Here is a 57,671-nt window from a genome sequence, read left to right as displayed (position 1 = left end):
ATCTGTGCCTGGTGCAGCGATGGCTCCCGTTGCTTGGCAAATGCTGTTGCCATTAGCGCAATCGTTACCTGCCTGTGTACAGTCTTCAAGACATGCGCCCTGATAACATGTGCCGCTGACGGAGTTTGAACCCCACGTGAAGCTACATGAAGCAAGGTCTGCTTGGCCCACACAAGGCACGGCACTTGGTGACACGCACTGATAGGAGCCGTCTGCTTGAGCCATTTCATGTGTACCGCTTGGGCACGTGTTGTCTGCTGTAAATGTATTCCCCGGGATACAAACAAAGTCTGTGCCCGGTGCACCGACAACGCCCGTTGCCTGACACACACTGTTGCTGTTGCCACAGTCGTTACCGTTGTCCGAGCAGTCTTCCAAACATGCACCTTGGTAACACGTACCGCTGATGCTGTTTGTGCCCCATGCATACGCGCAAGCTGCAAGATCAGCCTTGCCTGAGCAAGCTACGCCACTTGGTGCAACGCATTGATAAGTTCCGTCAATCTGCGCGACCTCATGTGTTCCTGATGGGCACGTGTTGTCCACTGCAAATGTGTTGGCTGGGATACAAACGAAGTCTGATGCAGGCGCTCCAATAACTCCCGTTGCCTGGCACACGCTATTGCCGTTGGCGCAGTCGTCGCCCGCAATCGAGCAATCTTCAAGACAAGCACCTTGGTAGCATGTCCCGCTGATGGAGTTACTGCCCCAGTCATAAGTACAGCCATCAAGGTCATTAAGTCCGGCGCACGCTACGCCGCTAGGCGCAACACACTGATATGAGCCATCACTCTGAGCAACCTCGTGTGTGCCCGTTGGACAAAGGTCGTCATCAGCAAATTGACTGCCTGGGATACAGATGAAGTCCGTACCCGGTGCACCAATGACCCCAGTTGCCTGACATACACTGTTGCCGTTGTTGCAGTCGTCTCCTGCTACCGAACAGTCTTCAAGGCACGCGCCCTGGTAACAAGTTCCGTTCACAGTATTTGTTCCCCATGCATAGGTACAGGCCGCAAGGTCTGCCAGCCCCGCACATGCGACTCCACTTGGCGCCACACACTGATAACTTCCGTCGGCTTGAGCCGCCTCGTGTGTTCCTGATGGGCAGGTGTTGTCTGCGGTAAACGTGCTGGCCGGGATACAGATGAAGTCTGTGCTCGGTAATCCAATAACGCCCGTTGCCTGACAAACGCTGTTCTCGTTGGCGCAATCGTTGCCGAGACTGGAACAATCCTCAAGGCATGCACCTTGATAGCAAGTACCGTTGACTGAGTTTGAACCCCACGCATAACTGCACGCTGCCAAGTCTGCCTTGCCTGCGCAGGCTACACCACTAGGCGAAACACACTGATACGTGCCATCACCCTGAGCAACCTCATGCGTTCCTGAAGGACAGAACCCTTCCGCGGGGAACTGGTTCGATGGAATACAAACAAAGTCAGTAGCCGGGTCACCGATTACACCGGTAGCCTGACAGACACTGTTGCCGTTATTGCAGTCGTCACCATCAATGGAGCAATCCTCAAGGCAAGTCCCTAAGTAACATGTGCCTGTAATTGAGTTTGAGCCCCATGCGAACGTACACGCATCGAGGTCGCTGAGACCTACACATGCGACACCGCTCGGCGCAACGCACTGGAATGTACCATCACCTTGAGCAGCCTCATGTGTACCTGTCGGGCAGAGGTCGTCGGCAGCGAAAGTGCTGCCTGGGATGCAGATGAAGTCCGTATCCGGTGCTCCAATCACACCTGTTGCCTGACAAACACTGTTAGCGTTGCCGCAATCGTCACCATCGATGGTGCAATCCTCAAGACAAGCACCTTGGTAGCATGTACCAGAGATGTTGTTGCCGCCCCATGTGAACGTGCAGCTGTCTAGGTCGCTTGAACCTGCGCACGCCACACCACTCGGTGCAACACACTGATAAGTACCGTCTGCTTGCGCCACTTCATGCGTACCCGATGGGCACGTATTATCGACTGTAAATGTGTTTGATGGGATACAGACGAAGTCTGTGGATGGTAGACCCACAACGCCTGTTGCCTGACAAACACTGTTGCTGTTGGAGCAGTCATCACCGGCGCCCGTACAATCAGCAAGGCATGCAGACTGATAGCAAGTTCCGTTGATAGTGTTTGAGCCCCATGTGAATTCACATGTAGTAAGGTCTGCTGCGCCCGCGCACGCTACGCCGCTAGGCGCCACACACTGATAGGTCCCGTCTGCTTGAGCAGCCTCATGTGTGCCTGTTGGGCAAAGGCCTGCTGCTGGGAACTGACTGGCTGGAATACAAACAAAGTCGGTGGCCGGGTCACCGATAACACCGGTGGCCTGACATACGCTGTTGCCATTGTTGCAGTCATCACCGTCAATGGAACAGTCTTCAAGGCAAACACCTTGGTAACAAGTTCCCTCGATATCATTGTTGCCCCATGTGAATTCACAGCTATCTAGGTCGCTGGCTCCGACGCAGGCGATGCCGCTTGGCGCCACGCATTGGTAAGTTCCGTCATCTTGAGCCACTTCGTGTGTGCCCGACGGACACAGCCCTGATGCGGTGAATGTATTACTCGGGATACACACGAAATCAGTGGATGGGTCCCCGACGATGCCAGTAGCCTGGCAAACACTGTTTGGGTTGGCGCAGTCGTTGCCGGCACTCGAGCAATCTTCAAGGCAGACATCCTGATAGCATGTGCCGTTTACGGTTAACCCAAAGTAATCAAACGAACAGGCGTCGAGATCACTGAGGGCTGCACATGCGATTCCGCTAGGTGCCACGCAGTCAAAAGTACCGTCCCCGTTATCTGAAGCGTGCGTGCCTGTTGGGCAATCACTTGCTGCAGCAAACTGATTATTCGGAATACAGACACCGCCAGTCGCGGGGTCGCCAATAACGCCAGTTGCCTGGCAAGTACTGTTCGGGTTCACACATCCTACTTGCGCCGCAGGGTCGCATGTTGCGACGCAAGCTGCAGGCGTTGCGCCCGTACCAAAACAGACACCACTGGAGGTCACGCTATTGTAGTCGAAGCTACAAGCCTGGCCGATAGTGCTGCTGTAGTCAGTTGGGTCTGCCTCGTCGAAGCACGGGATGATTGAAGGTGGCGTACAGAATCCGTCGGTACAACTAAAGGTACCAGTTGGGCAGTCTGCATTTGTCTGACAAGCAGGTGGAACGCAAATCGACTGAGTCGAAGGATCTCCAATTACGCCTGTTGGCTGACATACTGCACCAGCCATGACACAAGTACCGCTTGGGTCGTTGTAGTCACAGGTCGGGAGACAAATGGTCCCAGTTCCTGGGTCAAAACAGGTACCCGTTACTTCTTCGCCGCCAGCGTATTCATAAGCACACGCTGTACCTGATGCCGCGTACGCAGCGTCGCCGCTACCTGCAACAAAGAGCATTACGTAGTTACCGTTGTAATCGGTGAGCCGGGTTCCACTGCCCTTTTCGCCCACTTCATAGATAACAACTGGAGCAGCTGTGTTTCCGATGAGGCCGTCAGCGCCAGTTGCGCCCACGGTTTGACCAGAAGCGTCCAAGAGGTAGGTGCCGTCTGCCTGAAGCCGGATGATGTCATCCTTATTTGGGGCAACTTGCACTGCTCCGCCAGGACCGTCCAGCGTAGCTGGGTCGTCCGAGCCATTCACAGCCCATGCACCATTTGTGTCCACAAACAGAGCAATGTTTGCTGTTTCTGCGGCACTCAATGGCGGGTTAAACATATTCGCCCAGTCCTCGAGGCTGTCAGCATTTCGGGCAAGCACGATATAGCTGCCTGTTGAATAATCACCGCTGAAGTCTTCTGTGAACTGAATAGATGCGGCATCGGTACCGTTTTGGTGAACCGAGAGGCCATAGCCCGTTAAATCAGCATCGGCGACACCTGCAACACAAGCTTCCGCTGATGGCCCAACACAGATTCCGTCCACGCAACCGTGGGTGCCCGCAGGGCATAGGGAATCGACATCGTTTCCGTCAGCATCGCGGCAGCCGCTCGGCACACAGAGTGCCATTGTGTTTGGATCTTCAAGAACACCAAATGGCTGGCAAACAGCGTCTGCCATCGGGCAGGATTCCTCTGGGTTGCGAACATCGCAGGTAGGCAAGCAGGCTGAGCCTGTACCGGCATCGAAACATTGGCCCACTGCGGTTTGACCCGAGTACTCATACGTACAAGCCGTACCATCGGCAGCAAAGATAGGATTACCAGCACCGTCAGCACCCGTGGTACATGGAACGATAGAAGGTGCTACGCAAATACCGTTTTCGCACCCGTGGGTACCAGCAGGACAAAGCGAATCATCATCGGTGCCGTCGGCATCTTTACATGTGCTCGGAATACAAAGTGCATAGGTTGCAGGATCTTCAAGCACACCAAGCGCCTGACAAACGGCATCGCCGACTCCACACGAACCAATTGGGTCGTTCACATCACACTCAGGCAAACAAATCTGACCCGTGCCAGCATCGAAACATCGACCGCCTACAGATGCGTCACCGTAGGTGAACGAGCACGTGTCGCCAGAACTTGCACCTGCGCACGCAGTTGCAGATGGCGGCACACAGATTCCCGCAACGCAACCATGGGTTCCGGAAGGACAGTTTGCATCATCTGGGTTGCCAGCAGCATCATTACACCCGCTTGGCACACAGAGTGCGGTTGTCGCAGGGTCCTCGATCACGCCAAACGGCTGACAAACGGCATTAACCATCTCGCAGCTTCCATTCGGGTCTGCCGCATCGCATGTTGGTAAACAGAGCGTGCCCCCAGCTCCAGCATTGTAGAAACACTCCCCTGCAATCGCGTTGTCGAAGTAGTTATAAAAACACGTGTCACCGTCGGCCAGCGCGCCGCCTCCCGTAACAGGTGCTCCATCTTGAACACCTAAGTTTTCTTCAACGTTTGGATCCGTACAGTTGAACACATTGCCGAAACCGGTCGCCGCACCGCTGTTACAAGTATAGGAGCCGTCTTCACACGTTTGCTCACAGCAATCACCGCCGTCAAAACCGCAGGACTCAACGTTGTTGCCGTTATCGCAGTAACCATCCCCGATCCAGCTCGTATTACCTCCACAAGCGCTGAGGTCCCAGCCGTTTACATCGTAGCTTGATGGCACAACACAGCCGCCGGCGGTATCGATTCCCGCAGGCACGCATGTTCCGTTAAAACAACCGTGTGTACCAGCAGGACAACCGCTGTCATCAACACATCCAGATGAGTCAGGAATACAAACTTGAACGGTCGCAGGGTCGCCCAGTGCGCCTACTGCTTGACAAATACTGTTTCCGTTGACGCAGTCATCACCTGCTACAACATCGCAAGTATCAAGGCAGGCCGCCGGTGATGTACCTGTACCGAAGCAAGCGCCGTCGACCAGCGCCCCAAGATAATCAATTGTACATGCGTCGCCGAGCATGCTCGTAAAATCTGATGGGTCCGCGGGGTTTGCACATGCTACCGCCGATGGCGTGATGCATATTCCGTCGATACACTCCAAAGCGCCGCTTGGACAATCGGAACTCACGGTGCAGCCGAGAGTCGATGGGATACACAGATTGAGAGTCGCTGGGTCGCCGATAGCGCCCGTTGCTTGGCAAAGGTTGTTGGCGTTGGCGCAGCCTACGCCCGCTGCAACATCACATGTCGCGAGGCAAGCAGGAGCAGTTTCACCAGTTCCGTAGCACGTGCCACCGAATGTTCCGCCCATGTATTCAAAGGAACAATCGTAGCCTATCATAACTGTAAAGTCTGAAGGATCAGCGCTGTCGAGGCATGGCGTAACAGAAGGAGCAGCACACGCACCATCGATACAGCCGTGCGTTCCTGTCGGGCAATCAGAGTCAACGGTACAACCGCTGCTTGCCGGGATACAAACATTCACTGTCGTTGGGTCACCGGTGATACCGGACGCCTGACAAACACTACCTGAGTTAAAGCAACCTACGTTGTTTACAGGATCACATGTGTCCAAGCATGCCGCTGGCGTGGTCCCTGTACCGAAACATTTACCAGCCACACTGACATCTAAATAATCAAAGCCGCAGTCGGACCCAATCATGCTGGTGAAATCTGTTGGATCAGCCGGATTCACGCATGGACCCACGCTAGGCGGAACACAGGCGCCATCATGACAGACAAACGAACCACTTGGGCAATCGCTGGCCTCCTCGCAGCCAGCTGAGGTCGGGATACATACATGCACTGTCGATGGATCACCAACAAGGCCGGTTGACTGACAGATGTTGTTCGCGTTCGCACAACCCGTTCCCTCTGATCCGTCAAGTGGGGATGGGTTACAGGTGTCGAGGCAGACAGCCGGTGATGCGCCCGTTCCGAAGCAAGCTCCGTCATAAGAAACTCCACCGTAGTCAAACGTACAGCTTTCGCCCAGCTTACTCGTGAAGTCTTCGGGATCATCAGGATTCGCACAAGGAAGCGCTGATGGTGCGATACAAGAACCCTCGGTGCAACCAAATGTACCGGTTGGGCAATCGCTGTCTTCGCTACACCCTACCGTGTTTGGAATACAAATCTGAACGGTGGCTGGGTCGCCAATGGGGCCCGATGCTTGGCAAATATTGCTCGCGACCGCACATGGGGTTGGGTCTGAACCGTCGGCTGGGGCCAAGTCGCATGCAGCAAGACATGCTGGTGGCGTTGTGCCTGTACCAAAGCAGATACCGCTAACTTCAGTATCGTTGAAAAGGAACCCGCAGTCCTGTCCGATGGTCGCAGTGAAATCGTTTGGATCATCAGGTGATACGCAGGCAACGGCCGAAGGCGTCACGCAGCCGCCCTTGTCGCAAAAGAGCGAACCGCTTGGGCAATCGCTATCAACTTGGCAACCGAGGGTGTCAGGAATACAGACGTTAACCGTAGCAGCGTCACCAACAGCACCAGTTGCCTGGCAAATATTGTTTGAGTTTGCACATGCAATAGGCGCTGAACCATCAAATGGTGATGGGTCGCAATTTGCAAGACACGCTGCCGGCTCTTGTCCTGTTCCGAAACAACTGCCCGTCACTTCAGATCCGAGGTATGTAAACTCGCAGGCCTGCCCTAACTTGGTAGCATAATTGCCTGGGTTTTCTTCATCAAGGCAAGGGTAAATACTCGGTGGAACGCAGGCACCCTCAATACAACGGTGTGTTCCGGATGGGCACTGGCTATCCTCAAGGCAACCCAGGTTGCTCGGAATACAGACTGTTACTGTTGCGGGGTCACCGACGAGTCCGATGGCCTGACAGATGCTATTGGGGTTTTGGCAGCCAATTTCTTCATCACCAGCAGCGCCGCTCGGAGAGCACTCTGCAAGGCATGCGGCCGGCGAGGTGCCGTCCCCATAACAGGCTCCCGTCAAGGTCGCTCCGAAGTAACCAAACTCACAAGCATCTCCAAGCGTGCTGGTGAAGTCAGAAGGGTCGTCAGCATTCAAACAAGGAATAACCGATGGTGGCACGCACGCTCCGTCGTAGAAACCGTGGGTACCTGTCGGGCAATCTTCGTCACCCAAGAGAATGTTATTGGGAATACAAACCTGAACGGTTGATGGGTCACCGATGATGCCTGCTGGCTGACACACGTTGTTCGGATTCTCACAAGCAATGCCACTTTCAACATCACATGACGCCAAACAGACCTTTGACGCTTCGTCGGCGCCGTAGCAATAACCGTAATGGTCGCTGCCGAAATAGCTAAATGAACACGCACCGTTCATTTCAACCCCGTCGCAAGCAATCGCGGACGGCGGCACACAGGAACCATCGTAGAGACCGAGAGTACCCGTTGGGCAAAAAGCTACATCAGGAATTTGCCCGGGTGGAATACATACACCGTATGTTGTCGGATCACCGATGATACCGGAAGCTTGGCAAACACTGCCCGGCGTCGCGCAGGCGACTTCACCAACAGGGTCACAGACTGCCAAGCACAATGGATCTCCGCCCGCCGAAAAGCAGCGCCCTTCGGTCCCGCCGGGTGTTGCACAAATGTCACCGATATTTTCGCAGGTTCCACCGCCACCAAAAGGTGATACGCAGACACCATTTTCACAACCAAAGGTACCGGCCGGACACTCAGCATCTGAAGCGCAGGCCGTTTTACACAAAGCTGGGACGTTTTCAGTGTTCTCGATATCCTCTACTGCGCCGAGGGGCTGGCACACGGAAGAGGCTTCATTGCAACCGATTGACGGGTCGCATGAGTTTACACAGATTCGAGTTGAGGTTGCAGGGTTCGTTACACAGTACCCAACCATTGCCTGACCAGTGGCATCATTAGGACCGAAGCATTGTGAGAACTCGTCTTGACCGTCGCAGGTATCGGTCGGCGACTTGCAATCGCCGTTAATGCAGCCGAACGAGAACACGGGGCACTCTTCATCGGACTGACACTGACGCTGACAAACACCGTTCGCCGTGAGGTCAAAACCATCGTTACACTCGAACCCGCAGCTCACACCATCGCAGGTGGCCGTTGAGTTGGATGGAGCAGCAGCGCGGCAATCGACACCAGCAGGTGTGCAGCTATTGACCGTGTCATCTGCAAGGCATCCCGAGGGGTCTCGCGCATCGTTTACGTGAAAGCCTTCATCGCACTCCCAGGCGCATTGCGAGCTTACACATGACGCAGTGGCGTTCTCTGGTGCGGGACACGCCGTCTCTTCGGCACCGCAGTTGTCTGTAACCGTGCCGTCTTCTGACGAAGACTCTTCCTCGAAGAACTCGGCAATCATACAACCGGATGTTAAGAACGACATAAAACATATGAGAACCAGGCCAAACGGCCCTTTGATGCTATTAATCACTGCATTTACCCCCCGCTACTGGTCGTAGCTAACGTCGATAACGAATCGACAGTTCAAAAATTATAGGACTTTTCAGATGTCGCTCAAGCGGATCTCAACAAGTTCAAGGTGTGTGATCCCGCTCACATTCCGTGGGCACACAGCGACCCACATGTGGGATAACCGAGCGGTGCAAAATGCAACGACCTCATTTTGACAATCAAATTTTCATCAGCGAACGAAACTATCTGAAATTTTTAGGGAATATTTCGGACAAGGAATGAATCAGCATCATTCATAAGCAGCGCAATCATGTATAGGCGCGGCGGATAACGCACGCTGACAAAAGGGATCTTCGGGGTGTTTTTTTGGTCGGTTTAAGTCAGAAAGCGACGCGAGAAAATTGCAATAACGGAAATTAGAGCTCGGTGCCGACTCTTTTTCGTCGAAGAAGGTGTATCAATATGAAACACAAAGGGAGCCAAAAGATGGGCGCCGAAGTTGCGCTGCAGCCGAGATCTTCCTCTGTCTTAATTTGAGACACGGGAGCCACTGGCTCCACGGTTTTCGTGGATGCGCTCAAAACCCGCCAATGTGAACCGGTTGTGGATGAATAGAGAAGCCGCGCTGACACTTTTTCGAAGTCGCCAGGCAGAGCTATGATGTCCCCGCTCTGCCCTGAAATCGTCGTCATCGCGCCTAAGGCGTTGACCAGCTGGACCTCTACAGGATGACCGACAACGTCGCCGTTGCCATTCCAGGCGTGGACAGTAACAGTGTCATCGCTTACTTGACCATTAAAGCTCAGAACGGATTTCGTGACAGCCGTATAGGCACGCCTTACACGCTGAGTGGAGTTGGTGCCTTGCTGGCGCACCATGACCTCGATCTCGTGTGGCCCCGGGAACCTTAGTTGCGGCTGTTCTAGAACTAGGACTCCGTCCGCTCCTGGCGCACGGTAGTTGTACCATGGCCCTCGCCCGTCAACCCTGACCGCATATTCCCCTTGAAAGTATGAATCTGCGAGATGCAATTCCCAGTCGCGGCTATTCTCGTTGAAACGAATATTGGCTCCACTGATTAGGCTCTCCTCAGCCGAGGTGTCGTTGTTTGAATAACAAAGGTCGTTTGTAGGGTCCCCTAACTCCGACTCTGTACAGATTTTTAAGTAAACGGCCAGGTGTCGCCCTTCAGGGCCTTCAGCGTTAAGCTTCCGAACTTTGAGCCCAAGGGGTGCCCCCAGTGTTTCTGGGCCGAGGTCCACTTTGAAAGCGTCAGCATCTTCTAATAATGTGGGTAGAAATACACCGATTAAGTCGGCAACAGCCGCAGGGTCGAAATCAGTCCCAATCTCATTGTAGGACTCGTACACATCAGCGAGGTCCAGCTGATCAATCATTATCTGAAGTGCACCCGTTGCATCAGGCACCAGGGAGACATTGATCACGAGGTTGAATTTGAACGCCAAAAGCCGCTGAACCGAATCGTCAATTAAAGGATAAATGGCGAGTTCTACATCCGGCCAAAAAATCTTAATATGGCTGTCTACTTCATCTTCAGAGATAATGTCGCCGCTCCCGAAAGTAACCATCATCGGTAAGGTTGGAACCAGAGCTAAGGTCACAGGCTCATCAGGCCCAGCCATGGTGGCGAGACCCGGGGCTATAAGGCTAATAAGCGAGACGGTCGGAGAGAATGTTCCGCCCGAGAGTTCCTCAAGAACCTCTGGCTTGAGATTGATACAGAGGTTGCCGCCGTTGAATAAGCTGTAGGCAGCTCGCTCGAGTAGCACATCGCCGAGTGTAAGCATGAGGTCGAAATTTTCCCATCGAAGCTGACCCGTAACCGGGTCTGGAGCCTGGATAACGGCACCCGGTGGGTCGATTTGCGGCAGCAGCCAAGATGAAGGCCCTATTTCAGGTACACATGGAACATACTCACTATGAAAGCCTGTATCGAAATCGAAATTCAAACCTTTGTTACCGGATTCACCGGTTACCGTTGGGGAATCAAGATCAGCAGTGACCAAATAGCCCATTGGGTCTGAGCGTTCATTCCCAACACCGAGCAGTGACACCAAATCGAGTTCGCCTGCTACTTCGAGAGGCTCATCTCCAAGTGCTCCAACCAGGCTATCCGCAATCAGTTCGGCGAGAAGGCTCGCCAGGAACTCGCTCTGGAGCAAGGTCTCAACCACACTGGTTGCCCAGTCTGTCACGGTACACCACGTACCACATCCGTCGTTGCCACAAGCAGGGTCACCAATGGCACCCTCTTGGCGGATATTAAAATCCAAGTTTAGGTCGTCGAGGTTCATAGTATCAGGGACCATGGTCAGGTATGGCTTAAGGTCCTCACCCAGCTCGATGTTGGGCCGTAAAACAACTTTGGCGGATTCGATGGTGATGCCTGCGTTTGCGCCGGGATCATCAATGAAGCTGCACGCGTTTTGAGCGCCAAAGCCAGTAAGGAGCCACACCATATCCAATGAAACGTTTACAAACTGGTCGGGACTACATGAACTCATGCTGCTTTCGGGGCAGCCAAATATCATTTCGATGCCGGGCCCATCCGCATCATTTATGAGGCGGGTGTGGACGTTGCCATCGAGGCTATCCAGATGGAGGCCAAGATTGGACCGGTGGCACGGTTGCCCATTGCACTCACCGGAGCGCACTTCCGCGTAAATGGTTGTAAAAAGAAGGTTTGTGCTGCTCTCCAGCGGAGCACCGGGCTCTCCCAGGTAGAGTTTGGCGATGTTTGGGTCGTCGCTGGACAGCTCGCAGGCTGACGAAGTATCCTCACCTTCAGGGGTGCACCCTGCCTTCAAAATACCTGGAACCGCACGGCCAATGCTGTCGAAACCTGTCTCGGTAACTCGAGCTCGAACGGCAGACTCTGTTGGTGCAGCCTCAGCAATATCACGGGGATAGACGTAATCACCCGCGCAGGCGCAGCCGCCTCCAGTGCCATCATCGGCACATGCAAGTGCTGATAATAGAATAAACGTACCGACCAAATTCAAACGGTTCATTACTGGACCCCCATGACCTATAAACTCTTTGATGCCGTTTATAGCGGGGATGCTGCCAGATCAAAAGTGTAATGGGCACCAGAGGGCTCTAAACCCCTTGGTAATTTGGGCGTCGCCTCTCGAGAAGTGCACTGAGCCCTTCCAGGGCATCTGAACTCCCGAAGATGGACTTAAGCTTTGCCAATTCGGCGCTTAGGCCCTCATCAAGGTCTTTTTCGCTCGCAATGGCCGTTAGCTCCTCCACCATGCCGATGGCCAGCGGTGCTTTAAATGAGACTTTCTTCAATATCTTTAACGCCTTGGCCGACTCAGGCTCAGTGGCTTGCCCTTTTAGCAAGTCATTAGATGACGTTTCAGCGAGCCATTGTGCAACCTCGCGGGTTGGCTCATCAAGGTTACTCAACTCGGCAGCCGTTTGCACCTTGTCCGTCTTCAGCGCTCGAGCGATGGCGTCATCTAATTCCTCAACACCAACAACTTCATCAGCCAAGTTTAACCTTGCGAGGTCTTTCGAGGATAAGAACGCGCCGGTGTAGATGTAATAGCGGGCAAGACCAAGCCCCAGTCGCCGCGTGAGGCGTTGCGTGCCGCCGAGGCCAGGATAGATGCCAATGCCTGTTTCAGGGAACCCCATCGATGCTCGATTGGTTGCGACGATGGCGTGGCACGAAAGTGCTAGCTCAGCTCCGCCGCCCAGCGCTAAACCGTCCATCGCGCAGATAACGCGCTTTGGACTTTTTTCGATTGCACGAAAAATCGCCTGCCCCTTTTCAGTGAAGGCTTGAATCTTGTCGAGGGAATCCCCCCTGATTTTGTCTACGAAGAATTGAACATCAGCCCCGGCTACAAATGCTTTACCGGCCCCAGCGATAACAATGCCATCGACTGACTTGTCTTCCTGGGCCTCCTCGAAGCGCTCGCCTAGCTGGGAAACTGTTTCCGGATCCAGTGCATTAAGCTTATCGGGACGGTTAATCATGATTGTGGCGATAGAATCTTCCACATCAAGGCTTACCCGCGACAACACGAAGGGGTCTGGCCCAGCGAAGCATTCAGGGAAATCTAGATTGTATTTTTCAGTGAGAGATTTAACGTGCTGAGTAGCGACCGCTTTGCCTATCTGGTTTGCTAGTTCGAACGGGCCAATGGGCCATCGCAAACCAACGCGAGCGCCAATGTCGGTATCCTCAAGCGTACTCACGCCTTCATCCACAAGATGGCCAGCAATGGTAAAGACAACTCCCAGCAGGCGTTCTGACACGGGCTTAATGGAGGCCTCGTCAGGCTCCCCGCCTAGATTCCAGTTTTCGCCACTTTCAACTTGCGGCACTAAGGATGCGGCAGGTGCATAAAAGTCACCAAGGACGCCGGCGAGTGAGCGACTGGCGTGTAGCGTAATAGGAACGCCTGTAACGTTCATCAGCTCGAATGGTCCCATACCCACACCAAAGCACTGCTTAGAGGCAGCCTCGATGGACGCAATGGAGTGACCCTCTTCCTTGAGCCGGATGGCCTCGTTGAGCCATGGGACGAAAAAACGATTGACTACAAACCCGGGCGCGTCGGCTGAATCGATTGGGGTCTTGCCTATGCGTTCTTGGAAATTCCAAGCATCAGCCAGCACAGATTCGCTGGTGGCTTCGTGACCTATTACCTCGACAAGTCTGTTTTTTGCGGGGTGATAAAAGTAATGGAGACCAATCACTCTTTCCGGATGTTGGACGCCTTCTGCAACTTGGGCAACCAGAAAGGAGCTTGTGTTCGTCGCAAGAACCGTGTCGGGTCGCGTGATTTCGCCAAGCTTCTGAAAAAGTGATTGCTTGATGCCAATGTCTTCAAAAACAGCTTCGATTATAATATCGACGTCGTTCAAATCATTCATGTCACCGGTGGCGCTGATTCGTCCCAGAATAGTCTCAACTTGCTCTGGCTTAAATATCTTGCGCTCTACGCCTTCCATGAGAAGGGTTTCGATTCGCTTCACGCCCTTTCTGGCTTGTTCTTCATTCATATCAGCCAGGATGACATTGAACCCCTCGGTTGCGATCTTCTGGGCAATACCACTGCCCATGTTACCTGCTCCAACAACTGCTGCTTTTTGGATTGTCATGTACGGTCCCTTTGTCATTGATTTCGGCCGTGTTTAACCTCTGAAATCCTTTGAGGCAACCCATCAAATGCACTTACACCAAGGGCTTGCCGGATTTAGGTCCGTTTATCCAGCTTGGGGGAGTGTGCCCCGCTTGACTACAGCCCCCCACGTATAACACGCCTTATTTGATTGAATTTTAACACCTAGGAGTACCGTCATATCTGAGACACGGAGGGTTGCTGAATTTGCTCACGCTTTACATGACCTCGAAATGTTTGGCATAAATTTCAGTAGACACTTTAATGGGGGTTGGAGTGCCATTGCTTTTTACAACGCCCCGGAGCCGCATATGAAACGTCGTAACATGAGACACGTTATCGTAATGACCATTGCGGTCGCGATAGGAATGCCTGCCAGTCAAGCATTCGCAGACTCGGATGAAGACCTAGGTAAAAACCTTAAGTTGCTACAACAGCAACTCACAGATCTCCAGGTTCAGATTCGAGCAATCCAGGACCACCTGGGAGTTGAACCCGTTCAACACGCTGCAGACCCTGCGGTTGAGGCGGAGCCGGAAGATAAAACGCCGATGCCTCCAGGTGACGCGGCTACTGGCTGGAGCAAGAGAGACAACAAAGAGTCGCTCAAAGAGTCTCTGGCTGAGCTCGAGAAACTGGTTGCAGCTGAGCCTGCAGATGGGATCGCCTACGAATGGCTATCCCGGGGGTACTACCTTTTGACGGATGGCCACATGCGACAAGAGGAAGACTACGATGACAAGCGCGACGATATGCTGGCCACCTACAAAAAGGGTTTTGATTATGCCATGGATGGCATGAAGGCGATTAGCCCGAAATTTAACGAGTGCTTGGAGTTGCAAGATCCAGTTGAAGACTGCGTAAGCCACCTACCTATGGAAGCGGCAGGCCATATCTACTGGTACGCAGTTAACCTCGGAAAATATGCGGCATTAGATTCATTTCCAACACTGCTTTTTTACAAAGCTCAAATTTTTGCTCTGATGCAACGACTTCTCACGCTCGACGAGTATTATTTTCACGGAGCAGCTCATCGTTACTTCGGAGCGTATTACTCGAAAGCACCAGCATGGGCCGGTGGTGATATGAATAAGTCAAAACTGCATTTTGAGAAAGCGTTGGAAATTGCGCCTAATTACTTCTCGACCAGCGTCCTGATGGCGGACATGTATACCCGCAAGACAGAGGACCCTGATCACTTTAAACGGCTTTTGGATTTCGTAATCAACGCAGATAAAGACATTCTTCCAGGGCTAGCACCAGAGCAGGCTTTTGAGCAAATAAAAGCGACGAACCTTCTCGAAGAGATTGACGACATCTTCTAATCTGTATGCCTTTGGGTGGGAAAAATAATGTACCGACAGTTATGTGAAATCCGAGTAACCATGATTGCAGCTTGCCTCTGCTTCGCAATGGTTCCCTCTATGGCGTCAGCGAAGGTGAAGGCAAAGGTTTGTACCGTGGCCCCCGAGGGCACGCCCTGGGAGCAGCTCACGAAGAAGGTTAAGAAGATTATCCGAAAGGAATCCTCCAGCGAACTGAAAATCAAGGTTTACTTCGGAGGCGCTAAAGGCGGTGAGAACGAGTGCATTGCAAAGGTTCACGCGAATGAACTGCAAATGTACGGCGGTACTCTAAGCGCGATGAATAAGTATGCGCCTGCCCTTGAGGTTTTCGATCTTCCCTTTCTGTTCAAGAACTCTGCCCAGGCAGACTTTGTACTGGATAAGTATGCAACTCCTATCGTGTCTAAATTACTCGAGAAGGGCGGCCTCGTTCTATACATGTGGGCCGAAAACGGCTGGCACAACATTGGAGCGAACAAGTTTATTAAGAAGCCTAGTGATCTAGCTGGAATTACGATTCGTGCGCAGCCATCAAAGGTTCACCCATTAACTTGGTCAACACTCGGCGCGGTGCCTGTCGAGTTAAGCACCGAACAAGTTACGGATGGATTCAGAGATAAGAAGGTGGTCGCGTTTGGTCAGACTCCACTCTACACATTTGCCGCCAACTGGCAGCCCCACATTACTCACTACACACTCACTCAGCACCTCTACCAGCCTGGAGTGCTCGTCTGGAGTAAGAAATTCCACGACGCGCAAACCAAAGAGATCCAGAAATTCATGCATCTTGACCCCCAGGCTCTCGCAGAGGAAGGCCGAGAAGGTGTTCGCAAATTGGAACCCCAGCTTATTGAAAACTTCCGTAGTTACGGCATCAAAGTTTATCAGCTAACTCCAGCCGAAAAGAAAGCTTTTGCGACTAAAGCGAAAGACGTTTTTAAGATATACCGTTCTAAGGCGTCACCAGAAGCGAAGCAGTTACTCGACGTCATTGAAAAAGGCAGAAAAGCTTTTAAGTAAAACAATCGACTAACACTCGAAGAGGAAATGAACCATCATGTCTCAATTTAGAGTTCTCACCGTCATATTAGTAGCTACTTCCCTCACCGCGTGCGGCGGCAGTCGTGAAGCCATTTGGGACCGCGAAACAAAGGTTGCCGAAGGCGCAGAGCTCTCTTCAGATGTGTCCTCGGCGATCAAGGCTGAAGCGGACGCCGCGTGGGCATTGCGCGCAGACCCCGTTCAAACGAAATTAGCGATTGAGAAATGGGAGCAAGCACTTGCAGCATCCCCCAAGGACATGGCACTCCTGACGATGTTGGCCCAAGCCTACCGGTTTTACGGTGACCTTCACCAGCGGCTTGCGGGTGATAAGGATGGCATGTTGGCATCTCTGGAGAAAGGCGTGACGCTCGGAGAGCGTGCGATGGTGGCATCCTCTGCTGAATTCGAAGGACGAGTTAAGGCCGGTGAGAAGCCGGAAAATGCTGTAAGTTCAATATCGATCGAAGGTCAGCCTGCGATGTACTGGTATTCAGTATGTTTAGGTAAATGGGCAAACGAACAAGGTATCGCGGCCCTGCTTAAGTACAAAGAGCGTATCTTTAAGATTATGGAGCGCGTCTTGGCTCTGGACCCAACTTATTACTACGGTGCGCCGCATCGCTACTTTGGTGTTTACTTCGCCAAGGCACCGGGTTTTGCCGGCGGGGATATGGGCAAAGCAAAGGAGCACTTTCTGAAGTCCATTGAGCTGGCCCCTGATTATCTCGCAACCAAGGTGTTGTATGCGGAGTTTTGGGCGACGAAGGAAGACGAAGAAGATTTGTTCTACGAGTTGCTTGACCAGGTTATCGCTGGCGACGCCACCAAGATTCCAGAAGTGGCGCCAGAGCAAGTATTTGAAATCGAGAAAGCGAAACGACTTAAAGCCGAAGGCGAAGACATCTTCTAACCCTTCTTATTTATCGAACCCAGGGAGTTAATGAATGCTTTGGAGAATATCTCTTTGCGCCGTATTGGCCATCTCGCTCAGCGCGGAAGCGTTTGCGAAGAAGAGCGACAAGATTGTAGTCCGTGCGGGAACCGTTGCACCTGAAGGCACGCCTTGGGAGCAGCAAATCAAGGGTACCAAGAAGCACATTCGTAAAGATTCAGGCGGACGCATCAAGGTGAAGGTTTACTTCGGTGGTGCTAAAGGCGATGAGAAATCATTGGTTCGTCAGTGCCGGGATGCTCGCTTGGAGATTATCGGGGTATCGACCGCATCAATCGGAACGGAAGTTCCGGAAATGCAGGTTCTTGAGCTACCGTTTATCTTTAAGACTTCTAAAGAAGCCGACTTTGTATTGGATAACTACCTTTACAAGCCAATCGGCGATGTCATGAAGAAATACGGCTACATCCTGTACCAATGGGCAGAGAACGGCTGGCAGAATATCGGGTTGACCGATGGGTTCGTGAAGCACCCTGCTGACTTGGCCGGCCGTAAGATCCGTTCTCAGGAAGCGCCTGTTCACCTTTCCACTTGGAAGGCGATGGGAGCATCACCTACAGAAATGCCGGTTTCGGAAGTATTGCCCGCCCTGAACACGGGTCGTGTGGATGGCTTTGCTCAGACGCCGTTATACACGTTTGCGGCAGGTTGGTATCGAGGTATCAAGTACTACACGATCAGTCGTCACCTGTATCAGCCAGGCGTTCTTGCGTACTCTAAAAAGTTTTTCGACAAAGTCCCTGCCGACCTGCAACCGGCGCTCATGGGCAATGTACAAAAGGATACAGAGAAGGGTCGAAAAGGCGTACGGCGTCTCGAGCCCGGTCTAATTAAGAACTTTAAAAACTATGGAATCAAGGTCTACGAACTTACGGATAAAGAACGTAAGTCATTCTCCAAGCCAGCCAAAGCGGTTCGCAAGGAATTTGAATCACGGGCAACCCCAGAAGGCTTAGCTCTACTGAAGACCATCGATAAGGCGGTCAAAGAGTATCGCAGTAAATAATATAATTCGGTGACTGGCGCTTATGGGGAGTGGCCAGTCAACGTTCAACCTTAGGGTTAACAACCGCCTCGCGCGGTAGGGGGTAACGGAATAATGGAAACGGTTAGTATCGCCGTTGTGATTATTCTAGCGGCTTCGAGTTTCTATTTTCTCAAGCACAAGCCAGTCGTCGCGATTATTCTCACCGCCCTTGGGGTGGTGCCATTGCTGTTCGGCTCCTTTGGAACCTCGTTGATCCTCTCGACGATTTCTTTGAGCCTTCTTTTGGCTCAACCACTTTATGTTGTTCTCGGGGTTCTTACCCTCGTCTGCTTCAATTATATGGCTTCGGTGCCTGTTAACGATTTCGGTATTTTTCCAGAAAAGATATTTGGGTTAACGGACAAAAACGAGCTACTCGCCATCCCGTTCTTTGTTATATCTGGCGCAATTATGACCCACGGTGGCATTGCAAAGCGCCTCATTGATTTCGCGCGAGCGCTTACATGGTGGATGCCGGGCGGTTTAGCCATCGCGGCCATCGGTGGTTGTGTGCTTTTCGCAGCAATCAGCGGCTCATCTCCAGTGACAGTTATTGCCATTGGCGGAATGATGTATCCTGCGTTAACGGCGGCAGGATACGATGAAAAAACCTCGATTGGCTTGCTGACCTCGGCCGGCTCACTTGGGATTGTCATCCCCCCTTCTATCCCGATGATTATTTACGCCATTGTTGTCAGCGGGCAGCAAGTTGTGGATGTTGGTGACTTATTTTTAGCCGGTATTGGCCCAGGTCTTTTGATTGGTGGCTTACTTGGTAGCTATGTCGTAGGCACCTCGCTTCGAAACAGCAAGAATTTCAATGCAGACCTTAAACGGTTACTCACTGGTTTTGCGATCATCGCCTCACCGTTTGTCGTTGGGCAAATCATTGTCGGCATGGGGAATAAATGGGGCCATGTTACAGGGCCGGTCGTTCTTGCTGTGATGGCGTGCATTGTTGCCCGCAAGCAGTTGCTTGAGGGCTTCTGGGCCTTGATGCTTCCGGTTATCATTTTGGGCGGCATTTACTCGGGCTTGTTCACACCGACCGAGGCGGCGGCTGTTGCCGTGGTCTACTCTCTTGTTGTTGCGATTTACATCTACAACGAGATGGAGTGGCGCGACATGCCGGAGCTGATCGCAGACTCCACTGTCATGATGGGCTCCCTGGTCGTTATCATGGTCATTGCATTCGTGTTTAACGATTATCTCGTTAGTGAGTCTATTCCTGAGCAAGCAGTTGCGTTGATTCGCGACATGGAGCTCACTCGCATCGAGTTCCTGGTCGTTCTAAATATCTTCCTGCTTTTGGTGGGCTGCTTTATGGATATTATCAGTGCGATATTAATTATCGCTCCACTGATTGTGCCGATGGCAGCGGCTCCAGGAATTGAGATTGACCCTGTTCACCTCGGCATCGTGTTTATCGTTAACCTTGAAATCGGTTATCTGACGCCGCCGCTTGGCTTGAACCTTTTTGTGGCCAGTACGCTTTTCAAAAAGCCTATTGGGGAGGTTGTTCGTTCGGTCGTACCTTTTACCGGCCTGATGTTGATCGGTATTATTATGGTCACCTATATTCCTGCGATTTCGTTAGGACCGGGAGAACTCCTTCAGGAGCTCTATGGTACAAAGAAGGAGCCGGTCGGGGAAATCATGTCGCTTCAAGACCTCATGTTACAGGCAGGAGAGGATGACGATGAAGACGACGATGACTATGATGATGACGAAGAAGATTCTGATTCCGATGACGCAGAAAACGCAGGCGACCCTGACGCGGTAAATGAGGATGGTGACACCCCTTCTGATGAGGCGGCTGGTGATGGCGAAGAGAACCAGGAGCAAGGCCAGGCCCCTCCCGAGGGTGATGGCAGTCCTGAGGCCGCCCCTGCGGCTGATGACGCCCCTGCTGATCCAGGTTCCAAGCCCATCGAAGCTGAGGCTGCGCCCTAGCCTTGCGAGACTGCACGGGTCCTGTATAGGGTCATCATAGAAATCTTGCCCAAAAGGTGCCCGCATGCCCGTAAAACACGAAGAGATTCACGCTCGCACCCATGACAATCTTAAGCTGTTTATTCAGCGATGGACTCCCGATTCAACACCGGTTCGTGCTGAGGTCGTTCTGATTCATGGTTATGCGGAGCATAGTGGACGATACCGGGAGTTTGCACATGCGCTTGCGGAACAGGGCATCCAGACCTTAGCCGTTGATTTACGTGGGCATGGTCACTCAGAGGGTATCCGTGGGCACTGCGATGCATTTGAGCACTTTCTTCATGATGTTGAGATGACTCTTGAGCATGCCGCCGACGGTGTGCCTCGATTCATTCTGGGGCATTCTCATGGCGGGCTTGTGACGCTCGATTTCGTCGTTAAGAACACTCCTGATGTTTCCGGTGTCATCCTCTCGAATCCGTTTCTCGGTTTAGCGATGCCAGTACCTGCTCCAAAGCTCTTTGCGGGCCGCCTCGCGGGAAACTTTGTTCCAACACTGGCGATTCCATCAGGTATTGATGCAAGCGGCCTAACCCACGATACGGAGATTGTAAGACGCTATGAGCGTGATCCCATGGTCTTCCCTACTGCCACCGCGGGCTGGTTTAATGAAGTAGAGCGCGCGCAGGACCGTGTTAAAGGCTATCGGGATTTTCCGAAACCGCTTCTTTATCTGTTTTCTGACTGCGACCCTGTTGCATCTCCTCATGATAACCGTAATTTGGCTGAACGACTTAGCGGGGATGATAAAACTATCCACGTCCGTAGAGGTGAGAAGCACGAAATTCTCAACGAATTAGCCCGGCATGAAACATATGAGGTAATCAGTCAGTGGATCCTTCAACGCTCACCATTGACGTAGCTGTCGACACCGGCGGAACGTTTACCGATATTGTCGCGCGCCGGTCTGATGGTGCTACTCAAACCCTCAAGGTTCCTTCTACGCCCCGCGACCCCAGCGAAGCGGTGCTCAATGGTCTGGCTGCACTCGCGAAGGTATTACCTGGCAACGTGACGCATGTGGCGCATGGTACGACGGTTGCCACCAACGGATTGCTTGAGGGCAAAGGTGCTCGGGCGGTGCTGATCACGAACTCGGGATTTGAGGACCTCCTGCAATTGCGGCGTCAAAATCGGCCCAACATTTATGATCTCTTCCCGTCTCCTCGTCCACCGCTTATTCCCCGTACCCAAACCCTCGGCTTGGTCGGTAGGCTACGGCATGATGGGTCTACCCATACAGAACAAGAGGACCTTGCCGCATTTATTCAAACTCACCATGAGCTCTTGGCTTCTGCTGAATCATTTGCGGTATGCCTGCTTCACTCTTACGCCAATCCGGTTCATGAGCAGCAAGTTGGAGCCGCCCTTACCGCGGCATTTCCAGGCGTGCCGCTCACCCTTAGCTCACGCATCAGCCCTCTTAGCCGGGAGTATGAGCGGGCCGAGACGACAGCGGCAAATGCGTTTATCGCGCCAGTGATGACTCGCTATATAGGGAAGTTACGTGCCGACATTGCCCCTGCTGAACTTAGCGTTATGGATTCAGCGGGCGGCCGCCTCACGGTACAAGGCGCATTAAAAGAACCGGTGAGAACTGCCCTGAGTGGACCCGCTGGTGGCGTTCGGGGCGCGTGGGCTGCCGGTTGCGGCGCTGGCTATCATTCGATTCTGGGGTTGGATATCGGCGGAACCTCAACGGATGTAAGTATCGCACAAGGTCATTTACGGCCGAAGGTGGATGGGCGCGTTGGAGAAATCCCACTGCGCACACCCATGCTGAATATTGAAACAGTTGGAGCAGGCGGTGGATCTATTGCTTTCATCGATAGCGGCGGCGCACTTTGCGTTGGACCAAAGTCGGCGGGTGCTGACCCTGGCCCTGCCGCCTATGGAAAAGCAGGCGTTAATGCGCAGGCCACTGTAACGGATGCCAATGTCGTTTTGGGACGTATACCCAATTTGCTGGGTGGCTCGATGGCAATCGACCACGGTGCCGCAGAAGCAGCCATCGCCCGTGTCGCGGAGAAACTGGCCGCCACGGTTATGGATACCGCGAAGGCAATTGTTTCCATCGCTGAATCGACCATGGTGCGAGCATGTAAGAACATTTGCATGAGCCAAGGCGTAGACCCTCGAGAGCTGGCGCTGGTTGCATTCGGCGGCGCGGGCGGTCTTCATGGATGTGCAGTGGCTGAACAGCTTGGTTGTAAGGCCGTTTTATTCCCTGCAAACTCAGGCGTCTTGTCCGCGCAGGGCATACAGAATGCGCCTATTCAGTCGTCAGCGAGCAGGAGTTACTTTGTAGATAGCCGCGAGCTAGAAAGTGGTCAACTATGCCTAGATCTTGAGAACTCACTCACCAAACTAAAAAGCGAGTGTGAGCTTCAAGGAAATCTGCAGACAACCATTTACCTGGATTGTCGTCTCGTCGGGCAGAGTCATGACATTGCGCTCCGGCTTGAGGAAGTTGTTCAGGACGTAAAGGGGGAAAGCCTGCTCGCGCGGGCTCGCAGCTCTGACTTGGCGGCGAAGATACGGTCTCATTTTGCTAATCGTCACAAGGTGCTTTATGGGTGGGAGCCAGAGGTAGGTGATGCGTTTGAGCTGACAGCGTTTAGGGTTCATTTGAGCCAAGCGCCTCATGACTTAGCCGGTGATTCATTGGATTCTCTTTCAAAGAAAGAGCATGACGGGCCTAAGGCCTTATCGAGTTACAGTGCTACATTGTGGCTGCCATCTGACTGGGAAGCCGTTGAGGATAGCTCTGGATCCATGGTTTGCACCAGAAAGACGGGCCATCGTCAACACCGGAAATCAACCCACGCCAAGCTTGGCTTGGAGGTTCATCGTCAAAGACTAAGCTCGATTGCTGAGGAAATGGGCGCCGCACTGATGCGCTCATCGTATTCGGCCAACATTAAAGAACGGCGTGATTTCTCATGCGCCCTTTTTGACGGGCAGGGAAATTTACTGATTCAAGCTGCTCACATACCTGTTCATCTAGGCTCACAAGAGTTGAGCGTTAAAGCGGCCATCGAACATGTATCCTTTAGCCCCGGCGACACGGTTATTCTCAATGATCCCTTTTGCGGGGGGACTCATCTACCTGATGTCACCTTGGTGTCACCGGTGTTTTTGGATGATGGGAACTCCCCTGCTTTCTTTGTGGCAAATCGCGCTCATCATGCGGATGTCGGTGGCATTAGTCCTGGCAGCATGCCTGCCCCATTTTTTGACGATGGCACAACTCGCACTTTAGAGATACTTGATGAAGGATTTTGTATTGGACCGACACTGCTTGACGACGGCGTTCGTGATGCATTTGTTTCTGCTTCGCGAACACCTGCCGAGCGACTGGGAGACCTTCGTGCGCAGGAGGCCGCGAATCATGTAGGCATACAGCGCTTAAAGGAGTTGGCTGAGTCTTCGTTCTCACCTGAGGAACTCTTAGCTCTCAACGAAGCTTTGCTTGATTACGCGGAAGCGCGAATGCGGGCGGTCATCGGATCTATTCCCGATGGTAGTTTTACATTCGTAGATGCCCTGGATTCCGATGGCATTAACGACAATCCCATTTCGATTGAGGTGACGCTTACTGTTCATGGTGATGAAGCCGTGGTCGACTTTTCGAACTCTGCGCCAAGTTGTGACTCCGCCCTTAACGCTGTTAAGGCGATAACTCTTGCTGCGACCTACTATGTTTTCCGATGCTTGGCTCCAGAAGAAATGCCATCCAGTGGCGGCATCATGCGACCTTTACGCGTTATCACCCGCCCCGGTTCAATTTGCGACGCTCAGTACCCATCGGCGGTTTCTGCCGGCAACGTTGAAACTTCGCAGCGCCTGGTTGATGCATTGCTTGGCGCGCTTTATGAGTTTGTGCCTAAGCTCGTGCCCGCCGCATCATGCGGAAGTATGAACAATGTTCTAATTGGCGGAATCGATAGCGACAGTGAAACCCCAGCCTGGGTGCATTACGAGACCTTAGCGGGTGGCTGCGGTGCAGGGCCATCGTCTCATGGCGCCAGTGCGCTCCACAGTCACATGACGAATACGCTCAACACTCCCATCGAGGAAATGGAGCGATTATTCCCTGTCTTAATGCCCTGTTACAGGATTCGTGAGACCACAACGGGCGGCGATACCTTTCGGGGTGGCCGCGGGATTGAGCGGCAGTATCAGTTCCTTCGGCATTCTACCCTTACCCTTATGACCGAGCGGCGGCGTATCGCGCCCTATGGCTTAGCTGGGGGGGAATCTGGGCAGTTGGGGGAGAATAGCCTGGTTCGCGCGACAGGGGCGACGACCCCACTGCCTGGCAAGGTTGCCTGCAGAGCATCGCCCGGAGACATACTGGTGGTAAAAACACCCGGTGGCGGCGGCTGGGGAGCGGGAGACCAGTAGGCCTCAGCTTAGAAGCTTATCCATAGACTCTTCATCGGCGGGCACGAAATCATAATCGCCCATTTCGTCGGATGGTACCCAGCGCAAATCCCGCACGGAGATTGCTTTAGGGGTTTGGTCGCCAATATCGCATGCCATGAGATACAAGCAGATATCGTAATTGGGGTAAGAACGCTTAGTTTCACTAAGTAGTCCGGACACTTCGGCATCGATTCCCAGCCGGTAATTGAGTTCTCGTACCAAAGCATCTTCCTTGGATTCGCCGTCTTCCATTTTGCCGCCGGGGAACTCCCAGAGCATTGGGAACACGGCCTTCTCGAGCCTCTGCGTTATCAAGTAGGCGCCGTTGCGTTCTATCGCTGCGGATACAACGTATATTGTGCGCTTACTCATAGCGTGTCCTCGGTGATGGGTTATCGAACGTCAAAAGCGTAGAGGTCGCCGCGATTACTGAGCACGAAGATTCCAAGGTCAGACCAGTTAGGATCACTGTTCGCCCCACCTCGCATTGCAGTCGCCTGGAGTGGCTTACCACTCAGCGCATCAAGTACAACCAACCCATTGGGTCCGCCCGCAAAGGTTAGCAGGTTTCCCTTGAGAGTCATGCGTGAGACTGGGCCATTGTCCAAACGAACTCGGTAGACAACGCTTCCATCTTTTGGATTTAGCCGCCAAACGAGACCATCTCCCGATGCAGCGAAAAGTCGCTGATGGTCACCGGCGAGGCGGTTCACAGCCTTCGCGGCCTGGGACCAATTACGCTTACCGGTTTCTGGGTCGAGAGACACAATGCCCGAGCTGTATGATGCAACGATAAGCTGACCATCGATCAATACGGGGTCCGCATCAACGTCGGCGAATTTGTCTTGGCTCAGTGATGCTGGCATCGCCCAGATTTCTTTGCCGGTCTTGATGTCAAAAGCAGCGACATACCCGTCGGAAAATCCAACATACGCTCGACCCTTAGAGATAAGCGGGCGGCTATGCCCAAGCACGGTCATCCCACTGGGTGGAGTACGTCTCTTGGACCAGATCCGTTTACCATTCTCGATATTGAGTAAAACAAGCTCAGATTGGGCGTTTGTTACCAAGACGCCCTCAGGAAGAATGTTGGGCTCAGCGCGACTTTCAGCGCTCAATGCCACTGACCATAAAGTGACCCCTGTGTCGGTCCCTACGCAATGAAAAATTCCATCGCGGCTCGAAAACAGGGCAACTTCTTGGCCCGACTTCTGAACTCCAATCCCACCAAAGGCTTCGAGTTCAGCCGGGAAATCTTTCGCCCAAATTTCGCTACCGTTTCGGGTAGATAGCGCAATCAGGCGACGCTCGCCGGTGCCTACGATTACAAGTTCATGTCGGTTGGAAACCGCCGGACGTCCCATCGTAAATGAGAGTGTACGGTGAGTTCCTTCACGAACCAGAGGCTGCTGCCATCTTAGAGGGAAAACCACTTGGTTTGATGCGTCGATAGAACGCTCGGATTCATTGCCAGCTTCTGCAGTTGGCATGACTCCTAAAACGATGCATCCAAAAGCGAGAAGGAGCCGGGTTGTCATTTTTATTGGGCCTTGTCTGCCTTAGGAGCAGGCGCAGCTGCAGCCTTTTCTTCGCCGCCCACTTCCTTAAGAAGCTTGTCGACTGCAGAATTAAGAGTTGACGTTGGGAATTCCGCTTTCGCCATAACGAGTAATTCGCGAGCTTTGTCCGAACGACCGGCGGCATGATGGATACGTGCAACTTCAAATGTGGCAGCGTCTCGGTAGAAGGCATTCTTGCTCGAACTGATCTTTTCAAACGTTGCGATGGCTTCATCGGCCTTGCCCATGGACTCTTGCAGGAGTGCCAAACGCTCAATCGCTAGGAAATAGAGGCTGTTGTTTTGGCTAATGGTGTCAACCAACTTATTCAGGGCCGCTAAGGCACCCTCCTTATCGTCAAGTTTGACCAATGTGTCGACAGCGTAAAATTGGGCCAGATCGGCAACTGATGAGCCTGATGCAACAACGCCGTCTAGCGCAACACGTGCAGCGCGAAGCCGTGCTTCATCCGTGGCAAATACAGGTGGCTCAGCATCTGGAGCAGCGGTGCTTTCGTCGATGGCGACTTCTGCGTTCAAGACGGTCATTGCGACGTCAAATGCGCTAGATGATTGCGCCTTTTCGACGGCCATGACTTCCATACCACCCCATCCCAGCGCCACTGCACTGGCAATACCAATGGTGATGACGATAACGAGGTTTTTATGTTTGTCTACCCACTCAATGCTTTGATTGGCGGCTTCGATAAAGGCATCCTCTTCCTTGAGGAGTTCTTTACGACTTTGCTTCTTGCTCATTTTTTTCTTGGCCATGTACCCACTCTTTGTCGGACCGAAAACAATTCGGATCGCCGAACAGTTCTCGGCGCGCAGTTATCTAAAAGTATGAGGCCGGGGAATCAAGGAAAAACGGTAAGAATGAGTAGGTTAGAGGCGTTTTCCTGTGAAAACGTGCCTAAGAGCGACACTCAGGGCTCTTAGGTCGAGACCTCGATAAATTCAACCCCAGCCCAAGAAACTCCTTGATATTTAACAGGAACTAACCGATACATGCCTTATTCTTGAACCCCGGGCCAATTGGGCCCCAGCAGAAGGACACCGACTCCGAAATGATGTTATCGGTGACAAAAAACAGAGCAAGCGTTCTATCGGTCCCAGAACGGACGTTGGCCGGACCCGCTATTTTAAGCGAAGCCGCCACACCGCTAATCAGGCAGCGCCCCTTTGGGAGCAGCAGCTTGGCCGCACTGTTTACCTTCGCTAACCAACAAAAGCCGTCTTATATGGCTCTACACGCAAAACCAGTTACTAGCTCGCACTCATGGGACCGAGCTTGTAGGCAACTGGACACCGGCGCTGGTCCGTATTGGACCCCCGCAATGGTTACGAAAGAATTTCAACATGACTCGCAAAATGGTCGTCAACGCAGTGGATCCAGAAGAGGTCCGCATCGCATTATTGGAAAATGCCCGCCTCATTGATTTCGATATCGAAACGAGGGGCTCCCAGACCAACACTGGGAATATATATAAAGCTAGAATCGTAGACGTTGAGCCATCGCTCAATGCTGCATTCGTCGATTATGGCGCAGACAAGCAAGGCTTTCTGACTGCCAACGACGTGAATCCTCGTGCAGCCGGTCACGGCGACGATGTTGAGCTTGATAAAAATGCCAGCATTACCGAGCTTTTAAAGCCGGGCCAAGAAATCCTGGTCCAGGTCACTAAAGATGAAGTTGGTGCCAAGGGTGCCGTTCTAACGACCTATCTGGCACTTGCAGGACGATACGTTGTGGCAATGCCCAACACGAATCGGCAAGGCGTCTCCAAAAAAATTGAAGACGAAGAAACACGCAAACGTATGCGTGAAGCAGCCGACAAACTTAAGATTCCAGACGGCATGGGTGTGATTATCCGTACTGCTGGCAAGGACCGCACGAAGCTTGAGATCAGTCGAGATCTTAAGGTGCTCTTGCGACTCTGGGAAAACATCCAAAAAGAATCCAAAAAGACTAAGGCGCCGTCGCTTATCTTTAAGGAACAAGATGTCATCATTCGTTCACTTCGAGATTATTTCTCGGCGGAAATTGATGAAGTCATCCTCGATTTAGACGACGCCTATGATGGTGCGGCTGAGTACATGCGAATGGTTATGCCAAAGCATCGCGGCGCCCTTACCCGCTACGTTGAGTCTCGGCCAATCTTCCACCATTATGGTATTGAAGCTCAGCTGGAGACGATTTATCAGCCAAAAGTTGGCCTGCCATCGGGCGGGTCGCTTGTTATTGAGCAGACCGAAGCACTGGTCGCCATCGATGTAAACTCTGGCAAGCGTAAAGCGGGCGGACATGAAGAGACGGCCACTGCAACCAACATGGAAGCAGCTAAAGAAGTCGCTCGACAGTTAAAACTACGGGACCTCGGCGGAATTATCGTCGTCGACTTCATCGATATGTCCAATCGCAAGAATCAGCAAAAAGTTGAAAAGGCGATGAAGGACGCGCTTAAGGAAGACCGCTCGAAGGTCAAGGTAAGCCGCATCTCTCGCAATGGTACACTTGAGCTTACACGGCAGCGTATTCGAGCCAGTGTCCATGCAAGTATGTTTAGCCGATGCGAAGCATGTGCGGGTACAGGTCATGTTCTGAATCCGCAATCGCACGCAGTTCAGGTCATGCGTAAGCTAAGTGACCGTGCTGCTCGCGGTGACCTTAAGATGGCCCGAGTAGAACTCGAGCCAAAAGCGGCAGACCATCTTCGTACAGAACGTTGGAATGCGGTCCAAGCTCTCGAAAAACGTTACAACGTTCATATCGAGATCAAGCTTGCTCGCAACATGGCACCTGGACAAGCAGAATTCACATTTGAGACTAATCCTGACGCCAAGCCTATAAAACTGGCTGCTCCTAACTTTGGCCCAGCTGAGCGTCGTGATTCACCTGAGGATGATGAACCTGATGAAATCGACGAAATGTTGATGGAAGAAGGTCAAGACGGTCAAGACGAGGAAAACGAGACCAAGGAAGGTGATCGTAAGCCTAAGAGGTCACGTCGACGTCGTGGACGTGGACGAGGCGATGAGCGAAACGCTGAGGGTAAGCCACGTAAGGTAGTTGAGGCTGGAGATGATGACTCTGAAGGCGGTGAGCGCTCCAGGGGTCCGAAAGAACACTTCGACCTACCGACCTACCGCTTTATTGCGCCAGAGAAACTGGGTTACATAAAGCCAGGGGCAGCGAGTCAAGAAGAGGAAGACGAAGACGAAGCAGGGCTAGACGGTCGCTCACGAGCGCGTCGGCGTCGTGGACGCAGAGGTGGCCAGCGGCGTCGTGGTCAGCCAAGACTTGCGGCCGGACACGAAGAAGACGCGCAGACTGAAGCATCAGCAGAGGCGGCGCCTGTTAACGGCTCCGAGGTTTCTGCGCCAAACGGTGCCGACCAAGCGGTCGCTGAACCAGACAATCAGGAACTCGCAGCTTCTACGATTGCTGCTATTGAAGATGAAAAGCCCAAAGGCTTTGGTTGGCTTAAGAAATGGCTCGGTCTTTAAGATAGATGATGTTGATGGGGCCAACCGGCCCCACTCACATTGAAACGCCGCTACGACGACCGCTTGATGCGTTTGCCCGCAGGGTGTTTTTTCTGAGAACTCTCTCTAAATTTAATCCACAGCGGTGACGCCTCGAAACCATATCGGTCTCGAAGTGAATTCTCGAGGTATCGCTTGTAGGAATCCTGGATGTCCTCACCCCGGCGTGTCTTAAACACGAACGTTGGGGGTCTAACCAAAGGTTGGCTTACAAAGAAGAGCTTGGGCTTCTTACCGCCTCGTGAAGCTGGCGAGAGTGTCTCGACAACGTCTTGGAAAAAGCGGTTGAGCTCAGATGTCGCTATTCTACGATGACGCTCTTTTTGAGCCGAAAGAACCATAGGTAGAACTCTCTTAACGTTGCGTCCGGTTTTCGCGCTCACTCGAATAAGGGGTGAATAGTCCAAGAACCGGAGGCGCCTTCGAAGCCGGTCTTCGTATTCAATCCGTGATTTTTCTTCTAGCAAATCCCATTTATTGGCTACGATGATGATGCCCTTGCCACGTTCATTGGCAAGTGATGCGATCTTGGCATCTTGATCTGCAACGGATTCACCTGCATCGAGCACCAACAAGGTAACATCAGCTTGTTCCAGGCTGCGCACAGCCGCGACCACTGCGAATTGCTCAAGCTGATCACCGATGGACCGTTTACGACGGATGCCTGCCGTATCAACCAGGATATAATCCTGGTCGTCGACCGATAGGTTTGTGTCGACGGGGTCACGCGTGGTTCCTGCGACATGCGTAGCGAGAAGCCTGTCTTCCCCTATGAGCTGGTTTATCAGTGACGATTTGCCCGCGTTGGGTCGACCGATAACGGCGACACGGATAGGTCCGCCGTCCCACTCAATCTTGGAGATTGTGCCTTCCTCGGGCTCTTCTTCCTGGATTGGAATACCACCACTGAGCTTTTTATGGTCTTCAGCCAAAGGAGCATCTAGTTTCTCAACAACGGCAGTCAGGAATTCGTCCATGCCGATATCATGTTCGGAACTCATGCCAATAATTGTCTCGTAGCCAAGCTCATAAAACTGGTGGGCCTTATCAAGATGGGCGTAGACGTCGAGCTTGTTAACAACAGCCACGACCGTTTTGCCGCTCTTGCGAAGCATTCTGGCAATTTCGCCATCTTCAGGATTCACCCCGGATTGACCATCAAGCATCAGCACGATGAGGTCAGCCTCTTCGATTGCAAGCTGAGTCTGCTTTCGCATCGCGTCGAAAAAGAAGTCTTCACTTTCGATTTCAATCCCGCCCGTATCAACAACTCGGTAGAGCTTGTCCTCGACGATGGTTTCTCCGAAAATTCGGTCTCGTGTTACACCTGGCCGGTCATAAACCAATGAGGTTTTACTGCCCACGAGGCGGTTAAAAAGAGTAGATTTGCCGACATTGGGTCGGCCTACCAAAGCAATTAATGGAGGTCGTACGCTCATTCTTCTAGCTCCTGCCCAATCCCGTATCTCAGAATAGATGTCTCGTGGCGGGTCCATTGTTTGTCAACGGCCACAGCAAGTCGGAGAAATACTTTAGAGCCGAGAAGCTCCTCGATATTCTCTCTCGCCTTGGTGCTGATTTCCTTGATTCGTGCGCCCTTCTTCCCGACGACAATCCCTTTTTGGGAATCACGAGCGACAATGATGCGACCCTCGAGCCGAACCATGGCGCCTTCTGATCGACCGTCTTCGAAGGTCTCGATGACAACGGCTGCGCTGTGAGGAACTTCCTCATGGGTTTGAAACAAAAGTTGTTCGCGAATCAGTTCTTCACACATGCATCGCTCGACCTGATCTGTGTACATGTCGGGCGGGAACATGGCTTCGCCTTCGGGAAGCATTGAGATTAGCGTTTCCTCTAAGACTTCTAATCCATCACCGTTTTTGGCTGATATCGGGATAATCGCTTCGAGATCAGTCTCTTCATGGAACTTTTCAATCCAAGGAAGAAGCATTTCTTTTCGTGGAAGTTTGTCAATCTTGTTGATTGCCAGCACAACTTTTCCAGGGCCCGACTGCGCCGCTTCAATCACTTCACGGTCGGTCTTAGAGATGTTGGGCTCTTTACCTTTCATGTCGGTGACAATCAGCGTGATATCGCTGTCTGCGGGCGCCTTTCCAGCAATCTTCCGCAGAACGCGGCGCAAAGGCGTTTCGCTGCCACAGAATCCGGGCGTATCAATCAATACCAGTTGTGCGTTGGGCCGGTTAACGATGGCGTGAATTCGTGTCCTCGTGGTTTGAGGCTTCGGGGTTACAATGCTTACCTTTTCACCGAGCAGTGCGTTGGTGAGCGTTGATTTGCCGACGTTGGGTCGTCCAACAAGCGCCACAAATCCGCTACGGGATATGGGTGTATTATTATCAGTCATTTTTTTCCTCTAGTCGTTCCAGGGCCGTTTTTGCGGCGTCCTGTTCTGCTTGCGATTTGCTGCTCCCGTTAGCACGGGCCCATTCTTCATGAGCTATGTTCACTGAGCACGTAAACGTGGGTGCGTGAGCTGGGCCCTCTGTCGCCACAACGCGATAGTTTGGGGCTGGGTGCCGTTTGCGATGACACGCCTCCTGAAGTCTCGTTTTGTAGTCTGCGAAATGGCTTGAACTGAGAAGTTTGTCTTTCAGGTCGTTCTCAAACACCGTGGTAACGGCGGCCAAGCCTCCGTCGAGGGATACTGCACCGACTACCGCCTCCATGGCATCCGCAAGCAAGCTAGATGGGACATGCCCGTCACAGTCACGCTGGCCCTGTCCCATTCTGAGCCAATCGCCCAGCCTTAAGCTTGCTGCGTACTCGGACAGTGCCTGGTTCGACACTGTTCGGGAGCGCCGCTGGCTCAATTTGCCTTCAGGCTCGTCAGGAAATAGCCGGAAAAGTAACGTTGCGGCCATCATCCCAAAAACAGAGTCACCAACAAACTCAAGCCGTTCGTTATGGCAATCTACTTCCTTATTTTCATTCGCAAAGGTTGAATGGGTTAAGGCTTCCAACAAGAGTTCACCATTAGTGAATTGGTAGTCCAACACATCTTCAAGCTCTTGGATATTGCGAAATTCTTGAATACTCATGACTGAACCATTTGACCGATAACAGGCAAGCTTTTGCGCCTGGACGCAGCGAATCGACCTTTGGCTATTTTGCCACCACCAACAACTGTGTCGTCGGCGTAAATAACGGCAGCTTGCCCGGGAGCGCCGGGTTGTTCTGATTTGGCAAAATGTAGGCGTGCGGTTCGTTCACCGGTGATTTCAACGCGTGTGACATTCGGCTTCGAACGATAACGTTGCTGGACCGCATACATTGCATCCGCTCTAGGCTGATGGCCATCGGTCCATACGACATCTTCAATATCGATCCAGTCGGCACTAAGCTCATCGACCGTACCAACCGTCACATCGCCAGATTGCCCGTCGACGTCTAATACGTAGAGGGGTTTCGGTGCAGCGATACCAAGACCTCGCCGTTGCCCTATGGTAAAATGATGAACACCTGGATGCTTTCCGAGTACCGCGCCATCTGTGGTTACAAAATTTCCAGCCCTGCCACCCTCGCCTAATATTTTCTCAACGGTGGCAGCGTAGCCTTCCTTCCCGACAAAGCAGATCTCTTGGCTCTCGTGCTTGTCTGCTAAGGGCATCCCGAAGCGCCGTGCATGCTCGCGCACTTCAGCTTTGTTCATATTCCCAATTGGAAACATTAAGCGGCTCAGCTGGTCTTGGCGAAGCCGATAAAGAAAGTATGACTGGTCTTTATTGCTGTCTAGCCCGCGCTTTAACTGAAGATTTCCAGGCTGGCCCTCAATGCGTGCGTAATGGCCCGTCGCCAACGCGTCTGCTCCAAGTAACTGAGCCCGTTCAAGCAGCGGCATGAACTTCACCTTGTCGTTGCATACGACACAGGGGTTCGGCGTGTAACCATCACGGTACGCCTCTGCAAACGGCTTAATCACGAGTTCTTTAAAGGTTTCCTCGTAAGGCAACACGTAAAATGGAATGTCTAGCATATCCGCAACCAACCGCGCATCACGCATGTCGTCGGGTGTACAACATGCTCGATTCGCCTTCGGCTGAAGACTGTGGGTTTTCATGGCGAGACCGATAACCTCGTGGCCTTGCTCCTTTAGGAGCCCGGCAACTGCTGAGGAGTCCACACCGCCGCTCATCGCAACAACTACTCTCATCGTTCTTTCCTCAAGTTAGAAACCACTTCTACAGTAATTTTCAAAGCTTCGCTCAATTCCTTTTCGGTGTTTTGCTGGCCTAAGGAGAACCTTATTTGACCCGCTGGGCCCATTCCGCCTGAGGCTGCATGACAGGCTGCTCCCGCGCTTACTGCGATATATTTTTCATCCATTGCTTTAACGAAAGCGCGGCCGTCTATGCCACCGATGATGGCTGCACACGTATTCGGCAAGCGTGGATGCTCCGCCCCTAATATTTGCGCTCCGGTTTCCGCAATAAGGCCAGCTTCGAACACATCTCGCTTGGCCGCCATCGCGTCTTGGTCAAAAATGGTAGCGTCTGCTGCGGCCGCCATGCCCGCGATAAGCGCATTGGCGTGGCTACCAGACCGCTTGCCTTCTTCCTGACCCCCGCCGGACCAGATTGGAACCAAGTCGACACATTTCTGGATAATCAACGCGCCAACACCTCTTGGCCCGCCAAACTTGTGTGCACTCACTGCAAGCGATGTTGCGCCCAGCTGGTAAAACTCAATCGTGGTTTTCCCTGCAGCCTGAACTGCGTCAACGTGAACGGGTACGCCGTGGCTGTTTGCAAGATTACAGATCTCAGTAACGGGCTGAACAATCCCTGTCGTATTGTGGGCCAACATAACCGCAACCACTGCGACATCAGAATCGACGATGGATTCAAAATCCTTGGGGTCTATCCGGCCCGATGGAGCGTCAAGCGTAATGACCTCGAAACCATCCTCCGCGAGTGTTTCGGCTGCACACTTTATTGCCGGATGCTCCACTTCTGTGAGGATAACTTTCGTTGCACCGTGCGCCCTGCGCCGAGCGTGAGCCAGTCCCCGGAGGGCAATATGGTCTGATTCTGTGCCGCCCGATGTGAAAATCACGTCAGCCTTGGGTGCATTACATAGCCGCCGGAGTGCCTCGCGAGCCTCGTCCAGTTGCACCCGTGCTCGCCGACCAGGTCGGTGTAAGCTCATGGGATTACGACCTTTCACGCGTGCAGCCGACATTGCTTCGAGGGCTTCAGGCTTCAGGCGGGTCGTGGCATTGTGGTCTAGATAAATCACGCCCCGCTGTACTTGCGGAAATTCAGTGTGTCAATCCTCATTCGGTCAGTGACGGCATTGAAAAAACCTTCAAAATTGATTGTTTGCCTCCTCCATGGTACCGATTCAAACCATGAAAAATGTCATCACATCTGCGCTATTCATCTGCACTTTAATCATTTCGGCAACCAGTCAAGCTAAGTCTCTCGAGCCAGGGGCCGTTTGGGTGGGAGCAACCTTTGGGGTCGACTCCAAAATGGGTGGCCGTTTGGGTGGCAGTGACGTGCTTCTAAGTATCGGCGCCGATGTTGAATATGCACTGGAAAGCCAGATCGGCATTTATGCTCGGGGTGACTTTGGGCTAGGTTCAAGCCAAACCATCAAACTCGAAACAGGCGCTAAGTACCGGTTTACAGGACTAGATTTCCCGATCTCGCCCTACGTCTCTGCGCATTTGAGAGTCACTCACCTGATGAACATTATGGGTGCAAATTTATGGGCAATGGGTGCGGGTGCCGGAGCAGGTGTGGATTATTTTCTCACAAGGAAGTTCACGGCCGGCCTGGATGTGACCTTTGACCTCAGCTCGACCCTCGGTGAGCAACCAACAGCCTACAACACATCGAATGTCGTCCTGACCGCTCGATATGCGTTTTGATCGCGAATACTGATTTTTCGCTAAAGACATGCAATAACTGGAAAAATCTGAAACTTACGGAGTACTTTCACCATCGGGCTTGTCAGTAGTGAGCTCTTTTTGGAAGCCGTTATCGACGCGCTCTCGGAGTTCTTTACCAACCTTAAACAGTGGCAACCGCTTAGATGGCACATCAATGCTCGCCCCTGTGCGCGGATTGCGACCAGTTCGTGCACCGTATTGCTTCGCCACAAAGCTACCAAACCCTCGAATTTCAATCCGTTGCTGCTTTGCAAGCGCATCAGTCATTTGATCAAAAATCAAATTAACTACTGATTCCGCCTTCTTACGCGGCAAATTGGACTTATCAACGAGAATATCAATCAAATCAGACTTGTTCATGCCGTACCTCCACAAATACTCTTTTGCGGTTTACCTTAACCCTCGACTGGCGCCCCCGACAGGAGTCGAACCTGTGCAATACAGGGATTAGGAATCCCCAGCTCTATCCTACTGAGCTACGGGGGCCATCAGTCGCTGCGCTATTGATGGCCTGTGATTCCAAGGACTTAGGTAATTAAAGAGCATTCCAAAGTCCAGGTCAATAGGCTACTAGCGCATGGGCGGCAATGTCGCCCAGCTTCTCACGTCCAGGCAAAAACGATAACTCGATAACGGCGGCGATTTCATGCACCTCTGCGCCGCACATGGCAACAAGGTCAGCGGCCGCTTTTGCGGTTCCACCAGTGGCAATGAGATCATCAACGATCACAACTTTGTCGCCTGCGCCAACGGCATCTTGATGGATATGAACAGTATCTTCGCCATACTCCAGCGCGTACGAGGCACTGTGGGTGGGTCTTGGAAGTTTCCCGGGCTTTCGAATCAAAACCATGCCAACGCCCATCTCGTGGGCTAACGCGGAGGCAAAAATAAACCCTCTGCTTTCAATGCCTGCGAAATGCGTAACGCCCTGGTCTGCGTAGCGCTGCTTAAAAGCATCGACAACCAGTTTAAGCCCCGTGGGGTGCTCTAGTAAGCTGGTGATATCTTTAAAGACGATCCCTGGTTTTGGGAAATCCGGGACGTCTGAGATGAGATCTGCGATTTCTTTCATAGAATCCCAACTCGCACAAAGCCATTCGCAAGTCCAGAGCCAATGGTAGTTGTCCGTAGCGCTTTGCCGGTATAGGAGTGGCCCATGGCCCGTCGACGACGCAAAAAAACTGAGGCTGAACCCATTACCGAGGTGATCCATTCCGCACTCAATGCGAACGGAATGAAGGACCAAGCGCGTCGGTTTCGAATTACTCAGATCTACGATGCAGCGGTCGGCAAAATCATCGCCAAGCGCTCACACCCCATCGCTTTTAGCCGCGGCGTTCTTACTGTGAAGAGTCAAAGTACAGCATGGCAAAATGAGTTAACTTTTCTCAAGCAAGACATGATGGCCAAACTCAACGATGTGCTGGGTTCAGTTGTCATCCAAGACATAAGAGTCGTTGCAGGCAACAAGTACCAAGACCCGGATCCGCCGGTGCCCGCTGAAACGCCGGGCGAATGGTGTTACACCGCTGATCATCCAGAGGACGTTGCCGAAGCTGAGTCGATTGTGTCGAGTGTTGAGGACGAGGATGTACGAGAAAGTCTGCGTAAGGTGATGCTGATTGCAGCCAGGCGGAAACGGTGCCTGGACGAGGAAGATTAAAGCTAAGCAGGTCCGACACCGCTTGGAATACGTGACAATAGATTTCGGACCGTCTCGGTGTAATCTCGTTTGCCGGGCTCTTCATGGATTGTGAGTGTTTCCATGCTCGGTGTTTCTGCTCCCCGCACGGACATGAGTTCTGCCATAATCATTTTGGGAATGGAATCTCGGTGGGGTCGTACTTCACATATTCGTTGAACCGATGCGCCAAGTTCTTCGGTGTGTTTTAAGAGGTCAGCTTTGCGGTCATAACGGATTACAAATGAAACAGTCCCGCCGTCTTTAACCTGATGCAGCCCACAGTGAAGGAAATCATAAAGTCCCCCGCTGCGTTCAAATCTTGCTGCATCTTTCAACGCGTTATCGGCGGCACGGCCACTTCCTGGCTTGAAGTATGGCGGATTGGATACAACATGGTCGACGGTGAGTCCGTCAAGTTCTCGCAAATCGGCACAGATCACATCGACACGGCTGCTTAGACCGTTTTCTTCAGCGTTTTGCTTAATCACTTCCGCCATTGCAGGCTCTTTCTCGACCGCAATAAGGTGCTTGGCACCTCTCAACAACATAGCCAAACCAAGCACACCACAACCGCTTCCCAAATCGAGTATGCAGCCTTCGGACTTCGCGAATCCGCTTAGCAAAATGGGATCAAGGTTGAAGCGATAGCCGAAACCTTTAGCCGGCTGCCACAGGGTAAGCTGTCCGTCCAGCATGGAGTCTTTTGTAAGTTTTAGTTCAGGCATGAAAGCCCCGTTAAGGATGTCAGTTTCGCCACGTCGTACCGACCTTGGCGATAAATACGGAGACTTCCTTTTTCGAATGCCACGATGGTTGATGGTTCTCCGCCTGGCGTCTTACCCGTATCCAGAAGGTAATCGATGGTGTCCTTGAGCTGGGCCATCACGCCCTGCGCGTCTTGGCTGGGCGGCTGTCCGGAGAGATTGGCGCTGGTTGCGGTGATTAGACCACCACTGCGTTGCGCGAGTTCACGCGCAAGCCGGTTCGCAGATACGCGCACTGCAACGCTTGTGAAATCACCACAGAGCGTCCTTGAAACTTGCTCGCGCGGCGTGAGAGCGACAGATAGAGGTGCCGGCCAGATGCTTTCTAGCGCATCTCGTAGAGCGTCTGGCAGTATAAAGTTGCGTTCTACATCCGCGAAACTAGCTGCAATTACAGGGATTCCTTTGGCAGCGTCGCGCTGCTTGATTTCAATCAACCGGCTTAGTCCACTTGTTTGACCGGGATCTACCGCGAGACCGTAAAAGGTCTCCGTAGGGAACGCGACAACCCCGCCCTCTCGGATTATCCCGGCTGCCTTATCTATGGCTTTATCAAACATCTTCTATCATCCTCAAAACCAGTCTTGCCGGCCCTGGCCATGTTCCTGTAGAGGTTCGGTGTGAACGCAGAGCACCAAAGCACGACTTCGGTCGATTTGTCCATCGTCATTCCATCATGGAATGAAGCGCACCGGTTACCGGAGACGCTTAGGCGGATTCATGCGTTTCAAAAGTTTATCGGCACGGCTTTCGAGGTTATCGTGGCCGACGACGGCTCCTCTGACGAAACATGTCAGGCAGCTGTTTCATCATGCCCGGGGTTAAGGGTTAAAGTACTCAGTGCAGACCGGCGACGAGGTCCTGGATATGCGGTTAAGCGAGGGGTTCTGGCTGCTAAGGGGCATTATATCTTAATCTCCGATGCGGACGGCCCTGTCCCCTTTGAAGACACCATGATTCTTTGGGACGCACTTCGAGCTGGTGCCGACTTTGCCGCTGGTTCACGAGTCATAGACCCTCGCAGTGTTCTTCAGGCTCAGCCCTATCATCGGATTATTATGGGGAAGGTCTGGCGTCGGGTGACTCAGGCCATCGTACCGACAGGCATCAAGGACACCCAGTGTGGATTCAAGCTCATGAAGAGGCAGTGCGCTCACTCCGTTTTTGAAGCACTGGAGTCGAACGGTTTCGGCTTTCATGTGGAGGCACTGTTTTTAGCTCATCAGCAGGGCTTCAAAGTAGAGGAGCATCCCGTGCGCTGGAAAGATGTGGGCGGAAGCAAGGTGAACCTAATCAAGGATCCCGTGGTTATGTTGGGTGAGATTTTTAAGATAGCGGCTCGCGCCAAGTGGCCGGGCAGCCGAACGAGCGAAGCCAATCAATAGGCTTTTTCAAACAGAACGACGCTAACGGTACGGATAAGAATTCTTAGGTCTGTGCCCAGTGTCCAGTTTTCCAGATACTCAATATCCAGCTCGACCATCTGCTCAAACGAGAGCCGGTTTCGTCCAGAGACCTGCCAAAGGCCGGTAATTCCTGGCGGAGCCTCAAAGCGCCGTCGGTGCCATTCGCTGTATACTTCAACTTCATAAGCCAATGCTGGACGTGGTCCGATTAAGCTCATGTCTCCGCGAAAAACATTGAATAGCTGCGGAAGTTCGTCGACTGAGTATCGGCGAATGAATTTCCCGACCTTGAAGATTCGAGGGTCGTCGATGATTTTATGAACAGCTTCTTTCGCTTCCCCGCCCTCGGTGTGTGCCTTGTTTTCTGTGATCCATTGTCTCGTGTAGTCTCGATGGATGGCATTATCGTTATTTAGATGCATCGAACGAAACTTTATGAATGGAAAAAGTTGGCCGCGGTACCCAACCCGTTCTTGAACGTAGAAAATTGGTCCTTTCGAGCTGATCCTAATGGCGATGGCCACGCCTATCATGAGCGGCGAACCAACAAGAAGCAGGACAGATGATGCGACGATGTCCAACGCGCGCTTAAGCATCCAGTTGAAACCAACGATATTGGTTCGGCGCATTCCCACAAGTGGGATACCGTCAACGAGGTCTACTCGGGCTCGGTCGACCAAAAGCTCGTGAACTCTTGGGACCATGTTCCATGCCACTTGGTTTCGCAGGCAAACCTCTATGGAACTCAGAACCTTGTCTTCACCTAGTTCGCGTTCGGCGATAACAAGTGTGTCGATGTTTTCACGTTGGCAAACTTCTTCTAAATCCTCGAATTCGCCGAGAACAGGAAGTATGCCCTGGGTTTTTCTGGGCCCTACGCTAAGTGATCCTATCACTTTATACTGGTCTCCAAGGCGTATCATGCCTTGAATCAAGCCTTGGGCAGTAGGGTCTTCTCCAACCACAAGTACTCTTAGGGTGCCTCCGAATTTTGTGAGTGCACGGCGACGGAGCATTCGCAAGACGAGACGAGATGCCAGTGAGACGAAAAGTAAAAGTGGTATCAAGAAGCCAATCATGGCCCTTGAATAACTGGCTTCCCTGTAAAAGAAGTGTGCGCTTAATACGCCGAGAAAGGTCAGAATGGTGGCTCGTAAAAGGCTGCTGAACTCATCGAGGGCTCCTAGGCCCTGACGATAACTGCCAACACTCGCGTTTACAGCAATCCAGGAGACGGCTACGAATGGTAGAACGTCCAATATTTCAGGCCAAGGTGGTGGGCCTTGCTTGATAAATGCTCCAACAAATATGGAATATCGGAGCCAGATCGCTAGATGGATAGCCGCAAAGAAACCCATCAGATCGATAAGCACCAGTACAACGGCTGGCCAAGATGATGAATGACGGCGACTCACCAGATTGCCTAAAGGTTTACCGGAGCGCCACCGTTATCAAGGCTGGTTTGTGCAGCCTCTAACGCGCGAACAACTCTTAGGCCGCTGAGCCCGTCAGACAATGGTGCTGTCTTATTCTGAATCGAAGTTAGAAACTCTGTGGCTTCCAACCCAAGCGGCTCGAACTGATCGAGTTTAGGAATCAGGATGTCACCCGTTCGATAAGATAGCTGAAATTCACCAAAAGTTTCAGGGTCTTTATATTGGACACCCCGGTCGAATATTTTGACCTTTTCAATGGATTCGGTGTCATCATAGACGACCATTTTCTTGGACCCAACCACGGTTGTTCGGCGAAGCTTGGATGGTGCTAACCAGCTGACTTCGATGTGCGCTACAATCCCTGATTCGAAAGTCGTCGAGATAAATGCCACGTCGGGGATACCTTTTTGAACAAATGTTCCACCCGTAGCGGTGATGCATTTAGGCTCTTCGCCAATCCATGAAAACAGAATTGAGAAATCGTGTGGCGCCAAGTCCCAGATAACCGAGACGTCTTTTTGGTGGAGCCCCAAGTTGACACGCATACTTGAAACGAAAAACACGTCACCCAAATCGCCCGAACTAATCAAGCTTGAAATCTTTCGGACTGGTGGGCTGTATTCGAAGGTGTGGCCAACCATGAGGGTAAGGCCTTTTTTTGCAGCCATGTCGACCAGTGCTTCAGCCTCCTTCACAGAGGATGCCATCGGCTTCTCTACAAAAACGTGCTTACCGGCTTCCATGGCTTTCATAGCGAGCTGATAGTGGGTGCCTACGGGCGTGGCCAAAACCAATGCGTCAACGTCAGACTCAAGTACCTGCTCGAAGCTTTGAGTCGCACGAATGCCGGGGAAGCGTGATTTGATTTTCTCAAGTCGTTCAGCATCCCTCTCGCAAACCCAAAGTTCACGGCAAAGAGCATTTGCTGCGAAGTTTCGAATAAGGTTTGGGCCCCAATACCCGGCTCCAACGACTGCTACAGAGTACTTACTCATGACTGTTCCTTCATGTGGGCGGCAATTACACTTGCGACTTGCTTAACTTGAACTTGGGTCATTCCTGGAAACATTGGCAAGCTTAGTCCGTGACTAGCAACACGTTCCGAGTGAGGAAATGAACCAACACCGTGACCAAGATCTCCGTAAGCGGGATGAAGATGAATAGGTGTCGGGTAATGAAGGCCGCAACCAATCTTGTTCGCTTTGAGTTCAGCCATAAGGCTGTCCCGGGCTGGCACCTGAATCACAAAGAGATGAAAGACATGCCGTCGACCCGATACAACCGTAGGCGTTACGAGGCTCTCGATTCCAGCCAAGGCTTCTAGGTACCACTCGGCCGCTTGGATCCTGGCATCATTCCATCCCCGTAGGTGGGGCAGCTTAATGCTCAATGCACCAGCCTGAATGGAGTCCAGGCGACTGTTTACGCCAGCAACCATGTGGTCTGTTCGTGTGGTGCGGCCGTGATTGGCGACCAGCCTTGCCTTCTCCAGAAGCTCTTCATCATTGCTCACCAGTGCCCCGCCGTCGCCCAACGCTCCGAGGTTTTTGCCTGGGTAAAATGAAAAGCAGCCGAATGCACCGAAGCTACCAACTTTGCGTCCTTCGATTGCCGCGCCATGTGCTTGTGCGCAATCTTCAACGACAGCCCAACCGCGTTTGTCGGCGACCGCCATAATGGCAGTCATGTCTGCAGGTTGGCCATAAAGATGAACCGGGATAACAGCCTTGATAGCCTTGGATTCCAGTTTCTCGAGCGCCACGGGATCCAGGGTGTGACTGTCAGGTGTGACGTCAACCAGGACGGGCTTCGCGCCGACCATGGATACTGCCTCAGCCGTTGCAATGAAGGTCTGAGCAGGAACGACAACTTCATCGCCCGGTCCAATGTTTAGGGCCCGAAGAGCGAGCATGATGGCATCCGTGCCATTGGCTACGCCTAGGCAATGCTTAACCTCGCAAAATGATGCAAATTGGTCTTGAAAGGTGGCAACGTTTGCGCCGCCGATAAAGCCACCGGTGGCAACCGCATGGGCAAACATTTTAGTCATGTCATCCGCTAGCGGAGCATGTTGTGTAGGTAGGTCGAGAAATGGAACAGGTTCAGACATCGTGCATTCTCCTTCAAGCCCCCCTGGACTAAATCACCAGGGCTTCGCGTCGTTACTGGCGTCAGTACGCATTGGGAGAAAGGAAGCCACCAAAAATTGTTCTTAACAAGATAACGATATCCAACCGGACCGACCAGTTCTCAATATAATAGAGATCCAGTTCAACCCTTTTGTGGATACTGGTGTTGCCTCGCATCCCGTGCACCTGAGCCCAGCCGGTCATGCCTGCTTTCATCTTATGTCGCAAGGCGTACCTCGGAATTTCTCGCTTTAAATCCTCGACAAAGCACGGCCTTTCGGGTCGAGGGCCAACCAAGCTCATCTCGCCTCGAAGCACATTCCAGAGCTGCGGCAGCTCGTCGAGGGACGTTTTTCGGAGTATCCGGCCGACACTTGTACACCGTGGATCTCCGCTCACCGCCATGGTTGCGCCGTCACTCTCAGCGTCTTGGCGCATGGTTCGAAATTTGTACATCTGGAAACGGCGACCGTCGAACCCGACGCGCTCTTGCGAATAGAAGACTGGTCCACGAGATGTGAGCTTTACGAGCGATGCGATGAAGCCAAATATTGGCAATATAAGTGCGACGCCGGCTGCAGTCAGCGAGAAGTCGAAGAGCCGCTTGAGTACTTTATTCCAGCCCACCTGCGGCGTCTCTTGAAGATTAATAACCGGTACGCCACCAAAATCCTCGATACTTCCACAAAGGGTCGCGTGTTGGTAAATGTCTGGAATCAGGCGAACATCAACAGTGTGCTGAGTCATAGAGGCCATGATCTCGGGCATTACACCGAGCTGCTCGATGGGCAGCGCTATCAGAACCTGGTCCGCTCCAGTTTCTTCAACCATCGTTGAGAGTTCCGTAAGGTCTCCGAGTACCGGTACGCCTTCTAAGGTGGTTGCGGTTAATTGGGTAATCTCGTCCAATGCGCGTCGGCGTGGACCGGCCTTTTCTCGAACCAGCCCCTTTACGCGAACGCCCAGCTGAGGCTGTCCCTGGATCAGCCGGATAGCATCGGTTGCAAGTGTGCCAGTCCCAACAATGATGACGTGGCGCAGATTGTAACCTTTTCGGCGGATCCGTCTTAGGACAAGCCGTAAAGCCGTTCGGCTGGCGGACACGCCTATAAACGAAAACATAAGCCAAAAGCTTATAACTAATCGTGAATACCGAACATCTCGTATAAAATACGTTAGCGTGACGACCGCGAAAAACGAGTAAAGCGAGGTTTTGAATATCTCAAAAATCTCAGACGCTAGGCTCTTTGCACGATGACTAACGTAGAATTGGCCAAGATACGCGAAAAGAACCCAGGTGCTAACCGAGAAGCAGCCGACCCAGATGGTTTCGCGAGGATCTGAAATGGTCTCATAGGGAATCAGGTCTGGAAGTGAGAAACGGAGTGAGTACGCCAATACAAAAGCGCCTGCCACCGCCGTGGCATCGTTAATCACCTGGAATAGCTCGAAAGTTCGTGGGTATCGTTTCAGCATGGTGTTATCACTAGAGCAAGTTCCGGACCAAAGCGTGGCCGTGAACCGTTATTAAAAGTTCGGTTGGCATGACTGCACGTCCAACCCGGGATTCCGTTTAGAAAACCCGCCCCTAACGCCTGAACCGAGAACCAGCAACACAAAAAAAACCTATTTTGAAGCCTATGTACGGCCAATGGACATCACGATTTCCGACAAGTTTGTTGAATATTACAGAGTCTACTGACATTTTTGTCGTGTCTAGTGAACGGAAGTGCTCAGTAATGTTTGGATTTCCTGCTTTATAGAGCTGCAGAAAGCCTCTCGGGAAAATCTCTTCGCGTACCCCTGCATTAGGGCCGAATCAAAAACCCCCTGACTCCAGTGGGTGTCGAGCTTGGCCACGGCTTGCCCGAGCGAAATTATTGTAGGCTCGGAGAATAGGACGCCCACGGGTTGGCTCACATTACCTCCAACGGTCTCCAATGCACCGCCGGCGGCAAAGGCGACTACGGGGCAACCGCATGAGATCGCCTCAGCGGGTACAATGCCGAAATCCTCTACTCCGCAAAAGAGAAGACCTTTCGCTTCACGGTAAACTTCCCGAAGATCCTCATTGCTAACGTGACCGACGAAAGAAACGGTTGGCCCTGCGTGCTTCTTGAGAGCATTCACCGCGGGGCCAGTGCCAACAACTTTTAAATCCAAGCCTTCTCGGGTGGCCAGTTCAACCGCGAGCGCTGTGTTTTTATAGCCAACTTGCGCCCCCACGACGGCGAGATAGTCCTTTCGCGCTTGGGCGCCGGGTGTGAAGAACTTCGTGTCCACGGGAGGGTAAACTGTACCCGCTTCCCTGCCCCATGACTGCCTGATTCTCTCCGCTACGAAGTTTGAGTTTGCGATAATACGGTCGGGACGCTCGGCGCTGGCCCTATCCCAAACCCTAAGAGCCGCAGCCGTAGCTTCAAAAGCCGGTCTCATGATGGTGCCAAGGAGGCCCTTGGGTTGGTATTGTTTTCGCTGGTCCCAGATGTAGCGCATAGGCGTATGCACATAACTTAAGTGCTGAGCCTTACCGGTGATGATGCCCTTGGCGACGCAATGGCTGGTTGAAACCACAAGGTCAAAAGACGTGAGGTCGAATTGTTCAATGGCATGAGGAAAGATTGGTAGATAGCGCCGGAAGCTGACCGGGGATCCCGGCAAGCGCTGGATGTAGCTCGTCCGAATATCTCTTTGTTGCAATTCGAGATGGATCTTGGGCCTGTCCAGGACCAGTGTGTAAATAGGTGCCTCAGGAAAGAGTCGGGCAAGCTCCAGCAACACTGCTTCACCGCCTCTATGGGCGACCAGCCAATCGTGGACCAGCGCAACCCTCATTAGAGTTCGTACCTAAACGCTAAGCCAAGCATCGCATCGAGAGCACCACGGGAATACGGGTCGGACTCATTGACGCCTTTGCGAACAGTAGCCGAAACCTCGACGAACCTGCTGACCCGCATAGATGCAGCGGCAAAGATGAATTCATTGCGCTTATCGAGCGTAAAGAGGCCCTTAGCGCTGTCTATATTGCGAAGGTGGTACGCGAGATAGAAGTCCATCGTCTTGGTGGTTTTGGGCCAGTAAACATCCTGCACTCGGGCGGTCACCATGAAGTTTCGGCCGGAGTAGGTTTGCAAGGCATCTCCAAATGTCCCGGAGTCCTCGTAGGAGGCCATAACGCTGAACCGCCTAAACAGGTGGTATGTTAGCTCCGTGTAGAACCCCCACCTGGATGGGTCCGACTCAAGCTCGTTGAGTAAATCCAGCTTGGTCTCAGGAGCAGTGTCCTGCATGGTGTCTGAGGGTGCAGCCAATCGACCAAGTTTGTAAGTCGTGTCAAAATAGGATGGGATAAAAGATGGTTCACTGATTCGAAACTCAAGGCGCCCACGCAGGATATGGGTGGATGTACTTTCAATGTTTGAGCGAACAAGTAATCCGAGAGCTCCGCCTGCGCTCGATCCTCCCGTATAAAGCAGTCCGGATACGTCAGCGTAAGCCTTCATGTCCAAAGACCCGCTCTTGTAGAATTTGAATTCTGCATCAAAGCCGATTCCGTGGACACTACCGAAGGACTCCTGAGCAACTGCTGTGTCGGCCATAGGCGCCCCAACATCTCCAGCATAAGTAAGCGCCAGGGACAGTCTTTTGAGCAGAGCGTTGTCTGTGCCGGCCAGAACCGACGGCCTCAAGAAGAACAAGCCGCCAAACACCCTCGGCACGATGAGGTCATCTATAAATAGTTCAAAGCCGCCAAAGCCGAGATACCCATCGAAGGCCAACGATAAGGCATCTGCCTCCAACGTGTACTCAGGTAAAAAAGCAGACCCAACATTAGGGGTAAAGAACCTCATCAGCTGGCCGTGACCGAGGCTGCCCGATAACGTTCGACTTAGCTCGACGTAAAGATTTGATTCTTTTTGGCCAAACTTTATGCCTCGAATGAGTTTTGTGTAGTCTCGAGGCTTGTCCCAGCCGGCCTTGAAGACCTCGGAAAACGTGCCCTCATAATTTGCCACAGGAATATGGAGCGGCACCCCTATATTGAGGGCCAAGGCGTTGTCGTGACCAAAGTAGGTGAATTCTGGCGCAATGACAAAAGCATAACTGCCGGCCATGTGTCCGCCGCCGAGCCGCACACCTATCGAGGTTTCCTCGGTTGCCACCAGCGATGGCCCGACGCCTGTGATGGTGCCCTTAATGAAACCACTTGAAAGCTGCATCGGCTTCTGTTCACCGGCATGTTCCCTGAGGGTATCGCCCGACTCGCTTAGGCCTATTGAGTCGAGAACATCCGGTTCGCCCATGCTTGGGTCAGCAAGCCCGAGTTCAAGCAAAACGGGGTCCACTCCGCCTGCTTTAGCAGAACCGTAGAGCCTGCCTTTTCGGTAGCGCCCGATTTTATCGCTGAAGCGCCCGGGCTTTAAGCTAAGAAAACGTCGTGCTCCCGCAAACCGTGCGCTGTAGTACCTTGATGTTAAACGGTCGTAGGTGACTTTCCCTTTACCCCGTGCGGCGTGGATAAACTCGTTATCGCCCACATACATGCCAACATGCGTAATCTTTTTAGTCCCAGGTTGGGTCACGAAGAAGAGCAAGTCACCAGGCGCTAAGCGGCTACGTGGAGTTTTTACACCGACTCGAAATTGATCCCGCGAAACTCTGGGTAAATCGTACCCGTGGCGAGCATAGACGGCGTTAACAAACCCGCTACAGTCGAGGCCACGCCGGCCCACTCCGCCCCAAACGTAGGGTGTTCCGAGAAAGCCCCGGGCCGTATCGAGCAAAGTGTCTGCGGATGGCGCCCTTGAGCGCGGGGTGAGCCGAAGGGTGTCAGGCCGCCACAAGAGACCAACCCAGTGACGCGTGCCTTGATTCAGCTTGAGTTCGTAAAGAGGATCGTCAACTTGCTGGGTTTGTGTGACGCATTTAAGCTGATCAAGATTCTCGATAGGATGGTCGAGGCTCCAAGCCAGCGCTGCCTGGATGGCCAGGGTTATGACAATACCATTCATAGTCTGTTGCTCAATTCATCACTGGGTAATTGACCCAGAAGCCAGCCAACGCCACTGAAAAACATCAAGGCGACAGATTGGTGGTAAAAAACATCGTGCGTGAGGCCGATAATCCAAAACGAGGCAAGATAGAAGACCAACGATGCATAGATGCTCCGATTTGCCGATCCAAGATTTGTGTCGCACGCACGTTGAAAGGCTTTAACGAAGATTATGACCCATGATGAAACCAGTATGAGCATGCCGCCTGCGCCACACTCGGCCCACCATGCAAGTAGAAGATTGTGGGGATAGGTTCGTATATGAAACGCTGGCATGACCTGGTCGTAATAGCTTGCGACTACTTTTGAGTAATTCCCAAGACCAACGCCACCCGGATAATCTTGGATCACATGAAGTGCTTGGCCCCAGATCATAGACCGGATGCCTGTTGAGCTACCCATGGAACTTGGCAACACAAGCTGTCCATTGCTCTGCAAATACAAGACTGACCCGGCACCCACCAACGAAGCGAATAAAACGGGTTTTCTGACTTGCTTAAACACGCAGTAACCGGCAGCAACGGTGCCTACGAAGCAAGCACCCCAAGAGGCTTTCGCGAAAGTGCCGGCCAGGCAAACCGTGAAAAGCCCCGCGGCAAACCACGCCCATCCTGCCTGTCTGCCCTTCGTTAAGCCAAATGGGACGACCAGGCCGATGGCAAGCACCAACACATGGGCCATCTTTAATCGATGAAAGTAAAATCCAGCAGCCGCCATGGAATCATACGCGCCCGGTACACGTGCCTGACTTGCGATAGAGGAGTCCGCTCGCACCATAAATGCAAGATCGTGACTGCTGCTGTACCATTGGTAAATCCCAAGCAGAGCCCCGGCGCAAAGCATAATCATCAGAAGCTGTTGAACCCTGGCTAACGAACGCGGTGGCAACGAGCGAACCGATAGGAAAACTGCGGGAGCTGCGAGAATGGGCGTGTGGCGAAAAATCTCAGACGACTTTAAAACACCTAGCCCCGATATCGAAATCATCAAGATCCCGACAACAAACCAAGCAAGCCAACCATAAAACCATACGCCCGCCAAGCCTCGGCGCAGCTCGGTCCAGTCAATGCTGTAGCGTCGCAGGAAACAAAAAAGAAAGACCAGCCCCATGCCAAGCAGCGCGATTCCCTCTCCAAGGGGTATGGCGAATGCCAGTAGCATCAAAGCGAGAATATGCCCTTGTTCGCGTTGCTGGAATGTCATTGGCGCGCGCTCGCTTGAATACCCTGAAGGATAAAATTCCCTCGGACCCGTATCCGACGCAGCGGTTGACGGATCGATTCATCGATCTCAACCACGGCTGTGCCAAGCTGCTCGTTGCAAAATGAGGACCCATAAATACCTGCAGACTTAGAAGGCCCGTCGCAGTGATATCGGTGCCACGTATTGCCTGCATCTAAGAACTCGAACGCAAAACCATTTCGAGCTTGGCCCATGAGACTAATGCTTTGAACATTTTTGGAAGGCGGTTTTGGCAAATCCACGGTAAACGAGTCGCCGTAGCGATTCACGGACATGATGGCTCTTTGCCCCGATCTTAGAACCATGGGCTTGAGTCCACCACTGGCACCACTAACGCGAACCGCGCTTCGTTCTGCTCCAGCTGGGCCCACGAATGTTGTTTCGGCATTCCAGCCAGCCCAGTCTTCGACTCCTTTGGCTTGACGTCCCTTCACGCGTTTCCAGCGCCATAGATTTAGAGCTGAATGGGCCGCGCCGAGTTTGACTGCTCGGTGCGTCGCCATTGAAGCTTCGTCCCAGAGGCCCGCCTCGGCGAAAAGATCTGCCGCCAACCTCACCTGCTTAGATGACTCAGCACGTAATAACTCGCGACCACCCTGTTCTGGGAACTTATGGAGCAGTGCCCGGCATACCGTTTGAGTTCGCGTATCTAAGTCACTCGTGCCGCGCCTAAAGTCATGCCGCGATTGTTTGCAAAAATGTCTGAGTCTCTGAGGGCCTACGTTTTGATTCAATGCAAGCTCGACCCACCGCTGAAGTAAATCGTTATTGCCACGGACCATAGCCGCTTCAAGCTGCATCAATGAACTTTCGCCATCGGCTTCGTCCTGCTGGCGTGTCATTGGAGCCACAATCAGCGCGGCGATGACCAAGACCGCGGCGACGGGCCAGCGCCCGCCACGCATTGCGGATCCCCAGCTCCCGCCGCTTACTCCCATAACCCAAATCATGTGGGCGTATGAGCTGATGAGCGTGCTCTGGTCCCAATCTAAAGAGGCTGTTAGGACAAGCAAAACAGGCAAGAGCGTCGCTGCGACTGCCAAGGCAATGAAAATACTCATTTTGCGAAATGCGGTGGGTATGAGAACCATTGCGAGAATCAAGGCAATGAGACTGCCTCCAATTCCTATGTTTTCTGGGAACCACTGCTCGGCCGCCCAGGCGCCGATGGCTGCGAACGCAATACTTAGACCGCCAACTTGCATCAGGGCACTAGCCCTTCTTGATAAACTGCGACCGTTTGTTGCGCCGTCCTCGTTAAAGTTCGCTCAGAGGCGGCTGCAATGGCTCCAAGGGAAAGCACTCTTCTTAGCTCAGGATTGTCTCTTAGGCGTAAGAGTAAGGCAGCCAGATCTTGTTTTGAGCCACGGCTAAACAAAAGGCCTGAGTTTTCGTTTTTAAGTATCGAGCATGCGCCGGGTGTGTCGGACGCAATGACAGGTATGCCACACGCCATGGATTCAAGGAGACTCAGAGGCTCCCCTTCCCATAAACTACTCAATACGAATACGTCGAACGAAGGTAGAATTTCGGGGACATCGTTACGGCTTCCAAGGAAGTGGCACTGAATACCCGTCGAATGAGCCAGTTTTCGCAGCTGAGCCTCGAGCGGTCCGTCGCCGACAATTACAATATGGGCGCCTTCCACTTCCGTAGCGGCATCCAATAACAGGTGCACAGCCTTTTGTTCGACCAGCCGGCTTACCGTCCCTACAATAAACGCTTTCTCTGGCAGGTTAATTCTTTTACGCGCTTCGGCCTTGTTGCCCGGCTTGAACAACTCGCCGCTGACGGCATTCGGGATATAGGCCTTAGGTGTCGCCGAATTCGAGTGCAATTGCGATAAGGCTTCCAGGTCTTGTTCCGAGACTGAAGCAAGAGCGGCAAGCTTTCTCATAGAAAACCATTCAACGGCTTTCATTAGAAGATTTTTCGGCAAGGGTTGAGTATCCCGAAATGAGATTCCGTGGGCGGTGTAAACCACGGGGCAATATTTATGAATGGATGCCAATGCGCAATAGAATGCGGCACGGGTGCCGTGCGCATGAACAAGGGTTGGTCCAATTTCAGCAATCGTCGAAGCGAGCTGCTTGGCTATTGTGATGTCTAGCCGACTGGTCATTAGGTCTAGGCCGTAAACCTTAAATTCTTGGGTGCGCGCCAACTCGGCCAATACTGAATTAGGCTGCGTAATTAGGCATGACTGGACCTCTAGCTTCGCAAGTTCAGGCAAAAGTCCGACAAGGTAAGTTGCCCCACCTCCCGGTTCACCAGATGCCATGATATGAGCTACGTGCATAGGGCCCCATATAAAGCAGGGCTCGAGAGGGCAAGCCGTTTAGGGTCGCCTAACTCGCTTACGCAGCTCGCTCCATGCTGGCATCAGTATTTTGGCTATCTTGGTTCCATGCTCACTGAAAAAGAGACGCTGGCTGTCTCGATAGTGGCTCTTGGACGCCTGGGGTGCGGTTGATGCGCAGGCGCCTCTATGGTGGATTAATGTCGTGGAATTACTAAAGGCTATTCTGGCGCCTGAAGCCGCGGCTCGAAGGCAAAAATCGATGTCCTCAAAGTAGAGGAAATAACGTTCATCAAAGCCATTAAGCGCATCAAAAACCCTTTTATGGGTAAGTAGAGCGGATCCAGCAACCCAATCGACGGAAGAAGATGGCCGCTGTACCTTATCGAGAAGCCAATAAGCCCATTTCTTTTCTTTATCCCAGCCATCTTGAAGCAACTTTCGAAAAAGTTCCGGCACGACACCCGCCGACCAACCAACTGATAACTGCACCTGGCCGTGGCTATCGACTTGTTCCAGGCCCATGATTTCGGCCCCTTCATTGCGAAATTCATGTTCGAGCTTGGCGAGACTGACTCCCTCGAGCAACGTGTCTGGGTTCAGTAAGAAGAATATATCACCGCGAGCTGATGCGGCCGCACGGTTAACACCGGCCGAGAAACCGAGATTTTCTTCTAGGAATACCCAAGTGACTTCTGGGAACTCTTCGCTGAACGCTGCCCTGGCTGAATCATTAAGTGACCCGTTATCAACCACAACAACATCCTCGGCGCCGTTCAGCGACCCGAGGCAATGAGTGAGCAGATCAGGTCGATTGTAATGAACGATGAGGATACTGATCATGCGCTTGCGGCATCCTTTTTAGTGAAATACGCCCAGGCAAGCCAAAAGCTTAGCGCCACTTCCGGTATAAAAAAGAGATTATTGGTCATATCATGGAGGATGAATGCTACGGCCATGGCCAATAATGCGGGCTGTTCTTTACGCTGTTTGAAGGCATACCAAAGCATTGAAACATAGAGTGCGATGAGGCCCAGGGCGGTGAGTAAACCATAAGACGCGGCTGCATAAAGGATGGAATGGTGTGGGCTATGAATCACGGCACTTGTTTGTAGGCTTAGCTCCCGGGCAGCAGTGAGATAGTGACCGTCGCCGACACCTAACCAAGGTGCGCTTGCTGTCACGCGTAAGGCATGCCCCCAGAGATCTAGCCTATCCGTGGTTAGATTAAGGAATCGTGCTCTAATGGGCTCGTAAGCCAGTACGGTGGCTAAAGAGATGACCACACCAGCCAGCAGGGTTTTGATTTTTCCGCTGAAAGACATGAAAACAGCTAACCCGACTAACGCCGCCAGCAAGCTCATCCTAGAGCCGGAGGCCAATATTCCTAAAAGAATCAAGGAAACAGCGGGTAATAAGAAACGCGGCCGTTTCGCGAAGCGGTCGGCCACAACGAAAAGACCGATGACAAGATACGCTGAATAGAAGTTGGCCCGATTGAGGAACTCTTCACCAGCCGGCAATACTCCGCCAAAAGTGCCCTGAGCACGCGCCCAACCGTCTGCCGGGAAATGACCTGGAGGATAATCAACAACACCCAACCCTAAAGGACCGGGTACACCGATGAGTACTGCCACGACGCCAATGCTGGCTTCAGTGAGAACAACAATCGTAAAGACTCGTCCAAGCAACGAGATTTCTCTATCATCAAAAAAGGAGGTTATTCCTAGACCGACCGCCGCGTAAAGCAGCATGCGGCCAAGCGTTCGTCCGCTTACGCCGACTCCAAATGTTTCCCAATGCCCAATGCAATGGGACCCAAGCATTCCGACGCCGAGCGCCAGAAGCACCCACCAAGGAAATGGAGTAACCGAATGCGTATCGGCGTTCGACATTAAGAGCCAGCAGGCTCCAGCGCCACCCAAGATCGGTAAAATATCACTGGTGTTGATTGGGCCCACCAAAGGGGCCCACGGAATCAGAACACTAACTGGTAGAAGAACCAGCAGATAAATTGATAATGACTTCATGCCTAAACAGCCGCCGTCAAAAGAACGCCACAGAGCCTTGCGGACACCGTGGCCATTTATCAACCTGTTCGGTCTTGTCCAACTTCCCAGCCCATAAAGGCATCAAGTTCGTGCTCTTCACTTACTTCATGCATCTTTGTTAGACCGGAAACCTCAACCTGTCGCACACGTTCGCGCGTCAGATTCAAAATGGCACCAACTTCTTCCAGAGTAACACCACCACGTTCGGCGATATCAAGGGCGCAGGTCTCTTCGAGTTCCCACGGTTCCAAGTCTGGAAAATTCATCTTAATGGAGCCCGTCTCCGGGTTAACATCAAGATAGAGATGGTACTTACAAGCCACAAACAAACAAGGTCGTGGTCCTGTTGCACATTCAGACCGTTTCTCTGGTCTGTCGTACGGTATAATCTCGAGCAAATCGCCGGCTTTTTCACGTCTCTTTTGGTTCCGCTGCATTTCACGACGTGAAATCGTTTTCGGCTTAGCACGGCCTCGCAGTCCAGATGTCCCCCCGGACGTGACTGTCGACTCCTGCTGCTTCTCGGCACGCGCATCCCTTGAAGCTCTTATAGCCATAACCCCTCCTAAGTGTAGCTGAATCCTCCGCAAACCCAGCTGGTAAGGTAACCCCCTTGCGGGGTCGTTCTATTATTATTTCGTTAGGCAGTATTCACTGCAGATCAAGACACCTATTATTATCCGCCATCACCACCGCTACGCAGACGATTGGCAAGCTGCTCGAGTTCTTCGATTTGCTTGTTGAACGCCTTGCTTTGTTTATCCAGAGATTTCAAGAGACCGCTGCGATGCCTAGCATCACCCTGCTTGTCGATTGCTTCGGCAAATCGGGCTGCTGTCTCCTGAACCACTCTGCGAAGTGCATGAACCTCCCCAACGAGTCCAACACTTGTGTATCGAATTTCATCCAGTGTCGCGCCCGCCGCCAGCGTTCGCTTAATCTCGTTCACTAAACCGATGATAGAAACGGGATAGACACCACTTGAACCCTTGTGCTTGCCGCGAGTACCCACTCGCCGAGACTTGGGTAAAAGATTAAGCTGCACGTATTTGCGCAGCGTAGCCTCACTGAACCGCTCACCTTTACCTTGAAAGATGTCCACAATAGTCGAAGAACTCACGCCAGCTTCATGCTGTCGCTCTAGTTTTCGAATCTCTGCTGTGGTCAGTAGTGCCATGAAACAGACGGTATATTGCATGGAGTCTATCGTCAATAATATTTCTAATATATCGTTTCAGTATATTTGAAAACCGAGGACGAGATGAACTCAAGTACCTAATATTGCTCAATGTACATGCTTGTTAAATATTTTTAAAATAACGCAAAAAACTCAAAAACCTTACAGTTTTCATTTTCGGAACGAAGCCTGATTCCATCAAAAAGAATATTTTCAATAGAAAACGGAGTCAGGCAAGCCAGCACCCAGATGGTCGCTTCACCAGAGAAGCCAATGGGCTGGCTGAGCACTGCGCCCTGCGTATATGGCCGTGAGGATAGCTCGTCGACGAGCCGGTCTTGAGCCCCGCTCTTCGTAATCAAATACCCCCAGTGCAGTGGTCCTCTCCACTTTGGGACGGCCAGGATCTCTTCACTTGAGGTAATCAGGGTATCCCCTATCAGCCTCCTGGAGCCTTCTCTAGGTGACCTGACTTTTAACTCAAAAATTTGGGATGCCGGGGCCGCCATCATCAAGCGACTGCCCTTGGTTAGGGGTGTCCCTGCCCTTGTTCCACGGGCACTTAGAGAGGGCTTTCGTTGGGTAGACGCCGGATCTGGGGCTGGATGTAGCGGAGCTGCTGCGAGCTCTATAGGGGTAGCTATTTCTCGTTTTGGGGCCGCAGGCTTCTGCGTATATGCCTTCTTGGCTTTTCTTCTCGGTTTTAAAGGCGCTTGTTTCGTGACAGATCTTGCGGACATTGCCTGGGGCGCGGCTCCTCGAGCACCCATCGTAGGTTCTTGGTCCGGGCTAATCTCTTTTAATTCAGTTCGCTCAACACTGGGGCTTGCCAGCCTTAAAACGCCATCAAGCTGAGGCGAGATTTCAAAAGGGTCCGATCCGGGCTGATCGAAGGTCGTCCAGAATATCCCAATAACGGCGCAAAATAACGCGAATGCTGGTGACCACGACCGAAGAAACTCGGACCATCCCGAAGCTGCCTCCCCTTCATGGTCTATTCGGCCGGCGAGCCGGCGAGCAAATTGCTCAGGTGGGCGCTCTGCCAGGAAGGCCTCCGTTGAGGACCGAAGCACGGCGACACGGGCAGCCAAACTCGGGTCACCCTCTAGGGCTGCTTCAATCTCAGAGTTCTTCGGATCCGGTAAATCCCCAGCAACGAAACGCTCGAGGATGATATCAGTATATGAACTCATGCCCTGTCTCCACTGTGTGCGCGTCGGTTTTCATCGGTGACCCTTCGAAAGTTTTTGAGCCTTTTCACAATGGTACGGCGTGAAAGCCCAAGTGCTTCTGCGATTTCCTCCTGCGTTAAACCATCCACCAAGCTCATGACGCCAATCGTAACGACTTCATCGTCCAGCCCTTGGGTGAGCATGGCTATTTCCGATGCCGCAACAATCCGGGCATCCGGAAGACGCCCGCTTTGGCTTTCGTGATGGTCGTCATAGCTCATTTGGTTTCCTGCAGTGCGTCTACGCCTTAGCTTATCAATCGATAAGTTAGTCGTAATTCGGTACAAAAATGTGAAAGGAGAACTCTCTCTACGGAACTTTTTTCTTCCCCGCCAGAACTGCAGGAAGGTTTCCTGAACAATTTCATGGGCTTCGGGCTCATCTGAAAGAAGAGATATCGCACGCCGAAACAGAGCTGGTCCAAAGCGCCGGTAGAGTTCTTCAATTTCAGCTGATGAGACCATGGTGTGGTGCCAGCCAAAGCATCTATTTTTTCTTGGCTGTCCTCTCGGTGCGCACCGTATCAAACGCAAAGGGAAATACGACCCGTTGCTGTCCGTTTTTAAGGCTCTTTGGGGCTTTGAACGGAATATCTGAGACCGTATCTGCGAGGCATTCCTCGAGTATGGGTGGCCCCCCTCGTGGCTCCATGATGTGCGCCTCCGAGATAAAACCCTTTTTGCCTTCCCAGTCCGCCATAAACTCAACGACCACGACACCCTCTAGGCCTTTTGCTTTGCCTAGAGCGAAGCGGTAGCAGTCTTCAACGTAAGGTCTTATAGCGGTAAGGGCTCGTAAAACCATGAGCCTGGCAGGATCAGGCTTACCTGACTTCATCGCTTTGGCGATGTTTTGTTTTGCCGGGGGCTTCTTTTTCGGGACGATTTCAGGATTGCCAAACACGAACCAGCTGGCGGCTCCAACCACAACCAGGCCTAGGAAAACCCCTGCGGCGCCGCCTCCTTTGCGTTTTGTGGGCGCAGCTTTCTTAGCGACACTCTTCTTCTTAGTGCCCTTCTTCGCGCCACCTTTGGCCTTCGCACGCGAGCGAGCGCGTACTTTGGGCTTGTCTTCCTTGGACACCCAGGAGCCTTTCTATCCAGAACCCTTCAAATGCTTTGCTCTTCCCTATACTAAGTTTTCGTTAGAATCAGGATGAAAGCAAGTAACTGAACGTTTTGAAGGGTCGTACCATGAACGAAAAAGATGCAAATACCGAATGGGACCTCGTTGTCATTGGCGCTGGAAGTGGCGGCCTAGCAACTTCTAAGCGCGCCGCTGGCCACGGCGCCAAGGTGGCCATTATAGAATCCTCTCGAACGGGCGGTACTTGCGTGATTCGGGGCTGTATCCCCAAAAAGCTTATGGTTTATGCGTCACAGCTAGGCCAAGCTCGTGAATTAGCGG

Annotated in this window: 42 protein-coding genes, 1 tRNA gene and 1 pseudogene (1 of these 44 running past the window's edge); 12 read left to right on the top strand and 32 right to left on the bottom strand. The window is 52.5% G+C overall.

What is annotated here, in order from left to right; all coding sequences use genetic code 11:
• The 3 genes from HOK28_18975 to HOK28_18965 form a co-directional block, all read right to left on the bottom strand.
• The coding region annotated (locus tag HOK28_18975) for a hypothetical protein (protein ID MBT6435186.1) crosses the window boundary (this coding region is incomplete at its 3' end): on the bottom strand, nucleotides 1–8,826 show 8,826 of its 11,259 nt. The annotated region extends 2,433 nt beyond the left edge of the window.
• Nucleotides 8,827–9,223: 397 nt separating this feature from the next.
• Nucleotides 9,224–11,839, bottom strand: coding sequence for a hypothetical protein (locus HOK28_18970; protein MBT6435185.1), 2,616 nt, complete (start codon nucleotides 11,837–11,839; stop codon nucleotides 9,224–9,226).
• An 88-nt stretch (nucleotides 11,840–11,927) separates the two neighbouring features.
• The gene (locus tag HOK28_18965; protein ID MBT6435184.1) at nucleotides 11,928–13,949 is read right to left on the bottom strand and encodes a 3-hydroxyacyl-CoA dehydrogenase/enoyl-CoA hydratase family protein; all 2,022 of its coding nucleotides are present in this window, start codon (nucleotides 13,947–13,949) and stop codon (nucleotides 11,928–11,930) included.
• 331 nt (nucleotides 13,950–14,280) lie between these two features.
• Here HOK28_18965 and HOK28_18960 point away from each other — a divergent pair, with 331 nt between their 5' ends.
• The 7 genes and pseudogenes from HOK28_18960 (at nucleotide 14,281) to HOK28_18930 (ending at nucleotide 24,740) form a co-directional block, all read left to right on the top strand.
• Nucleotides 14,281–15,294, top strand: coding sequence for a hypothetical protein (locus tag HOK28_18960; GenBank protein MBT6435183.1), 1,014 nt, complete (start codon nucleotides 14,281–14,283; stop codon nucleotides 15,292–15,294).
• 27 nt (nucleotides 15,295–15,321) lie between these two features.
• Nucleotides 15,322–16,335, top strand: a complete 1,014-nt coding sequence (gene dctP, locus HOK28_18955) for a TRAP transporter substrate-binding protein DctP (GenBank protein MBT6435182.1) — start codon at nucleotides 15,322–15,324, stop codon at nucleotides 16,333–16,335.
• Nucleotides 16,336–16,372: 37 nt separating this feature from the next.
• On the top strand, nucleotides 16,373–17,269 hold the full coding sequence (locus HOK28_18950; protein MBT6435181.1) for a hypothetical protein: 897 nt from the start codon (nucleotides 16,373–16,375) through the stop codon (nucleotides 17,267–17,269).
• 34 nt (nucleotides 17,270–17,303) lie between these two features.
• Nucleotides 17,304–18,317: a TRAP transporter substrate-binding protein DctP gene (gene dctP / locus HOK28_18945; protein ID MBT6435180.1), complete on the top strand. Its 1,014-nt coding sequence runs from the start codon at nucleotides 17,304–17,306 to the stop codon at nucleotides 18,315–18,317.
• A gap of 93 nt (nucleotides 18,318–18,410) precedes the next feature.
• Nucleotides 18,411–19,955, top strand: a pseudogene (locus tag HOK28_18940) (TRAP transporter large permease subunit).
• A 400-nt stretch (nucleotides 19,956–20,355) separates the two neighbouring features.
• Nucleotides 20,356–21,195 carry an alpha/beta hydrolase gene (locus HOK28_18935; GenBank protein MBT6435179.1) on the top strand — a complete coding sequence of 280 codons (840 nt, stop codon included), beginning with the start codon at nucleotides 20,356–20,358 and terminating at the stop codon, nucleotides 21,193–21,195.
• Nucleotides 21,165–24,740 carry a hypothetical protein gene (locus tag HOK28_18930; protein MBT6435178.1) on the top strand — a complete coding sequence of 1,192 codons (3,576 nt, stop codon included), beginning with the start codon at nucleotides 21,165–21,167 and terminating at the stop codon, nucleotides 24,738–24,740. The genes HOK28_18935 and HOK28_18930 overlap by 31 nt, the downstream gene beginning before the upstream one ends.
• A 3-nt stretch (nucleotides 24,741–24,743) precedes the next feature.
• Here HOK28_18930 and HOK28_18925 read toward each other — a convergent pair whose 3' ends face one another.
• From HOK28_18925 to HOK28_18915, 3 genes are read right to left on the bottom strand one after another with little or no spacing between them, the layout of a single operon-like run.
• Complete coding sequence (locus tag HOK28_18925; GenBank protein ID MBT6435177.1) at nucleotides 24,744–25,133, bottom strand: (deoxy)nucleoside triphosphate pyrophosphohydrolase; 390 nt, start codon at nucleotides 25,131–25,133, stop codon at nucleotides 24,744–24,746.
• A gap of 20 nt (nucleotides 25,134–25,153) precedes the next feature.
• On the bottom strand, nucleotides 25,154–26,251 hold the full coding sequence (locus HOK28_18920) for a PQQ-binding-like beta-propeller repeat protein (GenBank protein ID MBT6435176.1): 1,098 nt from the start codon (nucleotides 26,249–26,251) through the stop codon (nucleotides 25,154–25,156).
• 50 nt (nucleotides 26,252–26,301) lie between these two features.
• On the bottom strand, nucleotides 26,302–27,093 hold the full coding sequence (locus HOK28_18915) for a tetratricopeptide repeat protein (protein MBT6435175.1): 792 nt from the start codon (nucleotides 27,091–27,093) through the stop codon (nucleotides 26,302–26,304).
• Nucleotides 27,094–27,681: 588 nt separating this feature from the next.
• On the opposite strand from HOK28_18915, the gene HOK28_18910 reads away from it, so the two are divergent.
• Complete coding sequence (locus HOK28_18910) at nucleotides 27,682–29,829, top strand: Rne/Rng family ribonuclease (protein MBT6435174.1); 2,148 nt, start codon at nucleotides 27,682–27,684, stop codon at nucleotides 29,827–29,829.
• Between the two features lie 50 nt (nucleotides 29,830–29,879).
• On the opposite strand, the gene der is transcribed toward HOK28_18910, so the two are convergent.
• The 5 genes from der to HOK28_18885 are packed head-to-tail and all read right to left on the bottom strand — an operon-like array spanning nucleotide 29,880 to nucleotide 35,130.
• Nucleotides 29,880–31,307, bottom strand: a complete 1,428-nt coding sequence (der, locus tag HOK28_18905; GenBank protein MBT6435173.1) for a ribosome biogenesis GTPase Der — start codon at nucleotides 31,305–31,307, stop codon at nucleotides 29,880–29,882.
• Nucleotides 31,304–32,239 (bottom strand): GTPase Era, encoded by a 936-nt coding sequence (era, locus tag HOK28_18900; GenBank protein ID MBT6435172.1) that lies wholly within the window; start codon nucleotides 32,237–32,239, stop codon nucleotides 31,304–31,306. The genes der and era overlap by 4 nt, the downstream gene beginning before the upstream one ends.
• The gene (rnc, locus tag HOK28_18895; protein MBT6435171.1) at nucleotides 32,232–32,933 is read right to left on the bottom strand and encodes a ribonuclease III; all 702 of its coding nucleotides are present in this window, start codon (nucleotides 32,931–32,933) and stop codon (nucleotides 32,232–32,234) included. Before rnc ends, era begins: the two co-directional genes overlap by 8 nt.
• Nucleotides 32,930–34,045: a tRNA 2-thiouridine(34) synthase MnmA gene (gene mnmA, locus HOK28_18890; GenBank protein ID MBT6435170.1), complete on the bottom strand. Its 1,116-nt coding sequence runs from the start codon at nucleotides 34,043–34,045 to the stop codon at nucleotides 32,930–32,932. The genes rnc and mnmA overlap by 4 nt, the downstream gene beginning before the upstream one ends.
• Nucleotides 34,042–35,130, bottom strand: a complete 1,089-nt coding sequence (locus HOK28_18885; GenBank protein MBT6435169.1) for an aminotransferase class V-fold PLP-dependent enzyme — start codon at nucleotides 35,128–35,130, stop codon at nucleotides 34,042–34,044. The genes mnmA and HOK28_18885 overlap by 4 nt, the downstream gene beginning before the upstream one ends.
• A 112-nt stretch (nucleotides 35,131–35,242) precedes the next feature.
• On the opposite strand from HOK28_18885, the gene HOK28_18880 reads away from it, so the two are divergent.
• Nucleotides 35,243–35,767 carry a hypothetical protein gene (locus tag HOK28_18880; protein MBT6435168.1) on the top strand — a complete coding sequence of 175 codons (525 nt, stop codon included), beginning with the start codon at nucleotides 35,243–35,245 and terminating at the stop codon, nucleotides 35,765–35,767.
• 54 nt (nucleotides 35,768–35,821) lie between these two features.
• Here HOK28_18880 and HOK28_18875 read toward each other — a convergent pair whose 3' ends face one another.
• From HOK28_18875 to HOK28_18865, 3 genes are all read right to left on the bottom strand, one after another.
• Nucleotides 35,822–36,148, bottom strand: a complete 327-nt coding sequence (locus HOK28_18875) for an integration host factor subunit beta (GenBank protein ID MBT6435167.1) — start codon at nucleotides 36,146–36,148, stop codon at nucleotides 35,822–35,824.
• A gap of 47 nt (nucleotides 36,149–36,195) precedes the next feature.
• Nucleotides 36,196–36,274 (bottom strand) — tRNA-Arg (locus HOK28_18870).
• 73 nt (nucleotides 36,275–36,347) lie between these two features.
• A complete protein-coding gene (locus HOK28_18865) occupies nucleotides 36,348–36,863 on the bottom strand; it encodes an adenine phosphoribosyltransferase (protein MBT6435166.1) in 516 nt (171 codons plus the stop codon).
• Between the two features lie 84 nt (nucleotides 36,864–36,947).
• Between HOK28_18865 and HOK28_18860 the strand changes: the two genes are divergently transcribed.
• On the top strand, nucleotides 36,948–37,454 hold the full coding sequence (locus HOK28_18860; GenBank protein ID MBT6435165.1) for a DUF721 domain-containing protein: 507 nt from the start codon (nucleotides 36,948–36,950) through the stop codon (nucleotides 37,452–37,454).
• A 2-nt stretch (nucleotides 37,455–37,456) separates the two neighbouring features.
• Here the strand turns inward: HOK28_18860 and HOK28_18855 are convergent, their stop codons facing one another.
• Together HOK28_18855 and HOK28_18850 are read right to left on the bottom strand one after the other, a co-directional pair.
• Nucleotides 37,457–38,200: a methyltransferase gene (locus HOK28_18855; GenBank protein ID MBT6435164.1), complete on the bottom strand. Its 744-nt coding sequence runs from the start codon at nucleotides 38,198–38,200 to the stop codon at nucleotides 37,457–37,459.
• A complete protein-coding gene (locus HOK28_18850) occupies nucleotides 38,188–38,799 on the bottom strand; it encodes a threonylcarbamoyl-AMP synthase (protein MBT6435163.1) in 612 nt (203 codons plus the stop codon). Before HOK28_18850 ends, HOK28_18855 begins: the two co-directional genes overlap by 13 nt.
• A 60-nt stretch (nucleotides 38,800–38,859) precedes the next feature.
• Between HOK28_18850 and HOK28_18845 the strand changes: the two genes are divergently transcribed.
• Nucleotides 38,860–39,624: a glycosyltransferase family 2 protein gene (locus HOK28_18845; protein ID MBT6435162.1), complete on the top strand. Its 765-nt coding sequence runs from the start codon at nucleotides 38,860–38,862 to the stop codon at nucleotides 39,622–39,624.
• Here HOK28_18845 and HOK28_18840 read toward each other — a convergent pair.
• The 16 genes from HOK28_18840 to HOK28_18765 form a co-directional block, all read right to left on the bottom strand.
• Complete coding sequence (locus HOK28_18840; protein ID MBT6435161.1) at nucleotides 39,618–41,060, bottom strand: sugar transferase; 1,443 nt, start codon at nucleotides 41,058–41,060, stop codon at nucleotides 39,618–39,620. The two genes, HOK28_18845 and HOK28_18840, sit on opposite strands and share 7 nt — an antisense overlap.
• Before the next feature lie 8 nt (nucleotides 41,061–41,068).
• Complete coding sequence (locus HOK28_18835) at nucleotides 41,069–42,076, bottom strand: Gfo/Idh/MocA family oxidoreductase (GenBank protein MBT6435160.1); 1,008 nt, start codon at nucleotides 42,074–42,076, stop codon at nucleotides 41,069–41,071.
• The gene (locus HOK28_18830; GenBank protein ID MBT6435159.1) at nucleotides 42,073–43,191 is read right to left on the bottom strand and encodes a DegT/DnrJ/EryC1/StrS family aminotransferase; all 1,119 of its coding nucleotides are present in this window, start codon (nucleotides 43,189–43,191) and stop codon (nucleotides 42,073–42,075) included. The genes HOK28_18835 and HOK28_18830 overlap by 4 nt, the downstream gene beginning before the upstream one ends.
• 61 nt (nucleotides 43,192–43,252) lie before the next feature.
• Nucleotides 43,253–44,686 (bottom strand): undecaprenyl-phosphate glucose phosphotransferase, encoded by a 1,434-nt coding sequence (locus HOK28_18825; protein ID MBT6435158.1) that lies wholly within the window; start codon nucleotides 44,684–44,686, stop codon nucleotides 43,253–43,255.
• A gap of 240 nt (nucleotides 44,687–44,926) precedes the next feature.
• Nucleotides 44,927–46,045 carry a glycosyltransferase gene (locus tag HOK28_18820; protein ID MBT6435157.1) on the bottom strand — a complete coding sequence of 373 codons (1,119 nt, stop codon included), beginning with the start codon at nucleotides 46,043–46,045 and terminating at the stop codon, nucleotides 44,927–44,929.
• Nucleotides 46,045–48,222 carry a C40 family peptidase gene (locus HOK28_18815; GenBank protein MBT6435156.1) on the bottom strand — a complete coding sequence of 726 codons (2,178 nt, stop codon included), beginning with the start codon at nucleotides 48,220–48,222 and terminating at the stop codon, nucleotides 46,045–46,047. Before HOK28_18815 ends, HOK28_18820 begins: the two co-directional genes overlap by 1 nt.
• Nucleotides 48,219–49,466, bottom strand: coding sequence for a hypothetical protein (locus HOK28_18810; protein MBT6435155.1), 1,248 nt, complete (start codon nucleotides 49,464–49,466; stop codon nucleotides 48,219–48,221). Before HOK28_18810 ends, HOK28_18815 begins: the two co-directional genes overlap by 4 nt.
• A complete protein-coding gene (locus HOK28_18805) occupies nucleotides 49,463–50,710 on the bottom strand; it encodes a hypothetical protein (GenBank protein ID MBT6435154.1) in 1,248 nt (415 codons plus the stop codon). The genes HOK28_18810 and HOK28_18805 overlap by 4 nt, the downstream gene beginning before the upstream one ends.
• Entirely contained in the window at nucleotides 50,710–51,804 is a 1,095-nt protein-coding gene (locus HOK28_18800) for a glycosyltransferase (GenBank protein MBT6435153.1), read from the bottom strand. The genes HOK28_18805 and HOK28_18800 overlap by 1 nt, the downstream gene beginning before the upstream one ends.
• 39 nt (nucleotides 51,805–51,843) lie before the next feature.
• Nucleotides 51,844–52,647, bottom strand: a complete 804-nt coding sequence (locus HOK28_18795; protein ID MBT6435152.1) for a glycosyltransferase family 2 protein — start codon at nucleotides 52,645–52,647, stop codon at nucleotides 51,844–51,846.
• Nucleotides 52,644–53,834 carry an O-antigen ligase family protein gene (locus HOK28_18790; GenBank protein MBT6435151.1) on the bottom strand — a complete coding sequence of 397 codons (1,191 nt, stop codon included), beginning with the start codon at nucleotides 53,832–53,834 and terminating at the stop codon, nucleotides 52,644–52,646. Before HOK28_18790 ends, HOK28_18795 begins: the two co-directional genes overlap by 4 nt.
• 59 nt (nucleotides 53,835–53,893) lie before the next feature.
• Entirely contained in the window at nucleotides 53,894–54,412 is a 519-nt protein-coding gene (locus HOK28_18785) for a DNA-binding protein (GenBank protein ID MBT6435150.1), read from the bottom strand.
• Between the two features lie 119 nt (nucleotides 54,413–54,531).
• Complete coding sequence (locus tag HOK28_18780) at nucleotides 54,532–55,053, bottom strand: hypothetical protein (protein ID MBT6435149.1); 522 nt, start codon at nucleotides 55,051–55,053, stop codon at nucleotides 54,532–54,534.
• Between the two features lie 113 nt (nucleotides 55,054–55,166).
• A complete protein-coding gene (locus tag HOK28_18775; protein ID MBT6435148.1) occupies nucleotides 55,167–56,225 on the bottom strand; it encodes a hypothetical protein in 1,059 nt (352 codons plus the stop codon).
• On the bottom strand, nucleotides 56,222–56,728 hold the full coding sequence (locus HOK28_18770) for a sigma-70 family RNA polymerase sigma factor (protein ID MBT6435147.1): 507 nt from the start codon (nucleotides 56,726–56,728) through the stop codon (nucleotides 56,222–56,224). The genes HOK28_18775 and HOK28_18770 overlap by 4 nt, the downstream gene beginning before the upstream one ends.
• Nucleotides 56,729–56,750: 22 nt before the next feature.
• Nucleotides 56,751–57,347, bottom strand: coding sequence for a hypothetical protein (locus HOK28_18765; protein MBT6435146.1), 597 nt, complete (start codon nucleotides 57,345–57,347; stop codon nucleotides 56,751–56,753).
• 110 nt (nucleotides 57,348–57,457) lie between these two features.
• Here HOK28_18765 and HOK28_18760 point away from each other — a divergent pair.
• On the top strand, nucleotides 57,458–57,671 hold a 214-nt coding region (locus HOK28_18760), incomplete at its 3' end, for an FAD-dependent oxidoreductase (GenBank protein MBT6435145.1).

This window comes from Deltaproteobacteria bacterium, from assembly GCA_018668695.1.
In the GTDB taxonomy this organism is placed as follows: domain Bacteria; phylum Myxococcota; class XYA12-FULL-58-9; order XYA12-FULL-58-9; family JABJBS01; genus JABJBS01.
This window is presented reverse-complemented; position numbering and strand designations above follow the sequence as displayed.

Coding starts and splice junctions, on each gene's coding strand:
- HOK28_18970 (MBT6435185.1), bottom strand. CDS start 11,839: ATGAACCGTTTGAATTTGGTCGGTACGTTTATTCTATTATCAGCACTT.
- HOK28_18965 (MBT6435184.1), bottom strand. CDS start 13,949: ATGACAATCCAAAAAGCAGCAGTTGTTGGAGCAGGTAACATGGGCAGT.
- HOK28_18960 (MBT6435183.1), top strand. CDS start 14,281: ATGAAACGTCGTAACATGAGACACGTTATCGTAATGACCATTGCGGTC.
- dctP (MBT6435182.1), top strand. CDS start 15,322: ATGTACCGACAGTTATGTGAAATCCGAGTAACCATGATTGCAGCTTGC.
- HOK28_18950 (MBT6435181.1), top strand. CDS start 16,373: ATGTCTCAATTTAGAGTTCTCACCGTCATATTAGTAGCTACTTCCCTC.
- dctP (MBT6435180.1), top strand. CDS start 17,304: ATGCTTTGGAGAATATCTCTTTGCGCCGTATTGGCCATCTCGCTCAGC.
- HOK28_18935 (MBT6435179.1), top strand. CDS start 20,356: ATGCCCGTAAAACACGAAGAGATTCACGCTCGCACCCATGACAATCTT.
- HOK28_18925 (MBT6435177.1), bottom strand. CDS start 25,133: ATGAGTAAGCGCACAATATACGTTGTATCCGCAGCGATAGAACGCAAC.
- HOK28_18920 (MBT6435176.1), bottom strand. CDS start 26,251: ATGCCAACTGCAGAAGCTGGCAATGAATCCGAGCGTTCTATCGACGCA.
- HOK28_18915 (MBT6435175.1), bottom strand. CDS start 27,093: ATGGCCAAGAAAAAAATGAGCAAGAAGCAAAGTCGTAAAGAACTCCTC.
- HOK28_18910 (MBT6435174.1), top strand. CDS start 27,682: ATGACTCGCAAAATGGTCGTCAACGCAGTGGATCCAGAAGAGGTCCGC.
- der (MBT6435173.1), bottom strand. CDS start 31,307: ATGAGCGTACGACCTCCATTAATTGCTTTGGTAGGCCGACCCAATGTC.
- era (MBT6435172.1), bottom strand. CDS start 32,239: ATGACTGATAATAATACACCCATATCCCGTAGCGGATTTGTGGCGCTT.
- rnc (MBT6435171.1), bottom strand. CDS start 32,933: ATGAGTATTCAAGAATTTCGCAATATCCAAGAGCTTGAAGATGTGTTG.
- mnmA (MBT6435170.1), bottom strand. CDS start 34,045: ATGAGAGTAGTTGTTGCGATGAGCGGCGGTGTGGACTCCTCAGCAGTT.
- HOK28_18880 (MBT6435168.1), top strand. CDS start 35,243: ATGAAAAATGTCATCACATCTGCGCTATTCATCTGCACTTTAATCATT.
- HOK28_18875 (MBT6435167.1), bottom strand. CDS start 36,148: ATGAACAAGTCTGATTTGATTGATATTCTCGTTGATAAGTCCAATTTG.
- HOK28_18865 (MBT6435166.1), bottom strand. CDS start 36,863: ATGAAAGAAATCGCAGATCTCATCTCAGACGTCCCGGATTTCCCAAAA.
- HOK28_18860 (MBT6435165.1), top strand. CDS start 36,948: ATGGCCCGTCGACGACGCAAAAAAACTGAGGCTGAACCCATTACCGAG.
- HOK28_18855 (MBT6435164.1), bottom strand. CDS start 38,200: ATGCCTGAACTAAAACTTACAAAAGACTCCATGCTGGACGGACAGCTT.
- HOK28_18850 (MBT6435163.1), bottom strand. CDS start 38,799: ATGTTTGATAAAGCCATAGATAAGGCAGCCGGGATAATCCGAGAGGGC.
- HOK28_18835 (MBT6435160.1), bottom strand. CDS start 42,076: ATGAGTAAGTACTCTGTAGCAGTCGTTGGAGCCGGGTATTGGGGCCCA.
- HOK28_18830 (MBT6435159.1), bottom strand. CDS start 43,191: ATGTCTGAACCTGTTCCATTTCTCGACCTACCTACACAACATGCTCCG.
- HOK28_18825 (MBT6435158.1), bottom strand. CDS start 44,686: ATGCTGAAACGATACCCACGAACTTTCGAGCTATTCCAGGTGATTAAC.
- HOK28_18820 (MBT6435157.1), bottom strand. CDS start 46,045: ATGAGGGTTGCGCTGGTCCACGATTGGCTGGTCGCCCATAGAGGCGGT.
- HOK28_18815 (MBT6435156.1), bottom strand. CDS start 48,222: ATGAATGGTATTGTCATAACCCTGGCCATCCAGGCAGCGCTGGCTTGG.
- HOK28_18810 (MBT6435155.1), bottom strand. CDS start 49,466: ATGACATTCCAGCAACGCGAACAAGGGCATATTCTCGCTTTGATGCTA.
- HOK28_18805 (MBT6435154.1), bottom strand. CDS start 50,710: ATGCAAGTTGGCGGTCTAAGTATTGCGTTCGCAGCCATCGGCGCCTGG.
- HOK28_18800 (MBT6435153.1), bottom strand. CDS start 51,804: ATGCACGTAGCTCATATCATGGCATCTGGTGAACCGGGAGGTGGGGCA.
- HOK28_18795 (MBT6435152.1), bottom strand. CDS start 52,647: ATGATCAGTATCCTCATCGTTCATTACAATCGACCTGATCTGCTCACT.
- HOK28_18790 (MBT6435151.1), bottom strand. CDS start 53,834: ATGAAGTCATTATCAATTTATCTGCTGGTTCTTCTACCAGTTAGTGTT.
- HOK28_18785 (MBT6435150.1), bottom strand. CDS start 54,412: ATGGCTATAAGAGCTTCAAGGGATGCGCGTGCCGAGAAGCAGCAGGAG.
- HOK28_18780 (MBT6435149.1), bottom strand. CDS start 55,053: ATGCAATATACCGTCTGTTTCATGGCACTACTGACCACAGCAGAGATT.
- HOK28_18775 (MBT6435148.1), bottom strand. CDS start 56,225: ATGAGTTCATATACTGATATCATCCTCGAGCGTTTCGTTGCTGGGGAT.
- HOK28_18770 (MBT6435147.1), bottom strand. CDS start 56,728: ATGGTCTCATCAGCTGAAATTGAAGAACTCTACCGGCGCTTTGGACCA.